Raw genomic sequence first — 53,700 nt, 5'->3', positions numbered from 1 at the left:
GCCGAGCGGCTGGATCAGCACCAGATTGGCGACCAGGCCGGCAACGACGATGCCCATGGCCTTCCAGTCGGTCGGCGTTTCCTTTTCCTCCTGCGGCTGCCAGCCGCCGCGCAGCGCGGCGACGATGAGCAGCAGCGAAAGCACGATCATGCCGGTCATGGTGATGTAGGGAAAGACGGTCGGCCCGACCTTGGAATAGAGCGGCGAAACCGGGATCGCCAGGGTCTGCCACGCCACGGCCGCAGCACAGGCGAGAAGCCCGATGCCGATCAACAATTCGGGCATGGCAAGGCGCGGGGGCGCCGGCTGCTGGTCGCTGGTGCTCATCGATGTCCTCCCGAGATGGCCGGCATCCTCCCGCCGGCCGCATCCGCAGTTTCACTCCCAGCGCATGATATGTCCATGCCGCAGGCGAATGTCGGAAGGGGCGGCCGTGGCCGCCCCTGAAGACATCAGGCGAGGCCGAGATCCTTGAGGATCGCGGTGATGCGGGCGGTGTCGTCGACGAGGAATTTCGCATAGTCGTCGCCGGTGAGCAGGATGGGCGTCCAGTTGCGGTTCTTGCATTCGGCTGCCCAGGCATCGCTCTTGGCCATGGTCTCGATCATCGTGACCATCGCCGCCTTGTCGGCGTCGGAGACGCCTGGCGGTGCGAAGACGCCGCGCCAGTTGAACAGTTCGACGTCAATGCCGGCTTCCTTCATCGTCGGTGCGTCGATGCCGTCCTGGCGCTTGTCGGCGGAGATCGCCAACAGCCGAAGCGCGCCCGCCTTGACCTGCTCGGAGAACTCGCCGAAGCCGGAAATGCCGGCCGCCACCTGGTTGCCGAGCAGCGCCGACAGCGCCTCGCCGCCGCCGGCGAAAGGCACATAGGAGAGGTTGGTTGCCGGAACGCCGACCGTCTTGGCGATCAGCCCGAACAGGATGTGGTCGGAGCCGCCGGCCGAGCCGCCGGCCACGGGAACCTTGGTCGGATCCGCTTTGAGCGCGGCGACGAAATCGCCGGCCGTCTTGAACGGCGAATCCGCCGGCACCACCAGCGCCTCGAACTCGCCGGTGAGGCGGGCGATGGGCGTCACTTCGGAAAGGTTGTTGGCCGATTTGTTGGCGATGATGGCGCCGACCATGACCATGCCGGCCACCATCAGCGAATTGCCCTTGCCCTTCCACTGGCTGATGAACTGCGGCAGGCCGACAGTGCCGCCGGCGCCGCCGACATTGGTGATCTGCGAGCCGGAGATCAGTTTTTCACTGCGCAGCACCTGGTCGATGGTGCGCCCCGTCTGGTCCCAGCCGCCGCCGGGCGCGGCCGGCACGAAGATCTGGATCTGCGGTGCATCCTGAGCGAAAGCGGGCGTCAAATGCGTTGCGACGAATCCGGCAGCGCCTGCGGCCGCGGTGCTCATCAAAAATCTGCGTCTGTTCAGCATGGGATTCCTCCAAATCACGACACCTCCTCCGGTGCCTGCCAGAAACGTAGCCTGAAAACAGACCCGCTCGGCAAAAATTCATGCCGATTTCGGTACGTTCTGTCAACAGGAACGCTGTTCTACTAGACAGAACCATGGATGTGCGGCACAATCGCTTCGGCCGGCCTTTGTCCGAGCAGGTAAACTGGAATGAAACTGTTCGTGAGATGACCGAAGCGCGATCCCAGCCGTTGCCGGCCGATGGTGTTGCCGCGCTCGACCGCGCGATCGCCATTCTCGACGCGTTCGCGACCGCCGACCGCTCGCTCAGCCTGGCCGAGATCGCGGCGCGCACCGGGCTCTACAAAAGCACCATTTTGAGGCTGGCGAACTCGTTGCTGCGCGGGCAGTTGCTGGAGCGGCTCGACGATGGCCGCTACCGCATCGGACCTGCCACCTTCAGGCTTGGCGCGCTTTACCAGCGGTCGGTCGTGGCGGTCGACATCCTGCTGCCGATCATGCGCGATCTTGCCGAACGCAGTTGGGAAAGCGTCGCCTTCTATGTCCGCTCCGGCGACGCCCGCACCTGTCTCTACCGCGTCGAGTCCAAGCACCCGATCCGCTACACGATCCGGGAAGGCGACCTGCTGCCGTTGCTCGCCGGCTCTGGCGGCCGCGTGCTGGCAGCGTTTTCGGGCCAGCCGGGCGAACCATACGAGACCATCCGCAAGGCCTGCCACTATCTGTCGATCGGCGACCGCGACCCGGAGACGGCGGGCGTCTCGGTGCCGGTGTTCGGACCGGGCCGCGTTCTGCTCGGCGCCTTGACGCTGGCCGGCCCGTCGACACGCGTCGATACGGCGTTCCTGCGCCGCATGACACCGGACCTGCTGGAGGCCGCCGCTCGCGCCACCCGCGCCTTCGGCGAGGATGGCTCGATGCTGGAGCAGGCAGCGCGCCTAGCCGGCGCTGAAACCGTGATCGGCCTCAGTTCGCCTTGACCAGCACCACGCGGCGGTTCTTGGCGCGGCCGGTTTCGTCATCATTGCTGGCGACGGGCGCCATCATGCCGGCGCCGGCGGCGGTCAGCCGGCCGCCATCGATGCCATATTTCGAGACCAGCGCCGCCTTTACCGACTGCGCCCGCCGCGACGACAGATCGATATTGTAGTCGAAGGCGCCCTGGTTGTCGGTATGACCGACGACGATCACCGCCATGCCGGGCTCGTTGGTCAGAAGCGTCGAGATCTCCTTCAGCGTCGGTTCCGATTCCGGCTTGATGTCGGCCTTGTCGGTGTCGAAGAAGATGCCGTAGAGCGAGATGGAGCCGGTGGCCGACAGCGAATCCGCCATCTTGGCCGCTTCGACCACCACCATCTTCTTGTCGCGCGCCTTGGGCTCCAGCACCTGAACGACGGCAATGGTGCGGCCGTTGAGTTCCTTGCAGTAGAGGTCGTCGATCAGCGAATAGGCCTGAACCGTGACATAGGCGTCGCCGCCGTCCTGCGGCAGCTTGGCGGCGAAGAAGCGCTGGTCGTTGATACCGGTGGTTACCGCACAGGCGCCATTGGAAAAGGCCGCGTCCTTGACGTCGCTTTCATGGAAGAAATACATCATCAGGCTCATGTCGCCGCCGCCACCGCTCGACGACCGGTCGGCGGCGCCGCCGCACTCTTCCTTCTTGCATTCGAACAGGACTTCGCCGCCGGCGGCCGCGATCACATCCTGGTAGTTGCGCAGCACTTCGAGCGGGGAGCGCTCGGCCGGCAGCACATAGGCGATGCGGGTCAGCGCGCCTTCGACCTCGGCCTTCTTGTCCGGCGCGAACACACGGTTGTTCATCGTGTCACGGGCATCCGGATCGGCGCTCGGCTTCAGCGGCGACAGCGGCACTGTAAAATCGGTATAGGCGAATTTTTCGTAGGAGACGATGAACGACCCCTCGTAGCGCTTGGCCAGATGATTGTCGGCACCGCCCTCGATGTCGGCGGTCGGCACCGTCGCATCGGCGCCCGCCAGTTGCACGGCCGCCAGGAGCAGCAGCCCCGCCCAGAAAAGCTTCAGAGATATCGCATTGATCGCACGCATGGTCGGCTCCCCCAAAGAGCAATTCCAGGAAAAGTGTGAGCGGTTTTCCCACAGGAATTGCGTATTAGATTAGAATAGCCAACCCTGGCAGAACGTGGAAATTGCGTCGATGAAGCGCTTCACACCCGCCGTTCGAGCAGGATCGTCAGCCCGTCGTGATAGGTGGTTTCCAGGACCTTGGTGTAGCCGCACTTTGCCGCAACGTTCAACGAACCGGTGTTTTCCGGATCGATGATGCAGACGGTTCTCGCGCCGGCAAAGGTGTCGTCGCCCCAGGCCAGGGCCCTTCTGACGACTTCGCTGGCAAGACCCTTGCCATGCGCTTGCGGCGCCAGCGCCCAGCCGGCTTCCGGAATGCCCTCGAGCGACGGCTCGATGTCCCGCTTCAGATCGTGGAATCCGGCCTCGCCGATGAAGCGACCGCTGGCCTTGTCCTCGACCGCCCAGAAGCCGTAGCCGAGCAGCGACCACAGGCCGGCATGCCGCAGGAACCGCATCCAGCTTTCCTCCCGCGTCCGCGGCTTGCCGCCGATGAAACGGGTGGTGACGGGGTCGGCCCACATGACGGCATAGTCGTCGAAATCTTCGATCCGGTGCGCCCGCATGATGGTCCGTTCCGTTTCGAGAACCGGGACGCCGGCTGTTTTTGGACTGCCCATGAAACTCTGCCTCCGTTGACGGTCAGCGCTTAGCAAACCAGCGCGCCCGGACAAGGGCCAAGCCGGATCATCATTCAGCCAGGGAAGCTTCCGAACGGCCTGGCGCGACCAGGCGGTCGAAGCGAACAGCGTCGGCTTACTTTCAGCCGTGCCAGACCATCTTCATGTAGAGCCCACCGCGCCGCAATTCGTCCAGCATCTGGTCGAGCCGCTTCTGCCTGGTGTCGCTGCGTTTGGCGCGGGCGACCCAGCCGAGATAGTCGTTCTTCTGGTAGTCCGGCCGCGCCTCGTAGGCCGCTGTCAGTCCTTTTTCGGTCAGGGCGATGCGGATGTCGTCCGGCATCGGGTTCAGGGCGCGCTTCAGTCCGGTCATTTCAGAAAACCCCAGCTGTCAGGATGGCGACGCCGATGGTCCAACCCAGGTCCGCCTCTGGGAATTCTGCCGAACGATGCTACCTTTCGCAACCGGTCCGGCAAGGGCCGGTCTCGATACCGCCAATGGGAGGAGAACGCCATGGACACCACCGATCTCGTGCTTGCCATTTTCCATCATCTGCTGGTGTTGTCGCTGGCCGGCATCGTCGGCGCCGAATTTGTCCTGATCCGCGGCGACCTCTCCGCCGCCACGCTCAAGCGGCTTGCCGGCATCGACCGCCATTATGGCATCATCGCCATGCTGATCATCATCATCGGCATCTGCCGCGTCATCTACGGCCTGAAGGGCTGGGAATTCTACGTCTACAACTGGGTGTTCTGGGCCAAGATGGCGGCATTCGGCATCGTTGGCCTGCTGTCGATCATCCCGACCATCCGCTTCATCTCCTGGAACCGGCAAGCCAGCGCCAGTCCCGGCTTTCAGGTGCCGGTTGCGGAACTCGCCTCGGTGAAGACCTATGTGCGCGCCGAAGCCTTCATCTTCCTGCTGATCCCGATCTTCGCGGCGGCGATGGCGCGCGGCTACGGTTATTGAAGCAACGCCAACACCAAACCCATGTCCTCCGGGCATACTCCCCACTGATCGCCATGGTTGCGCACGACTGTATTTTGCAGTTTGCGTCAGGCGACAATCTGTTAGCTTGCCTTTGTTGTACCCTCGCTGCCTGACCTGCACAGCGATCGGAGATTGATATCCTGGGAGGAGAATTACGATGAGGAAAATTGTAGCCGCCCTGGCCGCCGCCGCGGCCGTCACGCTTTATTCGTTCACCGCCAGCGCACAGAGCTATCCCGAGCGCACCATCACCGTCGTCGTGCCGTTTGCGGCCGGCGGTCCGACCGACACGGTCACGCGGCTCGTCGCCGAAGCCATGTCGAAGGATCTCGGCCAGCAGATCATCGTCGAAAATGTCGGCGGCGCAGGCGGCACGCTGGGCGCCGGCCGCGTCGCCAACGCCGACCCGGATGGCTACACGCTGCTCCTCCATCACATTGGCATGGCGACCAGCGCGACCCTCTACAGAAAACTCGCCTACGACACGCTCAACGCCTTCGAGTATGTCGGCCTCGTCACCGAGGTGCCGATGGCGATCGTCGCCCGCAAGGACCTGGAGCCGGCCGACCTGAAAGGGCTGGTCGAATACGCCAAGACCAACAAGGACACCATCACCGTCGCCAATGCCGGCATCGGCGCTGCCTCGCATCTGTGCGGCATGCTATTCATGAGCGCCATCGGCACGCCGCTGGTCACCGTACCCTACAAGGGCACCGGCCCGGCCATGACCGACCTTCTCGGCGGCCAGGTCGACATTATGTGCGACCAGACCACCAACACCACCAAGCAGATCCAGGGCGGCACGATCAAGGCCTATGCCGTCACCACGCCGGAACGCCTCGACGTGCTCAAGGACGTGCCGACGACCATCGAAGCCGGCCTGCCCGCGGTGCAGGTCAGCATCTGGCACGCCCTCTATGCGCCGAAGGGCACGCGGGCCGAGATCACCGGCCGACTGTCGAAATCGCTCCAGGTCGCGCTGAAGGACCCCAACGTCATCGCCCGCTTTGCCGAACTGGGCACCAAGCCGTCGTCCGAGTCCGACGCGACGCCGGCAGCGCTGAAGGCCAAGCTGGAAGGCGAGATCACGCGCTGGAAGCCGATCATCGAAGCCGCCGGCCAATACGCCGACTGAGGCTTGAACGGGGCGCTGCCGGCGCCCCGTTTTCGCTTCGACGTCCGTTTTCACATTTGCAACGGCAGCCATCGCAAGGGTCAGGGGAGGACCGCCATGAAACCTTTCGCCATCGACAGGACAAACGGCCTGTGCGCCGCGCTGTTCATCTTTTTCGGCGCCTTTTTCGCGATACAATCGCTCGGCCTCGAAATCGGCACCGCCTTTCGCATGGGACCGGGCTATTTCCCGCTGGTGCTGGCGATCGTGCTGATCGTGCTCGGCGCCATCATCCTCGTCCAGGCGGTGCGCGTCGAGGGCGAGCCGATCGGCCCCATTGCGTGGCGCGGCATGCTGTTCATCCTGCCGGCGCCGATCTTTTTCGGCCTGACCGTGCGCGGCCTCGGCTTCGTCCCGTCGATCTTCCTGACGGCGCTGATCGCCTCTTTTGCCAGCGCCCGCATGAAGCCGCTGACGGCACTTCTGCTGTCGGCCGGCCTGACGCTGTTTTCGGTGCTGGTCTTCAGCTACGCGCTCGGGCTGCCATTCCAGCGCTTCGGCCCCTGGTTGCCCCAATGGCTGGCATTGTGAGGCGCTGAGATGGACCTCCTCAGGAACCTCGAACTCGGCTTTTCGACGGCCACCACGCCGGCAAATCTCGGTTTCTGCCTGATCGGCGTCCTGCTCGGCACGCTGATCGGCGTCCTGCCCGGCATCGGCGCCACCGCAACCATCGCCATGCTGTTGCCGATCACCTTCCAGATCGGCGACCCGGTGTCGTCCCTCATCATGCTGGCCGGCATCTACTACGGCGCCCAGTATGGCGGTTCGACCACCGCCATTCTCATCAACATGCCCGGCGAATCCTCCTCGGCCGTGACCGCGATCGACGGCTACCAGATGGCGAGGAACGGTCGCGCCGGGGCGGCTCTGGCGATCGCCGCGATCGGCTCGTTCTTCGCCGGCACGGTGTCCACCTTCCTGGTCGCCGTCTTTGCCCCGCCGCTGACGGCAATAGCCCTGCAATTCGGCGCGGCCGAATATTTTTCGCTGATGATCGTCGGCCTCGTCTCGTCCATCGCTCTCGCCCATGGCTCGATCGTCAAGGCGCTGGCGATGGTCGTGCTCGGCCTGCTGCTCGGCATTGTCGGCACCGACATCTACACCGGCACGCCGCGCTTCACGCTCGGCATCCGCGAATATGCCGACGGGCTGAACTTCGTCGCGGTGGCGGTCGGCGTCTTCGGCGTTGCCGAGATCCTGCGCAATCTCGAAAACGAGCACGAGCGCTCGGTGATGATCAAAAAGGTCTCCGGCCTGATGCCGACCCGCGACGACTTCAAGGCGATGGCCGCGCCCATCGTGCGCGGCACGATCATCGGTTCGGCCCTCGGCATCCTGCCCGGCGGCGGCGCGGTGCTTGCGGCCTTTGCCTCCTACACGGTCGAAAAGCGCGTGTCGAAACACCCGGAGGAGTTCGGCAAGGGCGCTATTGCCGGCGTCGCAGGCCCGGAATCGGCCAACAATGCCGGCGCCCAGACCTCCTTCATTCCGATGCTGACGCTGGGCATTCCGGCCAATCCGGTCATGGCGCTGATGATCGGCGCAATGATCATCCAAGGCATCGTGCCCGGCCCCAATGTCGCGATCGAGCAGCCGGCGCTGTTCTGGGGCATCATCGCCTCGATGTGGATCGGCAATCTGATGCTGATCGTGCTGAACCTGCCGCTGATCGGGCTGTGGGTGAAGCTGCTGACGATCCCCTATTATGTGCTCTTCCCGATCATCATGGCGTTCTGCTCGATCGGCGTTTACAGCGTCAACACCAACGCCTTCGATCTCTACGCGGTCGCATTCTTCGGCCTGCTCGGCTACATCCTGACCAAGCTGCGCTGCGAACCCGCACCCCTGCTGCTCGGCTTCGTGCTTGGCCCGCTGCTCGAGGAAAACCTGCGCCGCGCCATGATCCTGTCGCGCGGCGACCCCTCGACCTTCGTGACGCGGCCGATCAGCGCCGGCCTGCTGCTCGTCGCACTGGCCGTGCTCGTCGTCGTCTTCCTGCCGTCGGTCAAGAAGAAGCGCGAAGAGGTGTTCGTGGAGGAAAGCTAGTTGTCGGGACGCCGGGCGCCGCGATTTCCACCAGCGGCGCCGGCACATCGGTCGTCTTCACTTCGGCCTTGCAGAGATCGGCGATGACGCAGGCCGGGCAATCGGGTTTGCGCGCCTTGCAGACATAGCGGCCATGCAGGATCAGCCAGTGATGCGCGTGGCGCATATACTCATCCGGAATGATCCGCAGCAGCCCTTGCTCGACCTGCTCCGGCGTCTTGCCTGGCGCCAGGCCGAGGCGGTTGCCGATGCGGAAAATATGGGTGTCGACCGCCATCGTGTGCTGGCCGAACGCCATGTTGAGCACGACATTGGCGGTCTTGCGCCCGACCCCCGGCAGCTTGACCAACTCATCGCGCTCGCTGGGCACCTCGCCGCCGTAATCGCGTATCAGCGCCTCCGAGAGCGCCACGACATTCTTGGCCTTGTTGCGCCAGAGTCCGATGGTGCGGATGTACTCGCCGACCCTGGCTCCGCCCAGCGCCAGCATCTTTTCAGGTGTGTCGGCGACCTTGAACAACGCCCGCGTCGCCTTGTTGACGCCGGCATCGGTCGCCTGCGCCGACAGCACCACGGCCACCAGCAGCGTGAAGGCGTTGACATGCTCGAGCTCGCCCTTCGGCTCGGGCCGCTGCACCGAAAACCGCCGGAAGATCTCATGCACCTCGGCCGCGCTGTAGAGCGAACGGACCCGCGCCGGCGCCGGTCGCGGCTTGGCATTCGAGCCGTCGCGCCGCCCGGGCGGCAGTTCACTTTTGGATAAGGAAAGATTTTTGGACTTGGGGCTGGCCATTCCCTTCCTATAATATCCTGGGATGAGCGACACAAACGCCTCGTTTCAGGCCGACGAGCCATTCTTCCAGGCGCTGCTGACCCCGCACCGCTCGCTGGGCCGCACCGGCTTTGCCGTGCTGATGGGCGCGCTGCTGTTCGGCTGGGTGGTGACCGGGGCGTTTTTCCTGTCGCGCGGCGCCTGGCCGGTGTTCGGCTTCTTCGGCCTCGACGTCATCGCCGTCTACGTCGCCTTCCGCGCCAACTATCGCGCCGCCCGTGCCCGCGAGGAAGTGTCGGTGTCGCGCACCAGCCTCGACATCCGCAAGACGGCGCCCTCGGGCCGGTCGGAAGCGCATAGCTTCAACCCGTTCTGGGCCCGCTTTTCCGTCGCTCGCCATGCCGAGATCGGCATCACCAGGATGACGGTGGAAGCACAAGGACAGAATGTGCCGATCGGGTCATTCCTGGACCCAGACTCCCGCGAGAGTTTTGCCACTGCATTTTCGCGTGCGCTGACAAAAGCCAGGACGCGTTAGAGCCGGCGCGTCAGAACCGGTAGCGTAAAATCCTGCCGACCTTGCGCAATGCGGGAATGTGTCTCCAGAGCCCGATGAACAGTTTTGCGGACCAGCTCATGTGCGCTGTGCGTTCCGCGCTGTAGGCCGAGATATCGTCGAAAAAGCGCAGCTTCGGAACGGCACGCTCCAGTTCCTGTGGGTCGTCGATCGCCCAGTGAACCTCGGCGCCCGTCGCCCTGATGGTCGGATTGAGGGGCAGCATCTTCAGGCCGAAGTGGCTGTAGGCGTCGAACATCAGCTCGCCGCCGGCAAGATGCGCGACAAGGCGTGACAGCAGCCGTGGCCCCTCCTCTACCGGGAGATAAGGCGTCAACCCCTCCATCACCACGACGGCCGGACGATTGCTCGGCACTTCTGCCAGCCAGTCTGGGTCGGTTACCGAAGAGCCGACGAGGTGGTAGTGGTCCCGGGACGGGTAAAGCTTGCGCCGGAGCGCGATGACATCCGGAAAATCGACATCGAACCACTCCACGCCTTCGGGTGGATCGACACGGAAAATGCGCGTATCGAGCCCGCAGCCGAGATGCAGCACGATGGCGCCGGGATTTTTGGCGATGAAGTCCTGAACGCGGACATCATACGTCTTGGCCCGGATCGCCAGGCCGATGCCGAGATTGGTGTCGACCTTGAGGCGCGAGAAATCATAGTCGATCTTGCGCACGGCCTCGTCGGCGAAGCGATCCCCGAGCAGCGAATGCGGCAGCCGGCTTTCCAGTGCCTTGCCATAAAGCGTCATCAGCAAGGTCTCCCTTGCTCCGCTCAGATTCACCCTTTCGCCGGCCATTGGCATCTCCCGGGGCGCAATCCAGTATTTATCTGGGAACAGGCGGCAACAAGGCAAGTTTCGGGTGGTTGCAAGGGGCGGAAAGACCGACATTCGCGGTCAAGGAGATATTGCCATGAACGCCCAGATGACCATGAATACGCAGATGAAACCGACAGCGATCCTGCAGCACGACATCACCCCCGAGGGCAGCGACTACGAGGTCGTGCGCCGCGCCATCGAGAAGATCAGCCTCGACTATCGCGACCAGCCCTCGCTGGAAGCCCTGGCAGCCGATGTCGGCGAGACACCCACGGGCCTGCAAAAACTGTTCACCCGCTGGGCCGGCCTGTCGCCAAAAGCCTTCCTGCAGGCGGTCACCCTCGACCATGCCCGCAAACTGCTCGATTCCGGCATGCCGCTCCTCGAAACATCGTTCGAACTCGGCATGTCCGGCCCCGGCCGGCTGCACGATTTGTTCGTCACCCATGAGGCGATGTCGCCGGGCGACTACAAGACGCGCGGCGCTGGCCTGACCATCCGCTACGGCTACCACATCTCGCCCTTCGGCATCGCCCTGATCATGGTCACCGACCGTGGCCTTGCGGGGCTCGCCTTCAACGATCCGGGCGGCGAGCGGGCGGCTTTCGCCGACATGTCGGGCCGCTGGCCGAACGCCACCTATGTCGAGGACATGAGCGCCACCCAGCCCTATGCGGCGCGCATCTTCGATCCGACATTGTGGCGCGCCGACCAGCCGCTGCGCGTGGTGATGATCGGCTCCGACTTCCAGCTGCGCGTCTGGGGCGCGCTGCTCAGGATCCCGATGGGCAAGGCCTGCACTTATTCCTCGATCGCCTCCAGGATCGGCGCGCCAAACGCCAGCCGGGCGGTGGGGGCGGCGGTCGGTGCCAACCCATTGTCCTTCGTCGTCCCTTGCCATCGGGCGCTGGGCAAGTCCGGCGCACTCACCGGCTACCACTGGGGCCTGACCCGCAAACGCGCCATCCTCGGTTGGGAAGCGGGCCAGACCGCGTCCTGAAGCTGCCCGCATCAAACAACACCGGCGAAATCCCTTCGCCGGTGTTTTTCTTTTTGCGAGCTCCCGGCGCAAAACATCCGCACGCTCTGGCAAGCCGCCGGCTTACAGGTTAGCTTCCCGCGCATTCCGCAGGAGGCTTTCTTGATCATCGTTGTCGGCTCGATCAACCTCGACCTTATCGCCAATGTCGACCGCCTGCCTTCGCCGGGCGAGACGGTCCGCGGCTCCGGCTTCACCACCGCGCCCGGCGGCAAGGGCGCCAACCAGGCGCTGGCTGCGGCGCGCGCCGGCGCCAAGGTGCGCATGGTCGGCGCCGTCGGCAAGGACAATTTCGCAACCGAAGCCCTGGCTTTGCTCGTGGCCGGCAAGGTCGATCTCTCCGGCGTCGGCCAGAGCTTCGCCTCCACCGGCACGGCGCTGATCCTCGTCGGCGCCGATGGCGAGAATGTCATTGCCGTGGTGCCGGGCGCCAATGATTCGGTGCTGCCCGGCGATCTCGCCAAGGCTTTCCTTGCGAAGGGCGACGTCGTCCTGCTGCAGCACGAGATCCCGCTGCAGACCGTCGATGCAGCGCTTGACGCCGCACGCGCCGCCGGCGCCGTCACCGTGCTCAACACCGCGCCGTTCCGTAGCGAGGCGGCAGCGTTGCTCGGCAAGGCCGACTACGCCGTCGCCAACGAAACCGAATTCGACCTTTACGGCGAGGCGCTGTCGCTGAAAGGCCGCGACCGCCCGGCACGCATGCGTGACTTCGCCGGCAAGACCGGCCACACCATCGTCGTCACGCTCGGCGGCGACGGCGTGCTGGCGGCGACCCCGGAGGATTTCCTGACCGTGCCGGCGCTGAAGATCACGCCGGTCGACACCGTCGGGGCCGGCGATACTTTTTGCGGTTATCTCGCCGCCGGGCTGGCGTCCAACCTGCCGCTGGAGCAGGCTCTCACCCGCGCCGCAGCCGCCGGCTCGCTCGCCTGCCTGAAGCCCGGCGCCCAGCCGGCCATCCCGCTGGCGGCGGATGTCGACACCGCCCTGCGCAACAACGCCGGATGACAGCCCTGCGCCCCGCAACGAAGCACGCCGTGCCCCCCGCCGGCGACATCTGCCAGATGTCCGCTGTCGACCTGGCCGAGGCGATCCGGCTGCGCCGCCTGTCCGTGCGCGAGTTGGTCGCCGCATTCCTCGACCGCATCGACGCGGTAAACCCGCTGGTCAACGCCATCGTCTCGTTGCGCGAGCGCTCCGACATCCTGCGCGAGGCCGACGCGGCGGACGCGCATCTAGCGCAAGGCGGGCCGGCCGGCTCGCTGTTCGGCCTGCCGATGGCGATAAAAGACCTCGCCATGACGAGCGGCTTGAGGACCAGTTTCGGCTCGCCGATCTTCGCCGATTTCGTGCCGCAGGAGGATGATTTCTTCGTCGAGCGCATCCGCAAGGCCGGCGCCATCATCATCGGCAAGACCAATGTTCCCGAATTCGGGCTGGGATCCAACACCTACAACAACGTGTTCGGCCCGACGCTGAACGCCTTCGATCCGGCGCTCACCGCAGGCGGGTCGAGCGGCGGCGCTGCGGTCGCCCTTGCACTCGACATGGTTCCGGTCGCCGACGGCAGCGATTTCGGCGGCTCGCTGCGCAATCCGGCGGCGTGGAACAATGTCTATGGCTTCCGCCCGTCGCAGGGCCTTGTCCCCGGAGGGCCGGACCTGGAAGTCTTTCATGCTCAGATGGGCATAGACGGGCCGATGGGCCGCAGCATCAGCGACATGGCGCTGCTGCTCGACGTGCAGGCGGGCTACCATCCGCATGCGCCCTTGTCCTGGGAAAAGCCTGGTTCATTCCTCGAAGGGCTGGCAACGCCGGCAAGCGGCGGCCGCGTCGGCTGGCTCGGTGATCTCGGCGGTCACCTGCCGGTAGAGCCTGGCATCCTCGATCTGTGCGAGGCCGCACTCGGCCGCTTCGCGGAGGCATCCTTCCTGACCGAGCCCTTGCTGCCGGATTTCGATTTCGAGGCACTGTGGCAAGCCTTCGTGACGCTGCGGCAGGCGAGCAGCGGCTCGGCGCTGAAAGTCCATTATGACGACCCGCACAAGCGCGCCCTGCTGAAGCCGGAAGCCGTCTGGGAGGTGGAGAACGCCATGCGGCTGACGGCGCCGCAGATCCGCGCGGCCTCGGTCATCCGCACCTCCTGGCACCGGACGCTGCTGTCGCTGTTCGAGCACTTCGATCTCATCGCGCTGCCGACGGCGCAGGTCTTTCCTTTCGAAGTCGGCACGCATTGGCCAAGTGAGGTCGCCGGACGGACGATGGACAGCTACCATCGCTGGATGCAGGTTTCGGCCTTCGCCACGCTCGGCGGCTGTCCGGCGCTCAACGTGCCCGTCGGCTTCGACGACAAAGGCCGCCCTTGGGCATGCAGCTGATCGGCCGGCCGCGCGGCGACCTCGCCGTGCTCAGGGCCGGAGCGGCCTATGAGGCGACCTTGCCTTGGCAGGCTGGGGCGTCCTGACGCGAGGGGCGGCCGGTCTGCGACCGGCTTGCACCAGCCCCGCCGCCATGCATTGATTGCAGCCAGCCGCCTAAGCGCATCCTCGAGGAAATCCCCATGTCGCTGGAACTCTACGCCGCCTATGTCCTTGCCTGCATCGTCATCATCCTGGTGCCCGGTCCGACTGTGACGCTGATCATCGCCAACAGCATCCGCCATGGCTACCGCGCCGGGCTTGCCAATGTCGCCGGCACGCAGGCCGGGCTTGCCATCATGATCGCCATCGTCGGCATCGGCCTCAACACGCTGATCGCGGGCATGGGCCACTGGTTCGAATGGGTGCGTCTGATCGGCGCCGCCTATCTGATCTGGATGGGCGTGCAGATGTTCCGCGCCAAGGGCACGCTGAACGGCGACGGCACGGCGAGAAAGCCGCGTGGCGGCTTCTTCCTGCAGGGTCTGCTGGTGGCGCTCAGCAACCCCAAGACCCTGGTGTTCTTCGGCGCCTTCTTCCCGCAATTTATCGCCCCGCAGGGCAATTACACGCTACAGATCGTCGTCATGGGCCTCACCGCGATGATCTTTGCCGCCGTCTCGGATTCCACCTATGCGCTCGCCGCCAGCCGCGCCGGACGCCTGCTCTCGGCCAGCCGCATCAAGCTGATGTCCAGGATCAGCGGCAGCTTTCTGGTCGGCGGCGGCCTGTGGCTGGCGTTTTCCAAGGCGAAGTGACGACCGCCAACGGTCGTTCCCAACGGAGCCGGTACGTGAAGCCTGATTGAAAGTCAGCTTTCGCGCCACCACATGAATCCGCGTTAGGGGATTCACGTCGATGTCATGGACTTACGCTGGCATAAAAAGGAACGCGCCCGGCGTGATTCTGACCGCCGCCCTGTTCGCGGTGATGGTTCCTTCGGCTCTCTACAAATGGACGAATGATGCGAGCGCTATCCGGTCAGTCGAGCCAACGCAACAGTCAAAAGCGCCCATTGGACCACGACCGCACCCTTTATCTGGTTGCTCTCGAAACCGGTTCGTCCATTCTTGTCGATGACGATCGTCCGCATCTGATCGGTGCGCCGGCAAAGTTGGAGCGCGTCACGCGTGATAATGGCTTCGTCTTCTACCGGTTTCCAGAATGACCCGCCTTGCACAAGCACGCTTGGCTCTCGCCTTGCCAATTCTGCGAGAAAACGTCTGGGGCATCGCTTTTGCTGCCGTGCTGCTTGGCGCGTGCATTTTTGCAATCATGAGGCCTGCCGCCGGACACAGCAGCCCGATCATCAGCCTGGGACGGGCGACAGGCACGGTTGTCAGTGTTCTCGATGCCTCGCCGAACCCAAAGGGCTGGATCAACGGTGGGTTTCGTTACCTGTATGGTATCCGTCTCAGCGAAAACGACCTGATTTTCGTATACGGCCATGCGGAAACACCACGAGCCATGGGTTCGCAAGTTCCGGTCGAGCAACAGCATAGGCAGGATGGCAGCGAAACCTATCGGCTGCTCGACGAGTAAGCAGCCGATATCGCCCAGAGGCGCTAGGCCCTGGGCGAACGATCTGCGTCAAGGCAGGCTTAAAGCCGCCCCAGCCTCTCCACCAGCAGCGCAAAAAAGGCGTCATGGTCGATGTCGCGCATCACCATGGCGTTCTTCGGCCGCTTGGTCACGCCCCACCAGTCGATGACGGTCATGCCCATGGTGAGCTCGGAGGTGGTTTCCACGGTGACGTTGCAGTTGCGGCCCTTGAACAGCTCCGGCTTCAACAGATAGGCGATGACGCACGGGTCGTGCAGCGGGCCGCCATCGGTGCCGTATTTCTCCTCGTCGAAGCGCTCGAAGAACTCCAGCATCTCGGCCGTCGCGGTGCCGACCCGGGTGCCGAGCTGGCGGATGGCCTGCGTGCGCTTGGCCGTGGTCAGCGCCTTGTGGGTGACGTCGAGCGGCATCATGACGATCGGAATGCCGGATTTGAACACCAGGTCGGCGGCTTGCGGATCGACATAGATGTTGAATTCTGCGGTCGGCGTGACATTGCCGCCTTCGAAGAAACCGCCGCCCATCAGTACGATTTCCTTGATGCGCGGCGCGATCTTCGGCTCACGGATCAGCGCCAGCGCGACATTGGTGAGCGGGCCGAGCGCGCACAGCGTGATCGTGCCGGCCTCTTCCTTCATCAGCGTCTCGACGATGAAGTCGACCGCATACTGGCCCTGCAGCTTCATCTTCGGATCGGGCAGTTGCGGGCCGTTGAGGCCGGTCTTGCCATGCACTTCCTCGGCGGTGACCAGCTCGCGCGCCAACGGGCGGATGGCGCCTGCATAGACCTTGATGTCGGGCCGGCCGGCCAGTTCGCAGATTTTCCTGGCGTTCTTTTCGGTCAATTTCAGCGGCACGTTGCCGGCAACAGCAGAGATGCCGACGATCTCCAGCTCGGCGCTGCCGAGCGCCAGCAATATGGCGACGGCATCGTCCTGGCCGGGATCCGTGTCGATGATGATCTTGCGGGTCTGGGGCATTTCATTTCCTTATGCGGGGGAGTCTTTTTGGCGGGGGTGTTCGGCGGCTTGAACTTGGCCGCGGCGCGGACCATATCAAGACCATCGGGAAAAATGCCATCCGGGTTTTTCCAGTTTATGTCGCTCCAAAGAGGACAGTGTAACATGAGCCGAATGACGCCCTTCTCCAGCCCGCTTCTCCTTGGTTTCGATGCCATGGAAAAGACCCTGGAACGACTGGCGAAATCCGGTGACAGTTATCCTCCCTACAACATCGAGCGCCTCAGCGGTGCCGACGGCAAGGCCGAAAGGCTGCGCATTACGCTGGCTGTCGCGGGTTTCGCCGAAAGCGATCTCGATGTCACCACGGAGGAAAACCAGCTGGTCGTGCGCGGCCGTCAAACCGACGACACCGAGCGCGAATTCCTCCACCGCGGCATCGCCGCGCGCCAGTTCCAGCGCTGTTTCGTGCTGGCCGACGGCATGCGGGTGATCGCAGCGGAACTGAAGAACGGCCTTTTGTCGATCGATCTCGATCGGCCGGATACCGAACGGCTGGTACGGAAAATAAATATATCGGTGAAAGACTGATCTTTACCGATGGCTCTCATGCGGGATGGCCTTGAGCGGCGTCCTCGCGCCAAGGAGGCTTGAAATGACCAGAACTGACGAAACCATCACCATGACCAGCGGCGAATTCGCCCATCTCGGCGAAGGCTCGGTCGCTTATCTCCGCAAGGTCTCGAGCGACGAGCTGCTCGGGCGCTTCCCCAACCTCGGCGAAATAGCGCCTGGTATGGTCCTGTGGGCCCTGTTTGCCGCCAACGGCCAGCCGATCCTGCTTTCGGATGCGAAAGACCGGGCTTTGGCCGGCGCCATGGAAAACGACCTGACCACTGTCGCCATTCACTAAGGCGACTGCTGGCGGTTGAAATGGAGAGGGCCGCCTTCGGCGGCCCCTGGAAGACTTAAATCCGAAGAACTTCAGGCGGCGTGCGAGGCCTGCGTGTCCGAAAGCAGTGCGTGGATGGCGACCGCGTCGCGCGTGCCTCTGATCTTGGCCACCGTGTCGGCGTCGCGCAAAACCCTGGCGATGCGCGACAGTGCCTTGAGGTGATCGGCGCCGGCGCCTTCCGGGGCCAGCAGCAAAAACACCAGATCGACCGGCTGGTCATCCAAGGCCTCGAAATCGACCGGCGTCTCCAGACGGGCAAAGACGCCGGCGATGCGCTTCACCCCGGCGAGCTTGCCGTGCGGAATGGCGATGCCGTTGCCGACGCCGGTGGAGCCCAGCCGTTCGCGCTGCAGGATGGTGTCGAACACTTCGCGCTCCGGAATGCCGGAAATCGCCGCCGCTCTCTCGGACAGCAACTGCAGAAGCTGCTTTTTGGAGTTCGCCTTCAACGCCGGCAAGATCGCCGGAACGTTGAGAAGATCGCTCAGATCCATATTTGAAATCCCTTATTCGCCTGCCGTCGCCAGTCCTCGCCCCTCGCGCGGCTGGCTATTATCCCTGTGCGACCATTGTCGTCACCTGTGCGACCATTGTCGTTGTCGTCACGCCTGTGCGACTTTGGTCGTCGACGGGTCGATCCAGCCGATATTTCCGTCCGGCCGCCGATAGACGATGTTGAGGTGGTCGTTTCCGGCGTTGCGGAAGACGAAAACCGGGCTGTCCTTGGTGTCGAGTTCGATAACCGCCGACGCCACCGACATGGTCTGCAGCGTCATGGTTGATTCGGCGACGATGGCCGGGGCGTAGTCCTCCGGAATGTCCTCATCGTCATCGGTCAGCGGCGCCATCACCGTATAGGCGATGTCGGTGATTTCACCATTTCCAGTGCCTGAATTGTGCGATTTCAGACGGCGTTTGTAGCGCCGCAGCCTGGTTTCGAGGCGGTCCGCGGCCGCCTCGAAGGCAAGTGTCGGATCCTGGGAATCGCCGGTTGCCTGCAGCGAAGCGCCGGAATCCAGCCTGATCATGCAATCGGCCGAGTAACGCGACCCCGATTTGATGACCGTGACGTGCCCTGAAAAACCGCGATCGAAATATTTTCCAATCGCCTCGCCGACGCGATCGGTAATGCGCGAACGCAACGCATCGCCGATATCCATGTGTTTACCCGATATCCGCAATTTCATCTGAAAACTGACCTTCCTTGCTCAGGCTTCAAACTGGCCAGAGTTTATACTCGTGATCCGTGCGCACAAGCTTTGCGGCGTCAACTCGCGCCGATTTTAGATCCGAACTTTCCGGTTGATCACAATCCGCCTTCTTGGCCGTCCCGTGGCCTTCATCGTGACGGACCATCCGCATGCGGGCCGCGAGCCCGTCTCATGCGGGCGGGCTTCTAGACACTTCATTGCAGCTTGTCAATTAATGCATGTCGCCCAGAAGTGCGCTGCGGTTCTGGGACAACGACATGCATCAAAACAAGACTTAAAGCGCGTCGCATGAATCCGTTTCAGCGCGACGCGCTTTAAGGTCGAAAGTTGTGGAAATCCAACCATAGCAAAAGCCTTGCCGGGCAAGCAGAGCTAGCGCCCCGCGCTTGCCAGAGCGCGCTTTTCACGCCGCCGCTGCACCGAGGAGGGAATATTCATACCCTCCCGGTACTTGGCCACCGTGCGCCGGGCAATATCGACGCCGCTTTCCTTCAACATATCGACGATTGCGTCATCGGACAGCACATCGGCGGGCTTTTCCTCGTCGATCAGCTGCTTGATGCGGTCGCGCACCGCTTCCGAGGAATGCGCATCACCGCCGCCCGACGCCGCGATCGAAGCCGTGAAGAAATAACGCAGCTCGAACACGCCACGCGGCGTCAGCATGTATTTGTTGGCCGTCACCCGGCTGACGGTCGATTCATGCATGCCGATGGCATCGGCCACCGTGCGCAGGTTGAGCGGCCTGAGCTGGCGCACGCCATGGACGAGAAAAGCGTCCTGCTGGCGCACGATTTCCGACGCCACTTTCAGGATCGTCTTTGCCCGCTGGTCGAGACTGCGCGTCAGCCAGTTGGCATTCTGCAGGCATTCGGCCAGGAAATCCTTCTCCGCCTGATTCTTCGCATGCGGCGAGACCTGGGCGAAATAGATGTGATCGACAAGCACGCGCGGCAGCGTCTCGGCATTGAGCTCGACCGTCCAGCTACCGTCATTGGCGGCGCGGACTTCGACATCGGCGACGATGGCGTCGCTGGCGCCTCCTGAAAATGCCGTGCCCGGACGCGGATCGAGCGCGCGGATTTCGGCCAACATGTCGAGGAGATCCTCCTCGTCGACCCCGCAAAGCCGCTTCAGCGTCTGGAAATCGCGCCGCGCCAACAGTTCGAGGTTGCCGACCAGCATCTTCATCGCCGGATCGAGACGATCACGCATGGCAAGCTGCAGCGACAGGCATTCGGCAAGGTCGCGCGCAAACAGGCCGACCGGCTCGAATGTGTGGCAGGCTGCCAGCACATTGGCTACCATCGCCTGATCGGCGCCGAGCCGTTTGGCGATCTCGGCGGGATCGGCGCGCAGATAGCCGGCCTCGTCCAGGCCGTCGGCCAGTTCGGCTGCGATCAGCCTTGCGGCCGGATCGGCAAAGGCAAGCGCGATCTGCTCGCCGACGTGCTGGCGCAGCGTGATCGCCGCGGCGGCCATGTCGCCGACGTCGAAGCCTTCGGAAGAACCGGACGAACTATTGCCGGTGGCCGACTTCCACTGCGCCGTCAGGTCCGGACCGAGCCGCTCGCTGGTGCCGGGATCGTCGGGGAACAGATTTTCCAGCGAGCTGTCGAGCTTGTCGGAGATCGCTTCGGCGCTCCACGCCGTCTCGTTTTCGAACCAGTCGCCATCGGCGGCAGGCTCAGGAGCGGCATCGCCCTTCTGCACCTGGTCGCTTGCGGCGTCATCCTGGGGCTCGGCGCGCTCCAGCAGCGGATTGCGCTCGATCTCGTCGTCGATGAAGTGGTCGAGCTCGACATGGGTGAGCTGCAACAGCCTGATCGACTGCATCAGCTGCGGCGTCATCACCAGCGACTGGGATTGTCGTAGCTGTAGTTTCGCCGCCAACGCCATGGTTCGGTTTCAAACGCCCTTCTGCACCCGGAAGCCTACACATCAGAAGCTGCCGGAAAATGAATTTTTCCGACCTTCCATAGAAACTGGCCCGGCTTTTGCTTGTCAAGGCGAACGATGGCAAAAGGCCCCTACCGAAGCATTATCTCACGCAAAATCGGAGAAAAAAGCCCGGCGGGGCGGCAAAAATCACGTCAGGAAACAAATTTCACGCTCAGAGCGTGAAACCTTCGCCGAGGTAGAGCCGGCGCACATCGGGGTTCGCCACCACCTCGTCGGCACGGCCATGAGTCAGCACCTGGCCGGCATGGATGATGTAGGCGCGGTCGATGAGGCCGAGCGTTTCGCGCACATTGTGGTCGGTAATCAGCACGCCGATGCCGCGCGCCGTTAGATGACGAACCAGCTGCTGGATGTCGGCGACGGCAATCGGGTCGATGCCGGCGAACGGCTCGTCGAGCAGCATGTAGGCCGGGCGCGTCGCCAAAGCTCGGGCGATCTCAAGACGCCGCCGCTCGCCACCCGACAGCGACATGGACGGCGACTTCCGCAGATGGCTGATGTGAAATTCCTCGAGCAGTTCGTCGAGATTGCGCTCGCGCACCTTGCGGTCCTTCTCAACCACTTCGAGCACGGCGCGGATGTTCTGCTCGACATTCAGGCCGCGGAAGATCGAGGCTTCCTGCGGCAAATAGCCGATGCCGAGGCGGGCGCGGCGGTACATCGGCATCGAGGTGACGTCGAAACCGTCGATCTCGATCGTGCCCTCATCGACCGGCACCAAGCCGGTGACCATGTAGAAACAGGTGGTCTTGCCGGCGCCGTTCGGCCCGAGCAGCCCGACAGCCTCGCCGGCGCGCACGCCGATGGTGACACCGCTGACCACCTTGCGGCCCTTGTAGCTCTTGGTCAGACCCTTGGCGATCAGGGTGCCCTTGAACTTCGAGGAATCAACGATGACTGTGGCCGGTGCTGCAAGTTTACTGGCCGCCCGTCCCGGAAGGCGGGTCAGCAGCGAAGATACGCCAGTCATTCGGGCTTCGGGGCCTCGGATTTCGGTGGCGGCGTCATCGACATGATGACGCGCCCGCCGCAGCCATCGACCTGAGCAAGGCCGCTTTTCATCTGCACGGTGAGCTTGCAGCCCTTGAGGACGTTGGGTCCTTGGGACAAGACGACCTCCTTGCCCGACAGAACTAGCACCTGCGTCTTCATGTCGAACGTGGCGTTGTCGCCGGTGGCGATCTGGTCATTCGACTTGATGTAGACTTTGTTCTTGACCACCAGATGGTCGATATTGGCCGAACCGGTCATCGCCGAAGCGCCGGCGGCAGCACCTTTGGCGGCGTTGGGGTCCTTGACGTAGTAGACCTCCATGCTGCCGGCCTTGAGCAGCGTTGGCCCTTGCGTGACGGTGACGTTGCCGCTGAACAGCGCCATGCTGTCGGCCTGGCGGACCTCAAGTTTGTCGCTCTCGATCTGGATCGGCTGGTCGCCCGACAGTTTGAGCCCGGACTGGCTGCTGGCGCTGGACTGAGCCCAGGACGGCGCCATACCCAGCAACAGCAAGGCCGAAGCTGCGGCGACTAGCCGTGCCGAATTACTGGGACGCATTCGTTTCTCCGCTCTTTGCCTCTGCCGCCTTCATAGTGGCCGGATCGATGTGAACGCTTACCTTGTTCTCGAAAACGATGACCTTGCCATTGTCTTCGACCGACATTGAACCCGCGGTGATCCGCGAGCCGTTACGGCTGACATCGACCGCATCACCTGTCTTCATAGAGCCTTTGCCCATATCGAGGAAGACCGATTTGAAGATGGCAGCGACGCCGTCGGTGGTGGTGACGGTAACGTCGCTGGTCATGTCCATCGTGTTGGCGTTTCTGTTGTAGATCCCGCGCTTGGCGTCGACGGTCGCCACATTGTCGGCCGTCAGCGGCAATTTGGCATGGATGCCTTCGAGTTCGATGATGTCCTGCTTGCCGACATCCTGGATGGCGCGCAAGGCCGTCAGCGAATAGGGCAGCTTGTCCTTGGTGAAGCCGTTGAGCTTCGGATTGGCCATCACCAGCTTGCCATCCGCGAAAGCGGTGCCGTCTGCCTGTATCGAAATGTTGATCGGCGCCGCCAGATAGGAATAGACCGGAAACGCAACCGCGATCCCGGCGGCAAGCACCGGCACGGCAAACTTAAGCACGCGCACGCGGCGCGAGTGGCGCTGGGCGCGGTCGAAGGCGTCGCCGCGCGTGCCCGCTGGCGCCGTGGGCGCCAAGGCCGCATCGGCATTGGTCGGTTCGTTCGATCGCGCAAGCATGACTGACTTCTAATAAACCCTTGTCCGCCAAAACACCTGCTATAGGTGGGTTGCCGGCCCCCGCAAGCAAGCACAAGCGGAGGAAAACCGCAAAAATGTGACGGCCGCTGTTTTACAGACGGAACTCAGGCGACACAATTTCGTCACTTCATAGCAGAAACGAACGCGCCGCGTCATTTTTTCCTGAAATGCCTCCGTCGTGAAGGTCGCTTCGTCGCAGGCTCTTGAGGAAGAGGTAGCCGGGCGCGGACGCTTGCTTTAAAAGCATCGCTTCCCACCGACTGTGAGGCAGACCATGGCACTGAGAGCCGACGACCTGATCGACCGCCGCCGCTTGCGGCGCAAGCTGACCTTCTGGCGCGGCGCCGCCATTGCCATCGTGGCCCTTGGGGTGATTGCGCTTGCAAGCTGGTTCTATGGGGGCGACCTCGGCGGTTCTTCCGTCGACCACATCGCCAAGGTCAGGATCGAAGGCACCATCACCGAGGACGAGGAACTGATCAAGCGGCTGGAAACCATCCGCACATCCCCGCAGGTCAAGGGCGTCATCCTGGCGATCGATTCGCCCGGAGGCACAACGGTCGGCGGCGAATCGATCTACGAGGAGGTGCGCAAGCTTGCCGCCGACAAGCCGGTGGTGGCCGAGGTCGGCACGCTGGCCGCATCGGCCGGCTACATGATCGCCAGCGCCAGCGACCATATTGTTGCCCGCAAGACGTCGATCGTCGGCTCGATCGGTGTGCTCATCCAGTATCCCGATGTCAGCGGTCTGATGGACAAGGTCGGCATCAAGCTCGAGGAAGTGAAATCCTCGCCGCTGAAGGCATCGCCCTCGCCCTTCAAGCCGACCAATGAAGACGAGCGAGCCATGGTCCGCAAGCTCATCCTCGACAGCTATGACTGGTTCGTCGGCATCGTCGCCGAGCGCCGCAAAATGACCCGCGATCAGGCACTGGCCCTTGCCGACGGCTCGATCTTCACCGGCCGCCAGGGCCTTGCCAACGGTCTGATCGACGCTGTCGGCGGCGAGAGCGTGGCGATCGACTGGCTGGCGACCAAGGGTGTCGACGCCAAGCTCAAGGTGGTGGAATGGAAGGACACCGAGCGGCGTGGCGGCTTCCTGTTCTCGAAAGCAATAGTGCGCAGCGTCGGCAGCGCGCTCGGCCTGTCGGAGGCCGGCAGCGACGTGCTTCACGAAATTGGCGCGGATCGCTTGTTTCTTGACGGTCTCGTTTCCGTCTGGCACCCTTGATCTGCCGGTTGGGGCGAGTAAAAAAGCAAATAAAATCATCCTGATAATTTGACCGCAGCGCTTTCACGGGGACCTTTCTGATGATCAAATCCGAGCTTGTGCAGATCATTGCCACGCGCAACCCGCATCTTTTCCTGCGCGACGTCGAAAACATCGTGGGAGCGATCTTCGACGAGATCACCGATGCCCTGGCGGAAGGCAATCGGGTCGAGTTGCGTGGCTTCGGCGCTTTTTCGGTGAAAAATCGCCCTGCCCGCACCGGCCGCAACCCGCGCACCGGCGAATCCGTCGAGGTCGAGGAGAAGTGGGTGCCGTTCTTCAAGACCGGCAAGGAATTGCGTGAAAGGCTGAATGGCGGCAAGTAGGCGCGGACCAACGCGCCGGCGTTATCAAGGCCTGCCTTCTCCAGGGAATTTCTATGTTGAACCGCTTCATACTTATCGTGGTCTTCGTGCCGCTCGCCGTCATCCTGATTGCGCTGGCCGTCGCCAACCGCGAGCTGGTCGCCTTCACGCTCGACCCGTTCAACCCCGGCAATCCGAAACTGACGCTGACCTTGCCGCTGTTCATCTTCCTGTTCGTGGCGCTCGCCATCGGCATGGTCGTCGGCAGCCTGGCGACCTGGGTCAAGCAGGGCCGCTACCGCAAGCTGGCGCGCCAGCGCGGGGTCGAGGCCGAGAATTTGCGCCAGGCGGTCAGCCGTATACCCGCCGTGCAGCAGGGCGCGGCCACCGGGCCGGCGCTGCCGAAGCCAACGGCCTGAAGCCGGCGCTTTTATCTTCGCGGAGTTTTGCATGCTGACCATTTCGGCCGACGCTGTCGACCAGGCGCTGACCTTTCCCGGGCTGGTCGAGACATTGCGCGCGGCCTTCCGCGAGGGTGCTGTGCAACCCGTCCGCCATCATCACGGGGTCGAGCGGCCCGACGGTGCCACATCCACGCTGCTTTTGATGCCGGCGTGGACCGACTTCCATGCGGCCGGCACATCGGTCGGGGGTCATATCGGCGTCAAGATCGTCACCGTATCGCCCGACAACAACGCCATCGGCAAACCGGCGGTGATGGGGCTCTACCTCCTGCTCAACGGCACCACCGGCGAGCCCGAAGCGCTGATCGACGGCCAACGGCTGACACAGTGGCGCACCGCTTGCGCCTCGGCGCTGGCCGTCTCCTATCTCGCCCGCGAGGACGCATCGCAGCTTCTGGTGGTCGGCGCCGGCGCGCTGTCGCCGTTCCTCGCCAAGGCGCACTCCGCGGTGCGGCCGATCAAGACCATCCGCATTTGGAACCGCACGCCCGCCAATGCCGAAAAGGTCGCGGCTGATTTGCGCGCGGACGGTTTCAACGCCGAGGCCGCAAGCGATCTCGACGCCGAACTCGCCGAGGCCGACATCGTCTCATCGGCGACGATCACGACGACGCCGCTGGTCAAGGGTGCGCTGCTCAAGCCGGGCGCGCATGTCGATCTGGTCGGCGGCTTCACGCCGACCATGCGCGAGAGCGACGACGACGCGATCGCGCGCGCCCGCGTCTATGTCGACACCCGCGCCGGCGCCACCAAGGAAGCCGGCGACATCGTCCAGCCGCTCGCCTCCGGCGTGCTGAAGCCGGAAGCCATCGTCGCCGATCTGCATGAGCTGGCGCGCGGGGAAAAACAGGGCCGGCAGAGCCCCACTGAGGTCACGCTGTTCAAGTCGGTCGGCGCCGCGCTTGAGGACCTTGCCGCCGGCATTGCCGTCTACAACGCGCTCAAGCAGTAGCGTCTGCGCCGGTTCTGCGATCGAACTTCCTGATCGCTTCCGCGCTGACCGGGGTGAAGAAGTTCACCAGATTGCCATCGGGATCGCGCAGCAGCAGCGACCGGTTACCCCATGGCATCGTCGTCGGCGTCTGTACGAAATCGCCGATAATTTTCGCCAGCCTGCTGTACTCAGCATCAACATCGGCGACGCGAAACTCGATGATCGCTGAGCGATTGGCGGCCGGCTGCGCCACATCAGTTCCGAACAGGGCCAGCGTGCGGGTGCTGCCGATCGCCAGTGTGCAGGACGGCGTTGCCAGTTCGGCGAAATCGTCTGTGAACCAGGTTGCGGTAAGCCCGGTGATCGTCTCGTAGAATGCCACCAAGGGCTTGATCTGGTCGGTAATGATGCGGATCAAGACGAAGTCCATCTTATTCTCCTGGGGCAAGCGCGACGCTATCTGAAGACAATCGCTTGTCGCACAAGGCTGCTGACAACTTGGTGTCAGCAGCCTTGTCACGGTGCCTTGCCGATCCGGCGGCTGGATGCTTCAGCCTGCCTTCATGGCCGCGCCCATCGCCTCGGCGATCAGCGCGAAATCATGCGCGGTAATTTCGAACAGGCCAAAGCGCAGCTGGTAACCCCAGTTCGATTTGCCCGCGGTGAAGTCGAGCTGCTCGAGCAGCGGCTTGATCGGCGCTTCCTCGGCCTTGGCCCATTCGACATCCCTGCGGAACGGCGTGAAGCCACCGCCCATGTGGCCCTGATAGGGCTCGCCTTCTCGCACGGTGCCGATTGCCGTGAAGGCCTGCAGGCCGTCCTTCTCGCGCAGAATTGTGGTCGGCGAGTAGTAGATGATGCCGTCGCCGGGCTTGATGCGGCGCAAAGGTGCCGCCTTGCCGTGGTTGACCTGCATGAAGCCGGCCTCGCGGCCGCGCCGGACATGTTCGGCGGAAGCGACCGCGATCCAGTGCGCACTCATTTCTGTTCTCCATTGGCCTGTTCCCCATTGGCCTGTTCTCCGTCGTCCAGCCAGTAGACGCGCAGCCGGTGCTTGTCGGGATCGAGCGCAACGAAGGTGCGGCCGAAGTCCATGTCGGTCGGCGTCTGCAGAATGGTCAAGCCGCGTCCTGCCCAGTCCGTGTAGGCGGCGTCCACCGCATCAGGCCGGTCCAACGCGAAGACGAGCTCCGCACCGCCGCCGGCGGCCGCGGCCGACGGCTCCACCGTGTGGCGCGACCACAGGCCGAGCTTGAAGCCATTGTCGAGCACGAACAGCACGAAGGTCGGCGACGTCTCCACCGGCTGGCGTCCCAGCAGCGCACCGTAGAAGGCGCCGCTCCGCTCCGGGCTGTCGACATAAAGGATGACGAAATTGGGGGTGTTCATGTCTGCTCTCCAAGGTTTCGATTGGAGGAGCATAGGTGACCCCACTGTCAGATTCTGGCAGCAGCGGCTTGCGAGGGCGTGGAAAGGAGCATTAAGCGCCAGGCTGGCGCTTTGGTGCGTCCAGCGTCGCGCGCCATTCCTTCAGAAGAGCCTGCCGACGACGCGGATAGCGGATATACGTGGTGTTGAGCCCCGACATCCGGTCGGCGCGAAAATGTCTGAAATCCTGCCGCGTCTCGCACCAGGCCACCACCACCCGCACCTTGTCGAAAAAGCCGAGCGCGAATGGCCAGATCAAGCGCTCGGAGGCGGCGCCGCCGGCGTCGCGGTAAAGAAAGCCGAGTTTTCTCTCGTTGCGGATCGCCTGGCGCACCAGGCCAAGGTCGATGCTTTCGACAGCATCGCCGTGCGGGCCGACCAAAAGCGCGGTCGCATCGAGGTCCTCGCGCAGATCATCCGGCAGCACAGCGGCGATCTTGGCCAGCGCGTCGGTGGCGGCGGCCGACAGCCGCTTGTCCGGTTGTCTGGCAACCCAACGCGATCCCAGAACGATGGCCTCGATCTCCTCGTCGGTGAACATCAGTGGCGGCAGCATGAAGCCGGGTTTCAGCACATAGCCCAGCCCAGCCTCGCCCTCGATCGGCGCGCCTTGCCCCTGCAGCGTGGCAATGTCGCGGTAGAGCGTTCGGATCGAAACGTCCATCTCGCCGGCAAGCGTGCGACCGCTCACCGGCCGGCGATGCCGGCGCAGGATCTGGATCAGGTCGAGCAGGCGTTCGGAACGGGACATGATTCGAGATTTGCCTGTTTCCTCAGCGAGGTCCACCACCTCAGACATTCGCACGCTGGACCATTTTGTTTGCGCAGCCGGTGACCCTATGCCAAAAGCGGCCTGCCGCCTCCGGAGACGCTCCTGCTTGAAGTCTTTTCGCGACAAACGCCGCGACAACCGTCCGCCCGCAAAGGGCAGGACCGAACAGGCGCGGCCGCAGCCGGGCACCGTACCAGTCCGACCCGAAGCCAGACAGCAACGCCACGAAACAAAACCGGACGACCGGTCTGATCCGAAGCTCGCCCCCCGTATCCTGGCGCGTCGCGAAGGCGTCCTGCCCACTGAGCGCCTGCCGGTGATCCTCGAAGTGGCGCCCAATCAGGATTATGCACTGCTCGACAGCGGCGCCGGCGAAAAGCTCGAACAATACGGCCCCTACCGCATCGTGCGGCCCGAGGGACAGGCGATCTGGGAAAAGGCTTTGCCGGCCAGGGACTGGGACCGCGCCGACGCCATCTTCACCGGCGATACCGACGAAGAAGGCATCGGCCGCTGGCGGTTCCCGAAGGTACCGCTGGGCGAGACCTGGCCGATGAAGCATGACGGCATCGACTATCTCGGCCGCTTCACCTCGTTTCGCCATGTCGGCGTCTTCCCCGAGCAGGCTTCGCACTGGGACCATATGGCCAGCCTGATCGCGGCGGCCAACCGCCCGGTCAAGGTGCTGAACCTGTTCGGCTATACCGGGCTCGCGTCTCTCGTAGCCGCCCGCGCCGGTGCCGCGGTCACCCATGTCGATGCCTCCAAGAGGGCGGTCGGCTGGGCGCGCGAAAACCAGGAAATGGCCGGTCTCGGCAGCAAGCCGATCCGCTGGATCGTCGACGATGCAGTGAAATTCGCCGAGCGCGAAGAGCGCCGCGGCAGCCGCTACGACATCATCCTGTTCGACCCGCCCGCCTATGGCCGCGGCCCCAAGGGCGAGGTCTGGCAGTTGTTCGAGGACCTGCCCGGCCTGACCGATCTTTGCCGCGCGATTCTGACGCCGAAACCGCTCGCCGTGGTGCTGACCGCCTATTCCATCCGCGCCTCCTTCTTCGCCATCCATGCCTTGATGCGCGACACTTTTGCCGGCATGGGCGGCACCGTTGAATCAGGCGAACTGATCATCCGCGAGCAATCCGCCGGCCGGGCGCTGTCGACATCGCTGTTTTCGCGCTGGGTGGCCTGAATGCCCGGGAGACCTGAATGCCCGGGAGTCCCGAATGAATGAGCGGCACGCAGGTGCGCCCGGGCAGGTCAAGGAAGTCACCAGCCTTGCCAATCCGCTGATCAAGGACATCAAGGCGCTCGCCCAGAAGAAATTCCGCGACCAGCAGAACGCCTTCATGGCCGAAGGGCTGAAGCTGGTCATCGACGCCCTCGACCTCGGCTGGTCGATCAGGACGCTGGTCTTCGCCAAGGCCGGACGCGGCAATGCGGCGGTCGAAAAGGTGGCGGCGCGCACGGTTGCCGCCGGCGGCACCGTGCTCGAAGTGTCCGAAAAAGTGCTGGTCGCCATCACCCGCCGTGACAATCCGCAAATGGTGGTCGGCGTCTTCCGGCAAAAACTGCTGCCGCTAAGAGACATCCGCGCTCACGACGGCGACGTCTGGGTGGCGCTCGACCGGGTGCGCGATCCCGGCAATCTCGGCACCGTCATCCGCACCGTCGATGCCGTCGGCGCCAAGGGCGTCATCCTGGTCGGCGAGACTACCGATCCTTTTTCTGTCGAGACCGTGCGCGCCACCATGGGCTCGATCTTCGCCGTGCCGGTGACCAAGGCGACGCCGGAAGCATTTCTGGCTTGGCGAAACAGCTTCTCGGGCCTGGTGGTCGGCACCCATCTGAAGGGTGCGGTCGACTACCGCTCGGTCGATTTCTCCCGAGGACCGGTGCTCTTGATGATGGGCAATGAGCAGCAGGGCCTGCTCGACAATCTGGCGGAAAGCTGCGACCGGCTGCTGCGGATTCCGCAGGCCGGCCGCGCCGATTCACTCAATTTGGCGGTCGCCACCGGAATCATGCTGTTCGAGATCCGGCGCGGCGCGCTGAAACTTGCCCCCGAGGACGCCACATCGTGAAATCATGGTCTCCCTATGCGCTGCTGGTGGTGGTGGCAATCGCGCTCGACCAGTGGATAAAGCATCTGATCGAGACCGGCCTCGTCTTCCAGGAAAAGCTCGACCTGGTGCCATTCCTGGCGCTGTTTCGCACCTACAATACCGGCATCGCCTTCTCGATGTTCTCGTCCTTCGGCGACACCGGCCTGGTCGTCATCGCGGTCGTGGTCGTTGCCTTCGTGCTTTATCTGGCGACGCGCACGCCCTCCGGCCATGTGCTGGCCCGCATCGGCTTTGCCCTGATCATCGGCGGCGCGATCGGCAATCTGATCGACCGCGCCGTCTACGGCCACGTCATCGACTATATATTGTTCCACACGCCGGTATGGTCCTTCGCCGTCTTCAACCTTGCCGATGCCTTCATTTCGGTCGGCGCGGCGCTGGTCGTCTTCGACGAGTTCATCGGCTGGCGGCGCGAGGCCAAGCCGCAAGGCCCAGAAGCCTGACGGCCCGACTCTTTTGACCAATTGACCTCGCCGGGCGGTCGCCGCACAGTTCGGCCAGAGCCAGCCAATGCCGACCGCCAGCCTTTGCGAAGCCGAGGAGAAGAGATGCCTGAAACCTTCAAAGCCATCCTCGTTTCGCGCGACGCCGAAAAGAAGCAGTCGGTTGAGATCGTCGATTTCAGCGAAGCCGATTTGATGGAAGGTGATGTCACCGTCGCGGTCAAGGCGACGACCGTCAACTACAAGGACGGGCTGGCCATCACAGGCAAGGCGCCGGTGATCCGCCGCTGGCCGCTGGTGCCGGGCATCGATTTCGCCGGCACGGTGATTTCTTCCTCGCATGCCGACTGGCGCAAGGGTGATCAGGTGATCCTCAACGGCTGGGGTGTCGGCGAAACGCATTTCGGCGCCTATGCCGGGCGCGCCCGCGTCAACGGCGACTGGCTGGTGCCGTTGCCCGACGGCATCAGCGCCCACGATGCGATGGCGGTCGGCACCGCCGGCTATACGGCGATGCTGTGCGTCATGGCGCTGGAGCGGCACGGCATCCTGCCCGATCGCGGCCCGGTGGTGGTGACGGGTGCCGCCGGCGGCGTCGGTTCGGTCGCGGTCTCGCTCCTGTCCAGCCTCGGCTACCACGCCATTGCCTCGACCGGCCGCAGCGCCGAGAGTCCCTATCTGATCGACCTCGGCGCCGCCGAAGTGATTTCGCGCGACGAGCTCTCCCAACCGGCAAAACCATTGGCCAAGGAACGCTGGGCTGGCGGCATCGACGCCGTCGGCAGCCACACGCTGGCCAATGTGCTGTCGATGACCGCCTATGGCGGCGCGGTCGCCGCCTGCGGCCTGGCTGGCGGCATGGACCTGCCTTCGAGCGTTGCCCCGTTCATCCTGCGCGGCGTCTCGCTGCTCGGCATCGATTCGGTGATGGCCCCAAAGGCGGTACGCCTGGAGGCCTGGCGCCGCATCGGCGCCGATCTCGACCTCAAGAAGCTCGTCGGCCTGTCCACGACCATCGGCTTCGACGGCATCATCACCGCCGCCCATGACATCGTCGAGGGCAAGATCAGGGGCCGCGTGGTTGTCGATATGTGAGGCTCCCGAAGCATGATCCCGAAAGGGAATCAGGTTTCGGAAAAGATCAGGCGATGCGGAAAACCGCCAAAAATGCATGACCGCTAAAATTCGAACGATCCGCCGCGCTTTTCCATAATCTCTATCTGGCAAGGAGTTCCGCATGATCGCGGAGTCCGCCAGGAAAGAGAAGAGCCGTGCCGAAAGCGTCGACGGGCCGAGTCCGGCGACGGCGAAGCGGCAGCGTGTTGCGCCGCCGCCTCTGGCGCCGGATTTGCCGCGCGCCACGTCCGAGGGCCTGCCGTTCCTGACGGTGGTCGCCAGTGTCGTGCTGGCGGGCCTCTCCCACCTCACCGGTGCGCCGATCTTCATCACCCTCGGCCTGCTGGCAACAGGCCTTGCCGGCGTCGCCATGCACCTGCGCAGCCGGCGCACCGTCCGCCGCGCGGCGGCCTTGCTCGACGAAACCGCGGCCCGTAGCCGCGCCGAAATCGAGACGCTGGCCGACCGCATGTGGGAGATGCAGGAGAGCGAGGAGCGTTTTCGCGGGCTGATTGATGCGCTCGGCGATCTCGTCGTCCACCGCGACCGCGACGGCCACATCGTCTACGCCAACAAGGTTTTCGCCAGCCTCGTCGGAACCGACCAACGCGACCTTGCCGGCAGGACCCTCGCCGAACACGGCATCGATGTCGGCATCGTCCCCGACGCCGCCTTTTCCGATCATGAATGCCTGAGTTCCACCGACGTCTCCATACGCACCCCGAACGGTCCGCGCTGGTTCTCGTGGATCGAACTGTCGGTACGCGACAAGGATAGCGGCGCCGTCTCGCACCGGGCGATTGCCCGCGACATCACCGCGCGCAAACGCGCCGAATCCTCGCTGATCACCGCGCGCGAGCGCGCCGAATATGCCAGCCAGGCCAAGTCGCGCTTCCTCGCCACCGTCAGCCATGAGATCCGCACGCCGATGAACGGCATCATGGGCATGGCCAAGCTTCTGGCTGACACCAATCTGTCGCCCGAGCAGCGCACCTATGTCGGCGCTGTCTCGACCTCGGCCAGCGCCCTTTTGGCGCTCATCGAGGATTTGCTCGACTATTCCAAGATAGAGGCCGGCCGTTTCGACCCGGAGCCGCAGCCGACATCGCTGCGCGAAATCGCCGACAACATCATCGAACTGATGGCGGCCAAAGCCTTCGCCAAGAACATCGGCCTCGGCTGTCATGTCGAGCCCGACGTGCCACAGATGATCATGGCCGATCCGGGAAGAGTCAGGCAGGTGCTGCTCAACCTGATCGGCAATGCGATCAAGTTCACCGACACCGGCGGCGTGCTGGTTTCGGTTGCACGGGCCCGCACCGAGACCAGCGACCGCATCTGCTTCACCGTCGCCGACACCGGCCCTGGCCTGCGCGAAGACGACATGGAGCGCATCTTCGAGGAATTCGAACAGTCCGACGGCACCTCGACCCGCACCCATGGCGGCGCCGGCCTCGGTCTTGCTATCTCAAGGCGGCTGGTGACCGCCATGGGCGGTGCCATTTCGGTGTCGAGCCGGCTTGGCGAGGGATCGGAATTCGTCTTCGAGATCCCGGCCGCAGGAGCAACCGAAGCACCGCAGAACCGGCAGAACATCCTGGCCGGCCGGCGCGCCGTGATCGTGTCGAAGAACGCCGTCGAGGCGGACGCCATCGCCCGCACCATCCGCGCCCATGGCGGCGCCGTCGACGTCGCCGCAACCGCTTCCCAGGCGACGCCCTTCGCCGAACATTGCGATGTGCTGTTGATCGACGCGGCCCTGGAGGACGGCGACGGCAGACTGCTCAAGCGCCTGCGCCAGAGTGGCTTTGCCGATTGCGAGGCGATCACGCTGATCGCGCCGACCGACCGCGGCATGCTTGGCGAATTCCGCACCAGCGGCTACGCCACCTTCCTGGCGAGGCCGGTGCGCGGCGAAACCCTGCTGCGCGTGCTGCTGACCAGTCATGCCCCTGCCTTGCCGCCGCCCAAGCCGGAAAAGACCGGCGCGTCCTCGCTTCGTGCCCATGGCGGGCGCCAGCAAGGTTTGTCGGTGCTGATCGCCGAAGACAACGACATCAACGCCATGCTTGCCCGCGCCACGCTTTTGAAGGCGGGACATCGCGTGAAAGTGGTCGGCAATGGCAAGGCCGCGGTCGAGGCGGTGACCGAAGCCGGGCTGAAAAATCGCTTCGATGTGGTGCTGATGGATTTGCACATGCCGGTCATGGACGGGCTGGACGCGATCGCCGCCATCCGCCGCCACGAGGAGGAAATGGCTGTGCCGCCGGTTCCGATCATGGTGCTTTCGGCCGACAGCCAGGAAAAGACCCGCCACACCGTGCTCGCCCATGGCGCCAGCGGCTTTGTCACCAAGCCGCTCGATCCCGACGCGCTGGTCCATGCCGTCGAGGGCCAGGTGGCCGCCTGAATTCATGTCGCTCAAAAGTGGCCCCGGTTTTGAGAAGACGACATGCACAAAACAAAGACTTGAAGCGCGTCGCGTGAATCGTCCCCAGCGCGACGCGCTTCAAGGCGACGCTGGCGCAATCCTCGCGTCACGTAGGTAGCCGAATGAGGGTTTTCGCCAGCCGACGAAGTATTGCCCGTCGCGCCGTATCACGGTACTGTCACAATCCTGTTGCACCTACACCGTATCCCCGTGCCAAGAGGGATGGCTCGAAGGAGAATCACTCGTGCATACAGTTATGCCGGAATGTGACACTCGGCCCAGCGCAGGCGGCGCTTTGCTCGCCGCGCGGAACGCCGATGCCGTCGCAACAGGCGCACCGCTGGGCCGTATCGGCAATCTCGAAGTGCGGCTTGCCCGCAATGAAGCCGAGATCGCCGCCGCGCAGGAAGTGCGCTACCGGGTGTTTTATGACGAGCTTGGCGCCAGGAAGGACCTATTCCAGGCGCAGGACCGGCGCGACGCCGACCGCTTCGACCCGCTGTGCGACCATCTCCTCGTGCTGGACACTTCGATCTCCGGCCCCGAGCATCGCCGCATCGTCGGCACTTACCGCCTGCTGCGGCAAGAGATTGCGGCAACCGCCGGCGGCTTCTATTCCGAAGGCGAGTTCGAACTGACCAAGCTGATCGCCCGCCATCCCGGCCAGCGCTTCCTTGAGCTCGGCCGCTCCTGCGTGCTGCCGGAATACCGCTCGAAGCGCACCATCGAGGCGCTGTGGCAAGGCATCTGGGCCTACATCAACCACTATGAGATCGGCGTGATGACCGGTTGTGCCTCGTTCCCTGGCACGGTGCCGGCTGCGCATGCCGAGGCGCTCACCTACCTTGCCCATCACTGCCGGACCAACTCCGCCTGGGATGTGCGGGCGGTCTCCGGCCGCTATTGCTCGATGGATCTGATGCCGATCGAGGCGGTCAACGCCAAGGCGGCGATCGCGGCCATGCCGCCGCTGGTCAAGGGCTATCTGCGCGTCGGCGCCCGCATCGGCGACGGCTGCGTCATCGACCGTGAGTTCTCCACCGTCGATGTGTTCGTGGTGATGCCGGTCAAGGAAATCGGCGCCCGCTACGTCAACTATTATGGCGGGGAAGCGCAGCGCTTTGCGGCGTGAGGCAGTAGGCAGTAGGCAGTAGGCAGTAGTGAAGGCTGCCGCGAATTTCTGACTACCGACTATTCCCTATTCCCTATTCCCTATTCCCTATTCCCTCTCCCCTCTCCCTACGGAATATCGTCCGGTCGCCGTCCCGGGCGGCTCTTGTAGGACGGAAAGGTCCAGCCGAATTTCAGCGCGCCGCCGCGCACCAGGAAAGCCGCGACGAAGCCGGCAATATCCGAGGCGAGCGGCGGCAGGCCGGCAAGATCGCCAAGTGTGTAGAGGCCGGCGCCCGCGAGTGCGGCGGTGACGTAGATTTCGGGCCTGAGCAGCACCGATGGCTCGCCGGCCAGCAGATCGCGCAGGATGCCGCCAAATGTGGCGGTCAACACGCCCATAACAACGGAGACGACCGGCGAGCCGGTGATGGCCAGCCCCTTGGCCGCGCCCATTACGGAAAAGGCCGCCAATCCGATGGCGTCGAGCCAGAGCAGCCATTTCCAGCGGGATTCGACGCGGTGGGCGATGAAGAAGACCAGCACTGCAACCGCCGCGCAAACCAGCACATAGCCGGAGTTGGCGACCCAAAAGACGGGCAGGTTGAGGATGACGTCGCGAAGCGTGCCGCCGCCAATGCCGGTGACGCTGGCCAGAAACAGGAAGCCGATAATGTCGAGCTGCTTGCGCGAAGCCGCCAACGCCCCGGTCGCGGCAAAGACGGCGACGCCGGCATAGTCGAGGAGGTCGATGGGTGTCAGGGACATGAGGTAGTAGGGATTGGGAATTAGGGAAAGTATGAATAACACTAAGCCGCGCGATTGATACGCCTGCCTATTCCCTATTCCCTATTCCCTATTCCCTATTCCCTATTCCCTACTGCCTACCCTACTCACGCATCCTTCTCGGCCTGCTCGTTCACCGGCCCCGGCTCGACCGGCGCTTCGGTGGCCGCGATCTTGGGGCCGCCCTTGGCGACCCCGACCATGGCCGGCCGCAGCACGCGCTCGCCGATCGAATAGCCCGGCTGCACGACCTGGACGACGGTGTTGGCCGGCACATCGGGATTGGGCACTTCGAACATCGCCTGGTGGAAATTCGGGTCGAACTTCTCACCTTCCGGTTCCAGCTTCTTCACCCCATGCCGTTCCAGCGTCGACAGCATGGCGCGCTCGGTGATCTCGACGCCGTCGATCAGCGCCTTGAAGCCGGCATCTCCGGCCGCTTTCGCCTCGGCGGGGATAGCATCGAGCGCGCGGCGCAGATTGTCCGACACCGACAGCATGTCGCGGGCGAAATTGGCCACCGCATAGGCGCGCGCATCATGCACGTCGCGGGCGGTGCGGCGGCGCAGATTCTCCATCTCGGCTGCGACGCGCAGCGCGCGGTCCTTCAGCTCCTCGTTTTCCTTCAGCAACCGCACCAGCGCTTCATAGTCGCCGTCGATGCCGCCTTGCGTGCGCTCGGCCTCGGCCGTTTCGATATCCTCGGGCGCGCGTTCGTCTTTTGTCTGGTCGCTCATCGCCATTTCCCGTCATTCGAATGGTTTGGATTTGCGCCCGATATCGAGGTTTGGCGGCCAAAAATCAAGGGGCAAGCCCAGCAGGACGCCCCACAGCAGGCAATGTTGCGGGCAGCCCGTCGGACTTGGTGCGGGGCGCAAGGACGTTCAAAATTAATTCAAACTTTACCGTAACGGCAGCCTTTGCTTGCCAATACCCCGCTATGGGGAACCATTCAAAGCTTGGAGGAGTTTTGAAACCGACACAGGATTTGAGACAATGGACCGCAATACTGGCAACAGAAGCGAAGAGCTCGCCGCCGACATCAGGCGCCAGTTCGGCACCGAGGCGACGACGCGCTTCTTGCGCACCTTGCCGGCCTTCCGCACCGAGGCCGACATTCCCGCCCGTTTCCGGGACCTGCTCGACCGGCTGGACGGCATAGAAGCCAGCATGGCCGGCGGCCAACGCCGTCAATAGCGATGCTATCGCGCGACAATTACGCGCAGTAATTTTGCGTGAGCTTTTCCTTGCGGCAGCGGGACGCCCCGCCTATGCTTCCTGATGAACATGATTTCCCCCGAGACGGCCGCCAACAGCAAGCGCGCCTGGTTGAAGATCCTGGCGCGCTACAAGAAGCCCGACCGGCGACGCAGCACTCTTGAACTCGCCATCACCCTTATTCCTTTCGTTACGCTGTGGGCGCTGTCTTCGGCAGCCTATTCCTATGGCCACTGGTGGGGCTTGATCCTGATCCTTCCCGCCGCCGGTTTTCTGGTGCGGATCTTCATGATCCAGCACGATTGCGGCCACGGCTCCTTCTTCGCCAACCGCACTGCCGACGACTGGATCGGCCGCGCGCTCGGCGTGCTGACGCTGACCCCTTACGATTGCTGGCGGCGCGCGCACGCCACCCATCACGCCAGCGCCGGCAATCTTGACGAGCGCGGCATGGGCGATATCAGGACGTTGACGGTTGCTGAATACCGGCAGCTGTCTTGGCGGGGACGCCTTGCCTATCGTCTCTACCGCCATCCCCTGGTGATGTTCGGCCTTGGCCCGATCTGGCTGTTCATCTTCGAGCAGAGGCTGCCGGTCGGCATGATGCGCGGCGGCCTGACGCCCTGGGTGTCGTCGATGACCACCAATCTCGGCATCGCGGTCGCGGCAGCGCTGCTTATCTGGCTGGTCGGCCCCGGCGCTTTCCTGATCGTCCATTTGCCGATCGTGATCCTGGCCGGATCGGCCGGAATCTGGCTGTTCTACGTCCAGCACCAGTTCGAGGAGACGGAATGGGCGAAGGACGAAGAGTGGGAATTCCAGCGTGCCGCCCTGCACGGCTCGTCCTATTATGATTTGCCGCCGGTGCTGAACTGGTTCACCGGCAATATCGGCGTCCATCACGTGCACCATCTCTCGGCCAAGGTGCCGGGCTACCGGCTGCAGGAAGTGCTGCGCGACTATCCCGAACTGCGCGGCATCGGCCGCGTCACGCTTCTCGACAGCCTGCGCTGCGTCAAGCTGGCGTTGTGGGACGAGAACCGCCGCAAGCTGATCTCGTTTCGCGAAGCGCGGGCCTTGGCCTGAAAGCAATTCCAGCAAAGTGTGAGGCGGTTTTCCGGGCTTTCGCTTGGGAATGCCGTAAGACAAAGAAAAAAACCGCCGCACCGAAGGCGCGGCGGCATCTTCCAAAAACCGGCTCAGGCAGCCTTGCGCTCCTCGCGCATCCAGACCTTGCAGCCCTGATCATGTCAGGCGCCTTTTCGGCGATCATGATGGACGGTGCATTGGTGTTGCCGCCGATGAGCGCCGATTCCTCCCTCGCGGCCGGCGGATATTTCCGTCCGGAGAGCCAGGAGAAGGCCCGATCACAGTCTTTGTAAAGACAGGCGAATTACCGCTGCGTCAGATGTTGCGAACGCGCCGCCAGGAGTATTTCGGCCCCTTCGGCTCCGACGCTTCGGTCGGCTGATAGTAAAGGCCCAGCCCGCCTGTGCGGCCTTCTTCGAGGCGCTTCAGCAGAACCGGGTTGGAGATTTCGAACTCGTCGAAGCCGAGGCGCAGCATATGCGGCAGCTGGTCGACGAGCACCTGGCCAGTGGCGCGGACCGCGCCCTCGAAATGGTAGCGGCTGCGCAGCAATTCGCCCTTGGAAAACGAGCGGCCGTCGCTGAAGGCCGGGAAGGCCAGCGCCACCAGCGACAGCTGGTCGAGCAGATCCACAATCTTTTCCAGCTGGTCGCCGGGCTGCAGCGCGACGCCAAGCCGCTCCTTGGCCGAGCGCCGCACTTCGGCATCGAGGCCGAGAAATGCCTGCAACGGCAGGATGAAGCGGCCATTGCCCGCCAGTGCATCCGCACTTTCGGCATGTGTCCACTCGTCCTCGCGAAAACCCGTCCGGGTCCAGAGGCGGGTCTCCGCTGTCGTCGGTTCAGTCATCGAAAATTCCTAAAAGCCCCAAAATCGAAGTCCGCGAAAGCCGGTCCACACGAAACCGGCGGCCTCCGGGCGGAAGCCGCCGTTGCAGGCCAACCTCACCTGAATATCACCATAGCTTAAAGGGATGCGTCGGTCAGCGACACTTCCAGTCCCGACAGATGGATGCCGCACTCGGTCTTGGCATGACCGGCCCAGCGTCCGCTGCGCGCATCTTCGCCCGGCTGCACCGGCTGCGTGCATGGGAAGCAGCCGATCGACAGATAGCCGTACGCAACCAGCGGATTTTCGCGCAACGCATGCGCGCGCATGTAGTCGGCCTGATCGGATGTCGTCCAGTGCGCCAGCGGATTGATGCGTACGCGCGGGCCGACCGCCTCGAACACCGGCAGCGCGGCTCGCGTCGCCGCCTGGAAGCGCTTGCGGCCGGTCAGCCAGGCCCGGAAGGGGGCGACGCCGCGCGCCAGCGGCTCGACCTTGCGCACGTCGCAGCAGGCATCGGTGTTGCTCTGGTGCAGATTGCCGGTCGGATCGACCCGTTCGAGCGCTGCGTCTTCGGGCTTGATCACCCTGATGTTGGTCAGCCCGAAATCGGCGACCAGCGCATCGCGGTAGCCCAGCGTCTCTTCGAAATGCTTGCCGGTGTCCAGGAAGATGACCGGCAGCGTGCGGTCGACCTTGGCGATCATATGCAGCAGGACGGCGGAATCCGCGCCGAAGGACGACACGGCGGCGATCTCGTCATGAAACAATTCGCTCGCCGCGCGTTCGATGATGTCGAGCGGGCTCAGATGTCCATACAGCGCGTCGAAGCCCGCCGCTTTGGCGGCGATGCTGTCGTCGACGTCGAGGATGCGGTCAAGCGGCCTTGGTTTCGCCAGCATAGAGCGCCTCCTTGAACGGCGCGGGACCGACACGGCGGTAGGCGTCGATAAAACGTTCACTGGGACCGAGCCGAAGGCCGAGATAGGTGTCGACGATCTGCTCGATGGCGTCGGTGATCTCTTCCGAAGAGAAGCCGCGGCCGATGATTTCGCCAACCGAGGTGTTCTCGTCGGCCGATCCGCCAAGCGTCACCTGGTAGAGCTCGGAGCCCTTCTTCTCGACGCCGAGGATACCGATATGGCCGACATGGTGATGTCCGCAGGCATTGATGCAGCCGGAAATCTTCAGCTTCAATTCGCCGATCTCGCGCTGCCGCTCCAGCGAGGCGAAGCGAAGCGAAATCTCCTGCGCGATCGGGATCGAGCGCGCTGTCGCCAGCGCGCAATAATCGAGGCCAGGGCACGCGATGATGTCGCTGATCAGGTTGGAATTGGCCGTCGCGAGGCCAATGTCGACCAAAGCGTCGTAGACCGCTTTCAAATCGGCGCGCGCCACATGCGGCAGGATCAGGTTCTGCTCATGGCTGACGCGCAGTTCGTCGAACGCGTATTTCTCGGCGATGTCGGCGACCGCTTCCATCTGGCTGTCGGTGGCATCGCCCGGCACCTCGCCGATACCTTTCAGCGAAATCGTCACCGCGGCATAGTCGGGATGGCGATGGGTCACGACATTCTGGTCGAGCCAATCCGAGAAGCTTTTGGAATCGAGCCGCGCCAGCTTGATCGCCGCGTCGCCTTCCGGCCGGGCGGTCAGTGCCGGCGGCGCGAAATAGGCGTCGATGGCACGGATGTCGGCTTCCGGCAGCTTCAGCTCGGCGTCCTTCAGCTCCTGCCATTCGGCCTCGACCTGGCGGGTGATTTCCTCGACGCCGGTCTCGTGGACGAGGATCTTGATGCGCGCCTTGTACTTGTTGTCGCGGCGGCCATAGAGGTTGTACACGCGCAGGATCGCGGTGCAGTAGGACAGCAGGTCGGCTTCCGGCAGGAAGTCGCGGATCTTGCGCGCCACCATCGGCGTGCGGCCCTGGCCGCCACCGACATAGACGGCAAAGCCGAGCTCGCCGGCGGCGTTCTTCTTCAGATGCAGACCGATATCATGCGTCTGGATGGCGGCGCGGTCGCGCTCGGCCCCGGTCACCGCGATCTTGAACTTGCGCGGCAGGAACGAGAATTCCGGATGCACAGACGACCATTGCCGCAGGATCTCGGCATAGGGGCGCGGATCAGCGACCTCGTCGGCGGCGGCGCCGGCAAAGTGATCGGCGGTGACGTTGCGGATGCAATTGCCGCTGGTCTGGATCGCATGCATCTCGACGCTGGCGAGATCGGCCAGGATCGCCGGAATGTCGGACAGCGCCGGCCAGTTGAACTGGATGTTCTGGCGCGTGGTGAAGTGGCCGTAGCCCTTGTCGTATTTGCGCGCGATGTGGCCGAGCATGCGCAGTTGCGCGCTGTTCAGCGTGCCATAGGGCACCGCGATGCGCAGCATGTAGGCGTGCAGCTGCAGGTAGACGCCGTTCATCAGCCGCAGCGGCCGAAACTGATCCTCGGTGATCTCGCCGGACAGCCGGCGTTCGACCTGGTCGCTGAACTCGGCGACGCGGGCCTGGACAAAATCGTGGTCGAACTCATCGTAGCGGTACATGTTTCGTCTTTCAGGGCGCGTCCGCCCGTATTTTGTTAAGCTGCCCGCGCAGCCTGCTTGCCCAGATCTTCCCGGATGGTCGGGCCGGCAGCGCGGATCTTTTCGCGCAGCCGCACCGGCACGACGATGCCATTGACGACTTCAGCGTCGATCAGATTGACGTCGACAACCTGATTGTTGGCGTTGGCCTTGGCGCCGATTGCTTCCAGCCTGTCCTCTGCCGCTTGGTCATGGGCAAGGTCGGCATGGTCGACCGTCTCGGCCCAGCCACCATCGGCGTACCAGACGGCGATGCCGTCGGAGAGGCGGTTTGCGGTCAGTATCTTCATGGCTGGACCTCTGCGTCGGCCGCATTGGCGGCGCTCTCATGACTATGTGCCGCGAGCGGCTCGGAACGTTCAAAGTTGGCGCCGGCAACCGCGTCGCCGATGATGGTCATCACCGGACCGGCCAGATCGGCGCGCTCTTCCAGCGACGGCAAATCGGCCAGCGTGCCGTGGAAACGGCGGCGGTTCTGCAAGCTGGCATTCTCGACCACGGCAACCGCCGTGTCCGGCGACAGGCCGGCCTCGATCAGCCGTCCGGCGACTTCGGCGGCGACCGAGCGGCCCATATAGACGGCGACGGTGGCGCCGGAAATGGCGAGCTTGGCCCAATCCGGCAGCGAATTGCCCTTCAGATCATGGCCGGTGGTGAACACCATCGACGAGGAGACGCCGCGCAGCGTCAGCGGCAGCTCGAAATCGGCGGCGGCGGCAAAGGCGGCGGTGACGCCGGGGACGACATCATAGGCGATGCGGGCATCGCGCAGTGCGGCCATCTCCTCGCCGGCGCGGCCGAACACCAGCGGGTCGCCCGACTTCAGCCGCACGACGCGCTTGCCCTGCCTGCCAAGCTCGACCAGCAGCGCATTGATCTCGGCCTGGCTCTTGGTGTGGCATCCCTTGCGTTTTCCGACCGGCAGCCGCTCGGCGTCGCGGCGGCCCATGGCGACGATCGCCTCCGGCACCAACGCGTCATAGACGATGACGTCGGCTTCCATCAAAAGCCGATGCGCGCGCAGCGTCAGAAGATCCTCAGCACCTGGCCCGGCGCCGACCAGGGCGATATGGCCCGAAGCCGGAGCCTTCGACAGCAACAGATCGGCGGCGGCGTCATGCGCCTGCGAAAGCTCGCCGGCTTCGACGGCGCGCGCCGGTGCACCCTGGAAAAAACTGCTCCAGAACTGGCGGCGTGCGTTGCCTTTCGGCAGCAGCTTTTCGGCGGCACCCCGGAACGAGGCGGCAAGCGCTGCCAGCGGCCCGAGCGACGGCGACAGCATGCGGTCGATGCGGCTGCGCAGCATCTGCGCCAGCACCGGACCCGCGCCTTCCGTGCCGATGGCGATGGCGACCGGGGCGCGGTTGACCAGCGCCGGGGTGAAGAAATCGCATAGCTCCGGCCGGTCGACGGCATTGACCGGAATGCCAAGGCGGCGCGCATCGTGGGCGACGCGGCGGTCGAGCGTCTCGTCGCCGCTGGCGGCAAACACCAGGACCGCGCCTTCGAGATGCGCGGCGTCGTAGGGGGCGTCGATACGGATGGCGCCGGTCGTGGCGATGAAGCTCAGCAATTCGGCGTCGGCAACATCGGCAATGATGCGAAGCACAGCACTCGACTGATCAAGTAGCCGCGCCTTGGCCAACGCTTCGCCTCCGCCGCCGACGATGGCCACGGCTTCGCCTTCGACCCGCATGAAGACCGGGAACGCGGTGAGCTTGGGATTGGTGTGCGGCATGACGAACAGATTCCGGAACAATTCGGCAGTTTTAGGCGCGGACGCGAAAAAGCTGAAGGAACCCACTCGCGCATCCCCTGACGGGAGGCAATCGGTTTTCCGCAAGCCAAAGGGCCAAGAGAAAAATATTCCACATCCGCATATCAGGCGGATTCAAGCTGCTGCCGCAGGCTTTGTTCTGCGGCTCTTTTATCCGGCAGTCGGCCAAGCTGCAAAATTATTTTTTCTAAATTCTACCAATTTAGTAGATTAAAGCCGTGACCTCCGGACATTGCTCCGATAGACGATAGATCGGGCTTGATATGGCTGCGTGCGATCTCGGCGAACGAAGTGGAACGTTCCCGCTTCGCCACGCGTTCTGCCCCTGCCGTAACAGACAATCGTCGGCTGGATTTGAACCTTCAAACAGGAGCGCGCAAATGAGCAAGATCAACCTGAAACATGGCCTTCTGGTCATGGTGGCCGATGGCGAGAAAGCGCTGTTCCTGAAGAACGAGGGCGACAATCTCTATCCGAACCTGCAGCTCTTCCAGGAGATGAAACAGGACAATCCGGCAACGCGCGAACAAGGCAGCGACAGTCCCGGCCGCTACAATGACGGCCCCTCCGTGCATCGCAGCGCGGTTGAGGAAACCGACTGGCACCGGCAAGGCAAGGAACGCTTTGCCGAAGAGATCGCGGACCGGCTCTACAAGCTCGCCCATCACGGCATCTTCGACGACATCGTGCTGGTCGCGCCACCGCTGGTGCTCGGCACCATGCGCAAGAAACTGCACAAGGAAGTCACCGACAAGGTGCAGGCGGAGATCCCAAAGACCCTGACCAACCGCCCGCTGATCGATATCGAGGCCATGCTGCAGGCGGCGTGACGCATCGATCATTCGGTATTGGCGCGCGCAGCGGTTTTGCTGCGCGCGCCTTTCGTTTTCGGTGCCTCTGGCCACCAATTTACGTCTTGCGGGTTGCGTCGCCCGCACCCCCTCCACCATATTGAAAAAGGCGGCGGCTTCGGGCGGCGCACACCCGACATTTCCCGAAAGGCGCTCCATAGACAATGCCGCATGACACGCCCCTTATCGCCACCATCGTCGCCGGTCTGGGGCTGGCATTCATCTTCGGGGCGCTCGCCAACCGTTTTCGCATCCCGCCGCTGGTCGGCTACCTCGTCGCCGGCGTACTGGTCGGACCGAACACGCCGGGTTTCGTCGCCGATGCCGGTCTTGCCAATGAGTTGGCCGAAATCGGCGTCATCCTGCTCATGTTCGGCGTCGGCCTGCATTTCTCGCTGAAGGACCTTCTCTCCGTCCGCGCCATCGCCGTACCCGGCGCCATCGTCCAGATCGGCTTTGCCACCGCGCTCGGCGCCGGCCTCGCATGGATGCTCGGCTGGTCGATGGGCGCAGGCCTCGTCTTCGGCCTGGCGCTTTCCGTCGCGTCCACAGTGGTGCTGTTGCGCGCGTTGCAGGAGCGACGGCTGATCGAGACCGAGCGCGGCCGCATCGCCGTCGGCTGGCTGATCGTCGAGGACCTCGCCATGGTGCTGGCGCTGGTGCTTTTGCCGGCGTTGGCCGGCGTGCTCGGCGGCCAGCCGCAGGTCGATGACCATGCGAGCCTTTTGTCGCTGCCGGCCAGCTACGGCATCTGGGGCGTCGTCGGCCTCACGCTGGCCAAGGTCGTCGCCTTCGTCATCGTCATGCTGGTGGTTGGCCGCCGCGTCATTCCGTGGATCCTGCATTACGTCGCCCATACCGGCTCGCGCGAACTGTTCCGGCTGGCGGTGCTGGCGATCGCGCTCGGCGTCGCCTTCGGCGCCGCCAAACTGTTCGGCGTCTCGCTGGCGCTCGGTGCCTTCTTCGCCGGCATGATCATGAGCGAATCCGAGCTCAGCCACCGCGCGGCGGAGGAATCACTGCCGCTGCGCGACGCCTTCTCGGTGCTGTTCTTCGTCTCGGTCGGCATGCTGTTCGATCCGTTCAGCCTGATGAGCAATGGCTGGCCGATCCTGGCGACGCTGGCCATCATCGTCATCGGCAAGTCGCTGGCCGCCTTCGTTATCGTCATCGCCTTCCGCTATCCGCTGGGAACCGCCTTGATGATCTCGGCCAGCCTCGCGCAGATCGGCGAGTTCTCCTTCATCCTGGCGGAGCTCGGCGTCGGGCTGAAGCTGTTGCCGCAACAGGGACGCGACCTGATCCTGGCAGGCGCCATCCTGTCGATCCTGGTCAATCCGCTGATGTTCCTCGCCCTCGACTGGATGAAGCCATGGCTGGACGCGCGCGCCGCCAAGGCAGCACCACCGGAAGAGGCCAAGCCGGTCGGCCCGGCGACGCAGCCCGGACAAGTGGCCTCGGTGGCCGCTGCTGCCAAAGAGGACGGCCCGCCGCCACGCACAACGCTTTCGGGCCACACCATCCTGATCGGCTACGGCCGCGTCGGCAGCCTGGTCGGCGCGGCGCTGAAACAGGCATCGCTGCCCTTCCTGGTCATCGAGGACGCCGACAAGACGCTGGCGAGGCTCAGAGACGACGGCGTCGAAATCGTCTCCGGCAATGCGGCCAGCGCGAGCGTGTTTGCCGCCGCCAATCCGCAGGGGGCCAAACGCTTGATCCTTGCCATCCCCAACGCGTTCGAGGCCGGGCAGATCGTGCTCAGGGCGCGCGCCGCCAACCCCGGCATCAACGTCATCGCGCGGGCCCATTCCGATGCCGAGGTCGAGCACCTGATGGGGCTCGGCGCCGAAACCGTCATCATGGGTGAACGCGAAATCGCCCGCGGCATCGTGCAAGAAGTGCTGGAGCAAAAGCTGATGCCGCGCCCCGAAGCCATTGAGCCCTCCCCGGCCTGAGGCTTGCCCACAGGCGCGTTGATCACGCCACGAAGGCGGAGCCGCCATTGTGCGCGACGCTGGCGAGATACTTTGCCGGCGGCTTGCCGAGCGCTTTCTTGAACATGGTGATGAAGGCGGTGACGGAGGCGTAGCCGAGATCGCCCGAAACCTGCTGGACACTCGCACCGGAGGCCAGCTCCCGTATGGCGACGATCAGGTGCAATTGCTGGCGCCAGCGGCCGAAGCTCAGTCCGGTCTCCTTCACCACAAGACGGGCGAGACTGCTTTCTGAGAGCGCGACGCGGGTGGCCCACTCGGCAAGCGTGCTGCGGTCGGCAGGGTCTTGCGCCAACGCATCGGCGATCCGCCGCAAGCGCGGCTCGGCGGAGATCGGCAAATGCAGCTGCTGGACCGGCATGCGCGGCAGTTCGGAGAGCAGCATCCCAGTCAAAAGCGCGTCCTTCCCGTCGTCTTCCTCCATGCGGTCGGCCAGCTCGATGATCAATTCGCGCAGCAGCGGCGAGATCGACAGCGTGCAGCACCGGTCCGGCAGATCGGCGGCTCCCGGCTCGATATAGACGAAGAAAATCCGCGCATTGGCGGTCGCGATATTGCTGTGTTCCATGCCGCCGGGAATCCACACCCCGCAATGTGGCGGCACCATCCACAGGCCGCTCGGGACGCGGCATGTGACGCCACCGCCGAGCGCGAAGACGAGCTGGCCCTTCCGATGCCAATGGGTCGCCACTTCCGCTTTGGTTTCGGTGACATCGACGCGCACCGCAATTGCAGGAGCGATCACATCATCGACGTCGAAATTGACCCACGGGTAGCGGAGAGGCTGTCTCATGATTGACGGCTTTTAGCGACTATTCGCCATGATAGCTAAATTCTTTGATCCGGGAAGTCGATAGGCTCCGGTTCGTGGCTGGCATGTCACAAACCGGCAGGAAGGCTTCCCATGCGCGCCCTCGTCATCTCTCCCGACAGCCCCACCGGACTGACCTTTGCCGAGGCCAACGAACCTCAACCCCTCGCCAACGAAGCGCTTGTCTGCGTCCACGCAACCTCGTTGAACCGCGGCGAACTGCGCCTGCTCACCATACGCCCAAAAGGCTGGATACCCGGCCAGGACATCGCAGGGATTGTCGAACGGGCGGCAGCCGATGGCTCCGGGCCTGCCGTCGGCGCCCGGGTTGTGGCTTTGGTCGACGAGGCCGGCTGGGCGCAACGGGTCGCCGTTCCGACCGACCGCTTCGCCGTCATCCCGGATGAGGTCAGCTTCGTTTCCGCCGCCACGCTTCCCGTGGCGGGCACGACGGCCCTAAGGGTCTTGCGCCATGGCGGCGACCTCGCGGGACAGCAGGTGTTGATCACCGGCGCCAGCGGCGCGGTCGGCCGTTTCCAGATCCAGATCGCCCGCGAGCAAGGCGCCGCGGTGACTGCAATCGCCGCCGCCCGGCACGCCGAGGATCTCCGCGGTCTTGGTGCTCACGAAGTCGTCGAGTCGATCGAACTGGCCGAAGGGCCATTCTCTCTGATCACCGAGTCGGTCGGCGGCCAAAGCCTCGCCCATGCCATCGAACGCGTCGCCCCCGGCGGCACCATCGTCATGTTCGGTTCGAGCAGCGGCGAACTCACGCCGGTTGGCTTCAGACAGTTCGTTCCGGGCCATGAGGGAGCGAGGCTTCAGACTTTCGCCTACTACACATCCGGTCCAGCCATTGGCGCGGACATCGCCTCGCTGCTCGCTCTGGTCGCGGCTGGCCGGCTGGAAACCCGTGTGTCCATGACCGTGCCGTGGACAGACATCGCCCAGGCTCTGGACGCCTTGCGACAGCGCAGCTTCAGCGGCAAGGCTGTTCTCACCATCGCCGAATGAGCAGTCTGTCAGTGCTCAGACGTGCTGGCCGCCATTGATGTGGATTTCCGAGCCCGTCACATAGGACGCCTGCTGCGAGCACAGGAAGAAGATGATGTCGGCGACTTCCGAGGTGGCGCCAAGGCGCCTGAGTGGGATCGTCTCGACGATCTTGTCGGTGCCAGGCGACAGAATCGCGGTGTCGATCTCGCCCGGCGCAATCGCATTGACGCGGATGCCGTGCGGGCCGAAATCATGCGCCATCTCGCGCGTCAGCGAGCCGAGCGCCGCCTTCGAGGTCGCATAGGCGGTGCCGGCGAAAGGATGCACGCGCGTGCCGGCGATCGAGGTGACGTTGACGATCGAGCCTTTTGCTGCAGCAAGCTCCTTGAAGAGGCCCCGCGCGAGCATGATCGGCGCGAAGAAATTGACCTGGAACACGTCGCGCCAGACATGCATCGGCGTGTCGATCGAATCCATGCGGCTGTTGCCGTCCTTGAGCTTCGGCGAAATGCCGGCATTGTTGACCAGCGCGTGCAATTGCCCGCCATGCGCTTCCAGCCGGTGACGGATCTCCGAGACGGCGATGCCGACATCCTCCTGGTCGGCGAGATCGACCTTGATGTGGTCCTCTGGGCCGGCTGGCCACGGGCAATCCTCGGCAAAAGCCTGGCGCGAACAGGTGATGACCCGCCAGCCCTCACGCGAAAAGCGCTTGACCGTGGCATGTCCGATGCCGCGGCTGGCTCCGGTCAGCACGATGGTTTTTCTGGTGTCGGTCTCAGCCATGTCTGTCACTCCGGCCGGAGATGTAGCCGAATGCCGCGAAGGTGGCGAGAGGCCGAATTGTCACCGCAGCTCTCATATGAGGAACGGATTGCCAGCTCGCATTTGGTTCGAAGCTAGAATGACGAGCCGCTCAGCCGCCGCCGAGAATATCCAGGATTGAGGTTTTCCGCTTCTTGGTCGGGCCGCCGACGCTGCCCGGCGGTACCGGATGCTTGATCGAGGCCGTGGTGCCGCCGTCGCCCGGCATGTTGAAACCGTCGGCATCGACGGTTTCGGCCGGACGGCGGACCGGTGCTTGTGCGGGTACAGCAGCAGGTGCCGGTGCGGCAGCAGGCTCAGAACGGCTGACGGCCACGGCAGGCAACGGCGCCGCCTGATTGTTATCGACTGACGGAATATCGTCGGGCACGATGGTGTCGGGCGGCGTCGACTTCCAGGTGCCGGGCAGCGGCCGGACCGGCACACCTTCATGCGCGGCCACCATGAACTCGTGCCAGGCCTGTGCCGGCAGCGCGCCACCGGTGACCTTCTTCATCGGCGTGCCGTCATCGTTGCCGAACCACACGCCGGTGGTGAGGTTTGCGGTGTAACCGACGAACCAGGCGTCGCGCGAATTCTGGCTGGTTCCGGTCTTGCCGGCAGACGGCCAGGCGAAGGCCGCCTTCTTCGCCGTGCCGATCTCGACCGTGCCGGTCATCATCGAGTTCATCATGCCGACAATGTTCGGCTTGACGACGCGCGGCGCGCTGCCGCCATTGTCGTCATAGAGCACCTTGCCTTCGGTCGTGGTGATGCGGCGGATGAAATGGATGTCGGGCTTGTAGCCGCCATTGGCGAACGGCACATAGGCCGATGTCAGCTCCAGCGGCGTCACTTCCGAGGTGCCGAGCGCGATCGAGGTGTTGGCGATCAGATCGGATTGGATGCCCATGCGATGCGCCGCCTCGACCACCGCGTCGGGGCCGACCTCCATGGTTAGCTGTGCCGCGACGGAATTCAGCGACTTCGCCAAAGCGGTCGCCAACGTCACCTTGCCGAAATACTTGCCGCCGTAATTGTCCGGTGTCCACTTGCCGATCTTGATCGGTGCGTCGTTGCGCACGCTGTCGGGCGTGCGACCAGCTTCCAGCGCGGCCATATAGACGAACGGCTTGAAGGCCGAGCCCGGTTGACGGCGTGCTTCGGAGGCGCGGTCGAACTGGCTGGTCGAATAGTCGTAGCCGCCGACCATGGCGCGCACGGCGCCGGAATTGTCGATCGAGACCAGCGCGCCCTGGCTGACATTGAGCTTCTTGCCGCTCTCGTCGATCAGCCGGCGGATCGACTCTTCGGCGAGCTTCTGCAGGTTGAGGTCGACGGTGGTGTCGACGACGATGTCGCTGCGCACGTCGCCGATCAAATCGGGCAGCTCTTCCATGATGGTGTCGGCGACGTAGTTTTCCGAACCGGTCCAGTAGGATGGCGCGCGCGTTGCCGGCGCGCTCATCGCCGAGGCCAGTTCCTTGGCGCTGATCTTGCCTTCGTCGCGCATGGCGGCGAGCACCAGCTGCGAACGCTCCTCCGCCGCCTTCGGATCCCGCGCCGGCGACAGTCGCGACGGCGCCTTCAAGAGGCCGGCGAGAAGGGCCGCCTCCGACAGAGTGACGTCGCGCGCGCTCTTGCCGAAATAGCGGCGCGAGGCCGCCTCGACGCCATAGGCGCCGGAGCCGAAATAGACCCGGTTGAGGTACATTTCGAGGATCTGGTCCTTGGTATGCTTGTGCTCCAGCCACAGCGCCAGCAGCACTTCCTGCACCTTGCGCTCCAGCGTGCGGTCGGGCTTCAGGAACAGGTTCTTGGCCAGTTGCTGGGTCAGCGTCGAGCCGCCCTGCGAGAAACGCCGGCCCAGAACATTGGTCACCATGGCGCGTGACAGGCCGATCGGGTCGATGCCGAAATGCGAATAGAAGCGGCGGTCCTCGATGGCGATGACGGCTTCCGGAATGTAGGGCGACATTTCGTGCAGGCCGACCGCCTCGCCGCCGCTCATGCCGCGGTTGGCAAGCAGTTGCCCGTCGACCGAGACGATCTTGATGTTGGGCGCACGGTCGGGGATCGACCAGGTGGTCGCCGCCGGCATCTTGGCGCCGTAATAGACGACGATGCCGGCCACCGCGATGCCGCCCCAGATGCAGAGCACGAAGCACCAGTAGAACATCCGGGCCATCACGCCGAACAGCCCGCGCCGGCGTTTGCCGCGCTTGCCGCGTGACGATGATTTTGCCTTGGAGGTTTTGCGCGCCGAAGATGATTTGCGATTGGCCGGCACGACCCGATCCTCCTCGTTCACCGAAAAACCGGCCGCGGATTTCGCCTTTGGCGATCCCTCGAAGCTGGGTTCGACGCGACTGTCTCTGCGGTTCGCCATGCGTTGCGCTGTCTTCCCGGTATCAATGGCGCTCGGGTTGGAGGGTAGATGCGGCGGTTTAAGGGCGCGTTAAAGCAGGGTTTATGCACCCTTCTGAAATTCCTTAAGAATTTCTAAAATCCGCTGCCCCTGGCTAACAGGCGTCGGCAACGCGGTACTTTGGCGGGTGCCCGAGATCACTGTTCAAACAGTTTGACGGATCTTGTCTCGCAACGCGGCGGCGACAAAGGCCGATCGGGTGACCCCCAACCGATTGGCTGTTTCGTCAGCCTCGGCGAGCAAACCGGCATCCAACGAGATATTGGCCCGGGCCGGACGGCCGGCATCTCGGATCAAGGGCACGGACATCAAGATAGCGCCAACGGAGAGCGCTGCTCGAACCTCAGCATCTTCTAAAAGCGCCTCGACTTTGCGAGGAGTGGGGATTTTACGGCCGTCCGCGATTTCTTCAGCCACCCATTCGGCCAACGCGGCCATAGCGTCCTTTACAGCCTCGTCCCGGCTTTCCGACTGCGCGACGCAGCCAGGAGCATCGGGAAACGAGACGCCGACAAAGCCGTCGGCAGCATCCACGAGTGCGACATAGCGAGACATATCTAACAGCTTTCCTTATTCCGACTTTATGTCCATTAGGCTTCGGAACGCGATGAGGTCGGTTTATTCCCAGCCTGCCGCCTTGGCTATAGACCGAGCTACCAACGGCGTCAGAGTCTTGTGGCGAGGAACCATGATCGTCGGCATGCCGTCTTTTTTGTACTTGTCATGCTTCGTGCCGCCGACGTTCTTCCAGCCTTCCCTCTCGAGCCGGGCCTTGACTTTGGCGGTGTTGGTTTCGTTCATTTCTCGGCTCAAATCTATGTGCAAATTTTTGCACATAGTGGAAACGAAAGTCAATCACGATGTGCAAATATTTGCACAAGGAAACTCCCAATCGCCGTAAAATGCCTGGATGACAAATCAGCGCCACCCGCAGGCGGACATCATCAATTCTGCTGGATCGAAATGCCTTTGTCGTCGATCTTCAGCTCCACGCCCTTTGGCTTGGTCTGCTCGTGATAGACATAGATACCTAGCGCAATGACCACGACCAAGAGCGCGCCGATGAGGAGATAGAGGGTGTTCTGTTTCATGGCGCGCTCCGTTTCGTATCGAGCGTCACGCTCGCCTCAAGACCTTGACCAGCACCAGCAGGATGACAGCGCCGATCGTGGCGTTGATGATGGCAGCCAGAATGCCGCCGCCGATTGCGAAGCCCAGCCTTGGAAACAGCCAGCCGGCGATCAGGGCGCCGATAATGCCGACGACGATGTTGCCGATGAGGCCGAAGCCGAAGCCCGAGACGATGAGGCCGGCGAGCCAGCCGGCAATGGCGCCGATTATGATGAAGATGAGAAGGCTTTCGATGCCCATGACGCGTTCCTCCAGGAAGAGAGGCTACGGAGCGGAAGGCCCCGAATCGGCCTCGATATCAACGACTTCAGGCTATGCGAAAGCAGTTGCACCCGCCAGCGGCGCTCATTGATCGTCGTCATCGTCGCTGGAGACTGGCCGCCAGCTGGTCGGGTCGACCTTTTTCTGGGTATCGCTGTCGGTGTAGACCCACCAGGCGCCGTCGCGATATTGCCCGACGGATTCGCTGACGACGCCGGCGCCGTCCTTCCACAGAACAGTGACCTTGGATCCATCCGTCGGGGCGGTCGCTATCGGTTTGCGGTCTGCCACGTCATCCCCCTCATTGAGTCGACAGAACGCCACGACGCGTGTCTGGTTGCAAGGCTGCCGGAAGCGTTATCCGAAGGCCATCAGCTGTGGGCAAAAATATCCTCTTCGTCCCAACCCATCAAATCGAGCTTGGCACGCGTCGGCAGGAAGCGGAAGCAGGCGTCGGCTTCCTTGGTGCGCCCGTCCCGCGCCAGGCGTCCAGCCAGCACCTCGCGCAGACGGTGCAGATAGAGAACGTCGGAAGCGGCATATTCGAGCTGTTCGGGCGACAGGGTCTCGGCCGCCCAGTCCGACGATTGCTGCGCCTTCGACAGGCCGACGCCAAGCAGTTCGAAGCAGATGTCCTTCAAGCCGTGCCGGTCGGTATAGGTGCGGGTCAGCCGCGAGGCGATCTTGGTGCAGAACACCGGCTCCGGCATGACGCCGAAGGCATTGTACAGCACGGCGAGGTCGAAACGGCCGTAGTGGAACAGTTTCGATATGCCGCGGTTGCGGAGCAGGCTGACGAGGTTCGGCGCTTTCTTCTGGCCGGGCGCGATCTGGAT

The 53,700-nt window shown here is 63.8% G+C and carries 63 protein-coding genes and 1 pseudogene (2 of these 64 cut by a window edge); 30 read left to right on the top strand and 34 right to left on the bottom strand.

Annotated features, from left to right (window positions below; all coding sequences use genetic code 11):
• Positions 1-327, bottom strand: the 5' portion of a protein-coding gene (locus tag NKL06_RS21580) for a tripartite tricarboxylate transporter TctB family protein (protein WP_023683087.1). Its footprint begins 210 nt before the window's first position; only the first 327 of its 537 coding nucleotides appear in the window; the start codon lies at positions 325-327; its stop codon lies beyond the left edge, outside the window.
• 125 nt (positions 328-452) lie between these two features.
• Positions 453-1,430: a Bug family tripartite tricarboxylate transporter substrate binding protein gene (locus tag NKL06_RS21575; protein WP_023691946.1), complete on the bottom strand. Its 978-nt coding sequence runs from the start codon at positions 1,428-1,430 to the stop codon at positions 453-455.
• 206 nt (positions 1,431-1,636) lie between these two features.
• Between NKL06_RS21575 and NKL06_RS21570 the strand changes: the two genes are divergently transcribed.
• Positions 1,637-2,410 carry an IclR family transcriptional regulator gene (locus NKL06_RS21570; protein ID WP_023691947.1) on the top strand — a complete coding sequence of 258 codons (774 nt, stop codon included), beginning with the start codon at positions 1,637-1,639 and terminating at the stop codon, positions 2,408-2,410.
• Here the strand turns inward: NKL06_RS21570 and NKL06_RS21565 are convergent.
• The 3 genes from NKL06_RS21565 to NKL06_RS21555 all read right to left on the bottom strand — a co-directional run bounded on the left by NKL06_RS21565 (position 2,397) and on the right by NKL06_RS21555 (position 4,529).
• Positions 2,397-3,497: an OmpA family protein gene (locus tag NKL06_RS21565; protein ID WP_031207817.1), complete on the bottom strand. Its 1,101-nt coding sequence runs from the start codon at positions 3,495-3,497 to the stop codon at positions 2,397-2,399. The two genes, NKL06_RS21570 and NKL06_RS21565, sit on opposite strands and share 14 nt — an antisense overlap.
• Positions 3,498-3,616: 119 nt before the next feature.
• Entirely contained in the window at positions 3,617-4,156 is a 540-nt protein-coding gene (locus tag NKL06_RS21560; protein ID WP_023683084.1) for a GNAT family N-acetyltransferase, read from the bottom strand.
• Positions 4,157-4,298: 142 nt separating this feature from the next.
• Positions 4,299-4,529, bottom strand: coding sequence for a YdeI/OmpD-associated family protein (locus NKL06_RS21555; protein ID WP_023683083.1), 231 nt, complete (start codon positions 4,527-4,529; stop codon positions 4,299-4,301).
• Positions 4,530-4,670: 141 nt separating this feature from the next.
• Between NKL06_RS21555 and NKL06_RS21550 the strand changes: the two genes are divergently transcribed.
• From NKL06_RS21550 to NKL06_RS21535, 4 genes are all read left to right on the top strand, one after another.
• Positions 4,671-5,126 carry a DUF2214 family protein gene (locus NKL06_RS21550; protein ID WP_023691949.1) on the top strand — a complete coding sequence of 152 codons (456 nt, stop codon included), beginning with the start codon at positions 4,671-4,673 and terminating at the stop codon, positions 5,124-5,126.
• Between the two features lie 178 nt (positions 5,127-5,304).
• The gene (locus NKL06_RS21545; protein WP_023691950.1) at positions 5,305-6,282 is read left to right on the top strand and encodes a tripartite tricarboxylate transporter substrate-binding protein; all 978 of its coding nucleotides are present in this window, start codon (positions 5,305-5,307) and stop codon (positions 6,280-6,282) included.
• A 96-nt stretch (positions 6,283-6,378) separates the two neighbouring features.
• Positions 6,379-6,852: a tripartite tricarboxylate transporter TctB family protein gene (locus NKL06_RS21540; protein WP_023691951.1), complete on the top strand. Its 474-nt coding sequence runs from the start codon at positions 6,379-6,381 to the stop codon at positions 6,850-6,852.
• 9 nt (positions 6,853-6,861) lie between these two features.
• Positions 6,862-8,370: a tripartite tricarboxylate transporter permease gene (locus NKL06_RS21535; RefSeq protein ID WP_023683079.1), complete on the top strand. Its 1,509-nt coding sequence runs from the start codon at positions 6,862-6,864 to the stop codon at positions 8,368-8,370.
• Here NKL06_RS21535 and nth read toward each other — a convergent pair.
• The gene (gene nth, locus NKL06_RS21530; protein ID WP_023691952.1) at positions 8,330-9,163 is read right to left on the bottom strand and encodes an endonuclease III; all 834 of its coding nucleotides are present in this window, start codon (positions 9,161-9,163) and stop codon (positions 8,330-8,332) included. The genes NKL06_RS21535 and nth overlap by 41 nt on opposite strands.
• A gap of 22 nt (positions 9,164-9,185) precedes the next feature.
• Between nth and NKL06_RS21525 the strand changes: the two genes are divergently transcribed.
• Positions 9,186-9,680 carry a DUF2244 domain-containing protein gene (locus NKL06_RS21525; protein WP_023691953.1) on the top strand — a complete coding sequence of 165 codons (495 nt, stop codon included), beginning with the start codon at positions 9,186-9,188 and terminating at the stop codon, positions 9,678-9,680.
• A gap of 10 nt (positions 9,681-9,690) precedes the next feature.
• On the opposite strand, the gene NKL06_RS21520 is transcribed toward NKL06_RS21525, so the two are convergent.
• Positions 9,691-10,506 (bottom strand): class I SAM-dependent methyltransferase, encoded by an 816-nt coding sequence (locus NKL06_RS21520; protein WP_023691954.1) that lies wholly within the window; start codon positions 10,504-10,506, stop codon positions 9,691-9,693.
• Between the two features lie 115 nt (positions 10,507-10,621).
• Between NKL06_RS21520 and NKL06_RS21515 the strand changes: the two genes are divergently transcribed.
• The 6 genes and pseudogenes from NKL06_RS21515 to NKL06_RS21490 all read left to right on the top strand — a co-directional run bounded on the left by NKL06_RS21515 (position 10,622) and on the right by NKL06_RS21490 (position 15,528).
• Positions 10,622-11,527: a methylated-DNA--[protein]-cysteine S-methyltransferase gene (locus NKL06_RS21515; protein ID WP_031207814.1), complete on the top strand. Its 906-nt coding sequence runs from the start codon at positions 10,622-10,624 to the stop codon at positions 11,525-11,527.
• 141 nt (positions 11,528-11,668) lie between these two features.
• Positions 11,669-12,577, top strand: a complete 909-nt coding sequence (locus NKL06_RS21510; protein ID WP_023691956.1) for a ribokinase — start codon at positions 11,669-11,671, stop codon at positions 12,575-12,577.
• Positions 12,574-14,033 (top strand): annotated as a pseudogene (locus NKL06_RS21505) (amidase). Before NKL06_RS21510 ends, NKL06_RS21505 begins: the two are co-directional and overlap by 4 nt.
• Positions 14,034-14,129: 96 nt before the next feature.
• Positions 14,130-14,744, top strand: coding sequence for a LysE family translocator (locus tag NKL06_RS21500; RefSeq protein ID WP_023683073.1), 615 nt, complete (start codon positions 14,130-14,132; stop codon positions 14,742-14,744).
• Positions 14,745-15,001: 257 nt separating this feature from the next.
• Positions 15,002-15,154, top strand: a complete 153-nt coding sequence (locus NKL06_RS21495) for a hypothetical protein (protein ID WP_023691958.1) — start codon at positions 15,002-15,004, stop codon at positions 15,152-15,154.
• Entirely contained in the window at positions 15,151-15,528 is a 378-nt protein-coding gene (locus tag NKL06_RS21490) for a hypothetical protein (protein WP_023691959.1), read from the top strand. The genes NKL06_RS21495 and NKL06_RS21490 overlap by 4 nt, the downstream gene beginning before the upstream one ends.
• 59 nt (positions 15,529-15,587) lie before the next feature.
• On the opposite strand, the gene NKL06_RS21485 is transcribed toward NKL06_RS21490, so the two are convergent.
• Positions 15,588-16,529: a nucleoside hydrolase gene (locus NKL06_RS21485; RefSeq protein WP_023691960.1), complete on the bottom strand. Its 942-nt coding sequence runs from the start codon at positions 16,527-16,529 to the stop codon at positions 15,588-15,590.
• A 144-nt stretch (positions 16,530-16,673) separates the two neighbouring features.
• On the opposite strand from NKL06_RS21485, the gene NKL06_RS21480 reads away from it, so the two are divergent.
• Both NKL06_RS21480 and NKL06_RS21475 read left to right on the top strand, forming a co-directional pair.
• On the top strand, positions 16,674-17,099 hold the full coding sequence (locus NKL06_RS21480) for an Hsp20 family protein (protein ID WP_023669741.1): 426 nt from the start codon (positions 16,674-16,676) through the stop codon (positions 17,097-17,099).
• Positions 17,100-17,163: 64 nt separating this feature from the next.
• Complete coding sequence (locus tag NKL06_RS21475) at positions 17,164-17,421, top strand: BQ00720 family protein (protein WP_023683072.1); 258 nt, start codon at positions 17,164-17,166, stop codon at positions 17,419-17,421.
• 71 nt (positions 17,422-17,492) lie between these two features.
• On the opposite strand, the gene ptsN is transcribed toward NKL06_RS21475, so the two are convergent.
• The 6 genes from ptsN to lptC form a co-directional block, all read right to left on the bottom strand.
• A complete protein-coding gene (ptsN, locus tag NKL06_RS21470) occupies positions 17,493-17,957 on the bottom strand; it encodes a PTS IIA-like nitrogen regulatory protein PtsN (RefSeq protein WP_023669743.1) in 465 nt (154 codons plus the stop codon).
• 108 nt (positions 17,958-18,065) lie between these two features.
• On the bottom strand, positions 18,066-18,650 hold the full coding sequence (gene hpf / locus NKL06_RS21465; protein WP_023691961.1) for a ribosome hibernation-promoting factor, HPF/YfiA family: 585 nt from the start codon (positions 18,648-18,650) through the stop codon (positions 18,066-18,068).
• Between the two features lie 396 nt (positions 18,651-19,046).
• Positions 19,047-20,573, bottom strand: coding sequence for an RNA polymerase factor sigma-54 (gene rpoN, locus NKL06_RS21460; protein ID WP_023691962.1), 1,527 nt, complete (start codon positions 20,571-20,573; stop codon positions 19,047-19,049).
• Between the two features lie 214 nt (positions 20,574-20,787).
• On the bottom strand, positions 20,788-21,606 hold the full coding sequence (lptB, locus tag NKL06_RS21455) for an LPS export ABC transporter ATP-binding protein (RefSeq protein WP_023691963.1): 819 nt from the start codon (positions 21,604-21,606) through the stop codon (positions 20,788-20,790).
• Positions 21,603-22,187 carry an LptA/OstA family protein gene (locus tag NKL06_RS21450; protein ID WP_023683069.1) on the bottom strand — a complete coding sequence of 195 codons (585 nt, stop codon included), beginning with the start codon at positions 22,185-22,187 and terminating at the stop codon, positions 21,603-21,605. The genes lptB and NKL06_RS21450 overlap by 4 nt, the downstream gene beginning before the upstream one ends.
• On the bottom strand, positions 22,174-22,887 hold the full coding sequence (gene lptC / locus NKL06_RS21445; protein ID WP_023669748.1) for an LPS export ABC transporter periplasmic protein LptC: 714 nt from the start codon (positions 22,885-22,887) through the stop codon (positions 22,174-22,176). Before lptC ends, NKL06_RS21450 begins: the two co-directional genes overlap by 14 nt.
• A gap of 295 nt (positions 22,888-23,182) precedes the next feature.
• On the opposite strand from lptC, the gene sppA reads away from it, so the two are divergent.
• From sppA to lhpI, 4 genes are all read left to right on the top strand, one after another.
• Entirely contained in the window at positions 23,183-24,139 is a 957-nt protein-coding gene (gene sppA / locus NKL06_RS21440; RefSeq protein ID WP_023691964.1) for a signal peptide peptidase SppA, read from the top strand.
• A gap of 80 nt (positions 24,140-24,219) precedes the next feature.
• Complete coding sequence (locus tag NKL06_RS21435) at positions 24,220-24,504, top strand: integration host factor subunit beta (RefSeq protein WP_006200394.1); 285 nt, start codon at positions 24,220-24,222, stop codon at positions 24,502-24,504.
• 53 nt (positions 24,505-24,557) lie between these two features.
• Positions 24,558-24,902 (top strand): lipopolysaccharide assembly protein LapA domain-containing protein, encoded by a 345-nt coding sequence (locus tag NKL06_RS21430; RefSeq protein ID WP_023691965.1) that lies wholly within the window; start codon positions 24,558-24,560, stop codon positions 24,900-24,902.
• A 31-nt stretch (positions 24,903-24,933) separates the two neighbouring features.
• Positions 24,934-25,899: a bifunctional Delta(1)-pyrroline-2-carboxylate/Delta(1)-piperideine-2-carboxylate reductase gene (gene lhpI, locus NKL06_RS21425; protein WP_023691966.1), complete on the top strand. Its 966-nt coding sequence runs from the start codon at positions 24,934-24,936 to the stop codon at positions 25,897-25,899.
• Here the strand turns inward: lhpI and NKL06_RS21420 are convergent.
• The 4 genes from NKL06_RS21420 to NKL06_RS21405 form a co-directional block, all read right to left on the bottom strand.
• Positions 25,889-26,311 (bottom strand): VOC family protein, encoded by a 423-nt coding sequence (locus tag NKL06_RS21420; RefSeq protein ID WP_023691967.1) that lies wholly within the window; start codon positions 26,309-26,311, stop codon positions 25,889-25,891. The genes lhpI and NKL06_RS21420 overlap by 11 nt on opposite strands.
• Before the next feature lie 120 nt (positions 26,312-26,431).
• A complete protein-coding gene (locus NKL06_RS21415; protein ID WP_023691968.1) occupies positions 26,432-26,863 on the bottom strand; it encodes an EVE domain-containing protein in 432 nt (143 codons plus the stop codon).
• Positions 26,860-27,270 carry a VOC family protein gene (locus tag NKL06_RS21410; protein WP_023691969.1) on the bottom strand — a complete coding sequence of 137 codons (411 nt, stop codon included), beginning with the start codon at positions 27,268-27,270 and terminating at the stop codon, positions 26,860-26,862. Before NKL06_RS21410 ends, NKL06_RS21415 begins: the two co-directional genes overlap by 4 nt.
• 91 nt (positions 27,271-27,361) lie before the next feature.
• A complete protein-coding gene (locus NKL06_RS21405) occupies positions 27,362-28,060 on the bottom strand; it encodes a helix-turn-helix transcriptional regulator (RefSeq protein WP_023683063.1) in 699 nt (232 codons plus the stop codon).
• 127 nt (positions 28,061-28,187) lie between these two features.
• On the opposite strand from NKL06_RS21405, the gene NKL06_RS21400 reads away from it, so the two are divergent.
• The 6 genes from NKL06_RS21400 to olsB all read left to right on the top strand — a co-directional run bounded on the left by NKL06_RS21400 (position 28,188) and on the right by olsB (position 35,326).
• The gene (locus tag NKL06_RS21400) at positions 28,188-29,270 is read left to right on the top strand and encodes an RsmD family RNA methyltransferase (protein WP_023691970.1); all 1,083 of its coding nucleotides are present in this window, start codon (positions 28,188-28,190) and stop codon (positions 29,268-29,270) included.
• Between the two features lie 34 nt (positions 29,271-29,304).
• On the top strand, positions 29,305-30,162 hold the full coding sequence (locus tag NKL06_RS21395; protein WP_023691971.1) for a TrmH family RNA methyltransferase: 858 nt from the start codon (positions 29,305-29,307) through the stop codon (positions 30,160-30,162).
• Complete coding sequence (gene lspA, locus NKL06_RS21390; RefSeq protein ID WP_023669760.1) at positions 30,159-30,647, top strand: signal peptidase II; 489 nt, start codon at positions 30,159-30,161, stop codon at positions 30,645-30,647. Before NKL06_RS21395 ends, lspA begins: the two co-directional genes overlap by 4 nt.
• 105 nt (positions 30,648-30,752) lie before the next feature.
• Positions 30,753-31,742 (top strand): acrylyl-CoA reductase (NADPH), encoded by a 990-nt coding sequence (gene acuI, locus NKL06_RS21385; protein ID WP_023691972.1) that lies wholly within the window; start codon positions 30,753-30,755, stop codon positions 31,740-31,742.
• Positions 31,743-31,884: 142 nt separating this feature from the next.
• Positions 31,885-34,173, top strand: a complete 2,289-nt coding sequence (locus NKL06_RS21380) for a response regulator (protein WP_023691973.1) — start codon at positions 31,885-31,887, stop codon at positions 34,171-34,173.
• A 277-nt stretch (positions 34,174-34,450) separates the two neighbouring features.
• Entirely contained in the window at positions 34,451-35,326 is an 876-nt protein-coding gene (olsB, locus tag NKL06_RS21375; protein ID WP_023683057.1) for a l-ornithine N(alpha)-acyltransferase, read from the top strand.
• 107 nt (positions 35,327-35,433) lie between these two features.
• Here olsB and NKL06_RS21370 read toward each other — a convergent pair whose 3' ends face one another.
• Both NKL06_RS21370 and grpE read right to left on the bottom strand, forming a co-directional pair.
• On the bottom strand, positions 35,434-36,072 hold the full coding sequence (locus tag NKL06_RS21370; RefSeq protein ID WP_031207798.1) for a TRIC cation channel family protein: 639 nt from the start codon (positions 36,070-36,072) through the stop codon (positions 35,434-35,436).
• Positions 36,073-36,197: 125 nt separating this feature from the next.
• A complete protein-coding gene (gene grpE, locus NKL06_RS21365; protein ID WP_023691975.1) occupies positions 36,198-36,827 on the bottom strand; it encodes a nucleotide exchange factor GrpE in 630 nt (209 codons plus the stop codon).
• Positions 36,828-37,086: 259 nt separating this feature from the next.
• On the opposite strand from grpE, the gene NKL06_RS21360 reads away from it, so the two are divergent.
• Both NKL06_RS21360 and NKL06_RS21355 read left to right on the top strand, forming a co-directional pair.
• Positions 37,087-37,287: a hypothetical protein gene (locus tag NKL06_RS21360; RefSeq protein ID WP_023669766.1), complete on the top strand. Its 201-nt coding sequence runs from the start codon at positions 37,087-37,089 to the stop codon at positions 37,285-37,287.
• Positions 37,288-37,371: 84 nt separating this feature from the next.
• Positions 37,372-38,394: a fatty acid desaturase gene (locus NKL06_RS21355; protein WP_023691976.1), complete on the top strand. Its 1,023-nt coding sequence runs from the start codon at positions 37,372-37,374 to the stop codon at positions 38,392-38,394.
• A 318-nt stretch (positions 38,395-38,712) separates the two neighbouring features.
• Here NKL06_RS21355 and NKL06_RS21350 read toward each other — a convergent pair whose 3' ends face one another.
• The 5 genes from NKL06_RS21350 to cysG all read right to left on the bottom strand — a co-directional run bounded on the left by NKL06_RS21350 (position 38,713) and on the right by cysG (position 43,549).
• Positions 38,713-39,246, bottom strand: a complete 534-nt coding sequence (locus NKL06_RS21350) for a DUF934 domain-containing protein (RefSeq protein WP_023691978.1) — start codon at positions 39,244-39,246, stop codon at positions 38,713-38,715.
• 116 nt (positions 39,247-39,362) lie between these two features.
• A complete protein-coding gene (locus NKL06_RS21345; RefSeq protein ID WP_023691979.1) occupies positions 39,363-40,127 on the bottom strand; it encodes a phosphoadenylyl-sulfate reductase in 765 nt (254 codons plus the stop codon).
• Complete coding sequence (locus NKL06_RS21340; protein WP_023683051.1) at positions 40,102-41,772, bottom strand: nitrite/sulfite reductase; 1,671 nt, start codon at positions 41,770-41,772, stop codon at positions 40,102-40,104. The genes NKL06_RS21345 and NKL06_RS21340 overlap by 26 nt, the downstream gene beginning before the upstream one ends.
• Before the next feature lie 35 nt (positions 41,773-41,807).
• Positions 41,808-42,101, bottom strand: a complete 294-nt coding sequence (locus tag NKL06_RS21335) for a DUF2849 domain-containing protein (protein ID WP_023691980.1) — start codon at positions 42,099-42,101, stop codon at positions 41,808-41,810.
• On the bottom strand, positions 42,098-43,549 hold the full coding sequence (gene cysG, locus NKL06_RS21330) for a siroheme synthase CysG (protein ID WP_023691981.1): 1,452 nt from the start codon (positions 43,547-43,549) through the stop codon (positions 42,098-42,100). The genes NKL06_RS21335 and cysG overlap by 4 nt, the downstream gene beginning before the upstream one ends.
• Here cysG and NKL06_RS21325 point away from each other — a divergent pair.
• The 3 genes from NKL06_RS21325 to NKL06_RS21315 all read left to right on the top strand — a co-directional run bounded on the left by NKL06_RS21325 (position 43,548) and on the right by NKL06_RS21315 (position 46,394).
• A complete protein-coding gene (locus tag NKL06_RS21325; RefSeq protein WP_155923978.1) occupies positions 43,548-43,802 on the top strand; it encodes a hypothetical protein in 255 nt (84 codons plus the stop codon). The genes cysG and NKL06_RS21325 overlap by 2 nt on opposite strands.
• A gap of 166 nt (positions 43,803-43,968) precedes the next feature.
• Positions 43,969-44,418, top strand: a complete 450-nt coding sequence (locus tag NKL06_RS21320) for a baeRF12 domain-containing protein (RefSeq protein ID WP_023669773.1) — start codon at positions 43,969-43,971, stop codon at positions 44,416-44,418.
• A gap of 185 nt (positions 44,419-44,603) precedes the next feature.
• Complete coding sequence (locus tag NKL06_RS21315; protein WP_023683049.1) at positions 44,604-46,394, top strand: cation:proton antiporter domain-containing protein; 1,791 nt, start codon at positions 44,604-44,606, stop codon at positions 46,392-46,394.
• A 22-nt stretch (positions 46,395-46,416) separates the two neighbouring features.
• Here NKL06_RS21315 and NKL06_RS21310 read toward each other — a convergent pair whose 3' ends face one another.
• On the bottom strand, positions 46,417-47,226 hold the full coding sequence (locus NKL06_RS21310) for an AraC family transcriptional regulator (protein WP_023669775.1): 810 nt from the start codon (positions 47,224-47,226) through the stop codon (positions 46,417-46,419).
• A 111-nt stretch (positions 47,227-47,337) separates the two neighbouring features.
• Here NKL06_RS21310 and NKL06_RS21305 point away from each other — a divergent pair, with 111 nt between their 5' ends.
• Positions 47,338-48,258 (top strand): zinc-binding dehydrogenase, encoded by a 921-nt coding sequence (locus tag NKL06_RS21305; RefSeq protein ID WP_023669776.1) that lies wholly within the window; start codon positions 47,338-47,340, stop codon positions 48,256-48,258.
• Positions 48,259-48,273: 15 nt separating this feature from the next.
• Here the strand turns inward: NKL06_RS21305 and NKL06_RS21300 are convergent, their stop codons facing one another.
• The 8 genes from NKL06_RS21300 to NKL06_RS21265 form a co-directional block, all read right to left on the bottom strand.
• Positions 48,274-49,026 carry an SDR family NAD(P)-dependent oxidoreductase gene (locus NKL06_RS21300; RefSeq protein WP_023669777.1) on the bottom strand — a complete coding sequence of 251 codons (753 nt, stop codon included), beginning with the start codon at positions 49,024-49,026 and terminating at the stop codon, positions 48,274-48,276.
• Positions 49,027-49,156: 130 nt separating this feature from the next.
• A complete protein-coding gene (locus tag NKL06_RS21295) occupies positions 49,157-51,433 on the bottom strand; it encodes a transglycosylase domain-containing protein (protein WP_023691982.1) in 2,277 nt (758 codons plus the stop codon).
• 183 nt (positions 51,434-51,616) lie between these two features.
• Positions 51,617-52,027 carry a type II toxin-antitoxin system HicB family antitoxin gene (locus NKL06_RS21290; protein ID WP_023691983.1) on the bottom strand — a complete coding sequence of 137 codons (411 nt, stop codon included), beginning with the start codon at positions 52,025-52,027 and terminating at the stop codon, positions 51,617-51,619.
• 63 nt (positions 52,028-52,090) lie between these two features.
• The gene (locus NKL06_RS21285; protein ID WP_023669780.1) at positions 52,091-52,273 is read right to left on the bottom strand and encodes a type II toxin-antitoxin system HicA family toxin; all 183 of its coding nucleotides are present in this window, start codon (positions 52,271-52,273) and stop codon (positions 52,091-52,093) included.
• A 143-nt stretch (positions 52,274-52,416) separates the two neighbouring features.
• Positions 52,417-52,563 (bottom strand): hypothetical protein, encoded by a 147-nt coding sequence (locus NKL06_RS21280; protein ID WP_023683048.1) that lies wholly within the window; start codon positions 52,561-52,563, stop codon positions 52,417-52,419.
• 25 nt (positions 52,564-52,588) lie between these two features.
• Positions 52,589-52,843, bottom strand: a complete 255-nt coding sequence (locus NKL06_RS21275; protein ID WP_023691984.1) for a GlsB/YeaQ/YmgE family stress response membrane protein — start codon at positions 52,841-52,843, stop codon at positions 52,589-52,591.
• 105 nt (positions 52,844-52,948) lie between these two features.
• Positions 52,949-53,155 carry a hypothetical protein gene (locus NKL06_RS21270; protein ID WP_023683046.1) on the bottom strand — a complete coding sequence of 69 codons (207 nt, stop codon included), beginning with the start codon at positions 53,153-53,155 and terminating at the stop codon, positions 52,949-52,951.
• Between the two features lie 80 nt (positions 53,156-53,235).
• Positions 53,236-53,700 carry the 3' portion of a ribonuclease D gene (locus tag NKL06_RS21265; RefSeq protein WP_023698188.1) on the bottom strand. It continues 156 nt past the right edge of the window, so the window shows 465 of its 621 coding nt (coding positions 157-621); its start codon lies off the right edge, out of view — the gene reads right to left on this strand; the stop codon is at positions 53,236-53,238.

It is taken from the genome of Mesorhizobium sp. C268A, from assembly GCF_040324475.1.
In the GTDB taxonomy this organism is placed as follows: Bacteria; Pseudomonadota; Alphaproteobacteria; order Rhizobiales; family Rhizobiaceae; genus Mesorhizobium.
This window is presented reverse-complemented; position numbering and strand designations above follow the sequence as displayed.

Coding starts and splice junctions, on each gene's coding strand:
- lptB (WP_023691963.1), bottom strand. CDS start 21,606: ATGACTGGCGTATCTTCGCTGCTGACCCGCCTTCCGGGACGGGCGGCC.
- NKL06_RS21350 (WP_023691978.1), bottom strand. CDS start 39,246: ATGACTGAACCGACGACAGCGGAGACCCGCCTCTGGACCCGGACGGGT.
- NKL06_RS21325 (WP_155923978.1), top strand. CDS start 43,548: ATGACGAACAGATTCCGGAACAATTCGGCAGTTTTAGGCGCGGACGCG.
- NKL06_RS21295 (WP_023691982.1), bottom strand. CDS start 51,433: ATGGCGAACCGCAGAGACAGTCGCGTCGAACCCAGCTTCGAGGGATCG.
- NKL06_RS21565 (WP_031207817.1), bottom strand. CDS start 3,497: ATGCGTGCGATCAATGCGATATCTCTGAAGCTTTTCTGGGCGGGGCTG.
- NKL06_RS21515 (WP_031207814.1), top strand. CDS start 10,622: ATGAACGCCCAGATGACCATGAATACGCAGATGAAACCGACAGCGATC.
- cysG (WP_023691981.1), bottom strand. CDS start 43,549: ATGCCGCACACCAATCCCAAGCTCACCGCGTTCCCGGTCTTCATGCGG.
- nth (WP_023691952.1), bottom strand. CDS start 9,163: ATGGCCAGCCCCAAGTCCAAAAATCTTTCCTTATCCAAAAGTGAACTG.
- NKL06_RS21290 (WP_023691983.1), bottom strand. CDS start 52,027: ATGTCTCGCTATGTCGCACTCGTGGATGCTGCCGACGGCTTTGTCGGC.
- NKL06_RS21420 (WP_023691967.1), bottom strand. CDS start 26,311: ATGGACTTCGTCTTGATCCGCATCATTACCGACCAGATCAAGCCCTTG.
- acuI (WP_023691972.1), top strand. CDS start 30,753: ATGCCTGAAACCTTCAAAGCCATCCTCGTTTCGCGCGACGCCGAAAAG.
- NKL06_RS21480 (WP_023669741.1), top strand. CDS start 16,674: ATGAGCCGAATGACGCCCTTCTCCAGCCCGCTTCTCCTTGGTTTCGAT.
- NKL06_RS21300 (WP_023669777.1), bottom strand. CDS start 49,026: ATGGCTGAGACCGACACCAGAAAAACCATCGTGCTGACCGGAGCCAGC.
- NKL06_RS21370 (WP_031207798.1), bottom strand. CDS start 36,072: ATGTCCCTGACACCCATCGACCTCCTCGACTATGCCGGCGTCGCCGTC.
- NKL06_RS21320 (WP_023669773.1), top strand. CDS start 43,969: ATGAGCAAGATCAACCTGAAACATGGCCTTCTGGTCATGGTGGCCGAT.
- NKL06_RS21305 (WP_023669776.1), top strand. CDS start 47,338: ATGCGCGCCCTCGTCATCTCTCCCGACAGCCCCACCGGACTGACCTTT.
- NKL06_RS21415 (WP_023691968.1), bottom strand. CDS start 26,863: ATGAGTGCGCACTGGATCGCGGTCGCTTCCGCCGAACATGTCCGGCGC.
- NKL06_RS21555 (WP_023683083.1), bottom strand. CDS start 4,529: ATGACCGGACTGAAGCGCGCCCTGAACCCGATGCCGGACGACATCCGC.
- NKL06_RS21280 (WP_023683048.1), bottom strand. CDS start 52,563: ATGAAACAGAACACCCTCTATCTCCTCATCGGCGCGCTCTTGGTCGTG.
- NKL06_RS21540 (WP_023691951.1), top strand. CDS start 6,379: ATGAAACCTTTCGCCATCGACAGGACAAACGGCCTGTGCGCCGCGCTG.
- NKL06_RS21520 (WP_023691954.1), bottom strand. CDS start 10,506: ATGGCCGGCGAAAGGGTGAATCTGAGCGGAGCAAGGGAGACCTTGCTG.
- NKL06_RS21340 (WP_023683051.1), bottom strand. CDS start 41,772: ATGTACCGCTACGATGAGTTCGACCACGATTTTGTCCAGGCCCGCGTC.
- lhpI (WP_023691966.1), top strand. CDS start 24,934: ATGCTGACCATTTCGGCCGACGCTGTCGACCAGGCGCTGACCTTTCCC.
- NKL06_RS21535 (WP_023683079.1), top strand. CDS start 6,862: ATGGACCTCCTCAGGAACCTCGAACTCGGCTTTTCGACGGCCACCACG.
- NKL06_RS21355 (WP_023691976.1), top strand. CDS start 37,372: ATGAACATGATTTCCCCCGAGACGGCCGCCAACAGCAAGCGCGCCTGG.
- NKL06_RS21410 (WP_023691969.1), bottom strand. CDS start 27,270: ATGAACACCCCCAATTTCGTCATCCTTTATGTCGACAGCCCGGAGCGG.
- NKL06_RS21315 (WP_023683049.1), top strand. CDS start 44,604: ATGCCGCATGACACGCCCCTTATCGCCACCATCGTCGCCGGTCTGGGG.
- sppA (WP_023691964.1), top strand. CDS start 23,183: ATGGCACTGAGAGCCGACGACCTGATCGACCGCCGCCGCTTGCGGCGC.
- olsB (WP_023683057.1), top strand. CDS start 34,451: ATGCCGGAATGTGACACTCGGCCCAGCGCAGGCGGCGCTTTGCTCGCC.
- NKL06_RS21435 (WP_006200394.1), top strand. CDS start 24,220: ATGATCAAATCCGAGCTTGTGCAGATCATTGCCACGCGCAACCCGCAT.
- NKL06_RS21405 (WP_023683063.1), bottom strand. CDS start 28,060: ATGTCCCGTTCCGAACGCCTGCTCGACCTGATCCAGATCCTGCGCCGG.
- lptC (WP_023669748.1), bottom strand. CDS start 22,887: ATGCTTGCGCGATCGAACGAACCGACCAATGCCGATGCGGCCTTGGCG.
- NKL06_RS21360 (WP_023669766.1), top strand. CDS start 37,087: ATGGACCGCAATACTGGCAACAGAAGCGAAGAGCTCGCCGCCGACATC.
- rpoN (WP_023691962.1), bottom strand. CDS start 20,573: ATGGCGTTGGCGGCGAAACTACAGCTACGACAATCCCAGTCGCTGGTG.
- NKL06_RS21380 (WP_023691973.1), top strand. CDS start 31,885: ATGATCGCGGAGTCCGCCAGGAAAGAGAAGAGCCGTGCCGAAAGCGTC.
- NKL06_RS21475 (WP_023683072.1), top strand. CDS start 17,164: ATGACCAGAACTGACGAAACCATCACCATGACCAGCGGCGAATTCGCC.
- NKL06_RS21490 (WP_023691959.1), top strand. CDS start 15,151: ATGACCCGCCTTGCACAAGCACGCTTGGCTCTCGCCTTGCCAATTCTG.
- NKL06_RS21500 (WP_023683073.1), top strand. CDS start 14,130: ATGTCGCTGGAACTCTACGCCGCCTATGTCCTTGCCTGCATCGTCATC.
- NKL06_RS21550 (WP_023691949.1), top strand. CDS start 4,671: ATGGACACCACCGATCTCGTGCTTGCCATTTTCCATCATCTGCTGGTG.
- NKL06_RS21570 (WP_023691947.1), top strand. CDS start 1,637: ATGACCGAAGCGCGATCCCAGCCGTTGCCGGCCGATGGTGTTGCCGCG.
- NKL06_RS21450 (WP_023683069.1), bottom strand. CDS start 22,187: ATGCGTCCCAGTAATTCGGCACGGCTAGTCGCCGCAGCTTCGGCCTTG.
- NKL06_RS21335 (WP_023691980.1), bottom strand. CDS start 42,101: ATGAAGATACTGACCGCAAACCGCCTCTCCGACGGCATCGCCGTCTGG.
- grpE (WP_023691975.1), bottom strand. CDS start 36,827: ATGAGCGACCAGACAAAAGACGAACGCGCGCCCGAGGATATCGAAACG.
- hpf (WP_023691961.1), bottom strand. CDS start 18,650: ATGAAATTGCGGATATCGGGTAAACACATGGATATCGGCGATGCGTTG.
- NKL06_RS21560 (WP_023683084.1), bottom strand. CDS start 4,156: ATGGGCAGTCCAAAAACAGCCGGCGTCCCGGTTCTCGAAACGGAACGG.
- NKL06_RS21275 (WP_023691984.1), bottom strand. CDS start 52,843: ATGGGCATCGAAAGCCTTCTCATCTTCATCATAATCGGCGCCATTGCC.
- NKL06_RS21525 (WP_023691953.1), top strand. CDS start 9,186: ATGAGCGACACAAACGCCTCGTTTCAGGCCGACGAGCCATTCTTCCAG.
- NKL06_RS21395 (WP_023691971.1), top strand. CDS start 29,305: ATGAATGAGCGGCACGCAGGTGCGCCCGGGCAGGTCAAGGAAGTCACC.
- ptsN (WP_023669743.1), bottom strand. CDS start 17,957: ATGGATCTGAGCGATCTTCTCAACGTTCCGGCGATCTTGCCGGCGTTG.
- NKL06_RS21345 (WP_023691979.1), bottom strand. CDS start 40,127: ATGCTGGCGAAACCAAGGCCGCTTGACCGCATCCTCGACGTCGACGAC.
- NKL06_RS21430 (WP_023691965.1), top strand. CDS start 24,558: ATGTTGAACCGCTTCATACTTATCGTGGTCTTCGTGCCGCTCGCCGTC.
- NKL06_RS21545 (WP_023691950.1), top strand. CDS start 5,305: ATGAGGAAAATTGTAGCCGCCCTGGCCGCCGCCGCGGCCGTCACGCTT.
- NKL06_RS21485 (WP_023691960.1), bottom strand. CDS start 16,529: ATGCCCCAGACCCGCAAGATCATCATCGACACGGATCCCGGCCAGGAC.
- NKL06_RS21310 (WP_023669775.1), bottom strand. CDS start 47,226: ATGAGACAGCCTCTCCGCTACCCGTGGGTCAATTTCGACGTCGATGAT.
- NKL06_RS21285 (WP_023669780.1), bottom strand. CDS start 52,273: ATGAACGAAACCAACACCGCCAAAGTCAAGGCCCGGCTCGAGAGGGAA.
- NKL06_RS21575 (WP_023691946.1), bottom strand. CDS start 1,430: ATGCTGAACAGACGCAGATTTTTGATGAGCACCGCGGCCGCAGGCGCT.